Source organism: Shewanella sp. BJSY2023SW001 (genome assembly GCF_047314685.1).
GTDB lineage: Bacteria > Pseudomonadota > Gammaproteobacteria > Enterobacterales > Shewanellaceae > Shewanella > Shewanella indica.
The window spans coordinates 55978-112499 of the sequence record NZ_JBKORF010000042.1 but is presented as its reverse complement, the minus strand read 5'-3'; the positions used below and the strand labels follow the sequence as shown (position 1 = coordinate 112499).

Genomic DNA, 56522 nt, shown 5'->3' with positions numbered 1-56522 from the left:
CTGGTGGCCAACGCTTGACCCGCCTCGGCGCCAAAGCCGTTGACGACATTAAGCACCCCGGCAGGCAGCAAATCTTGAATCTGCTCCAGCAGTACCATGATGGAAACCGGTGTCTGCTCCGCCGGCTTGAGTACGATACAGTTGCCGGCCGCCAGTGCCGGGGCTATCTTCCAGGCCGCCATCAAGAGTGGAAAGTTCCAGGGAATGATCTGCCCAACCACGCCCAAAGGTTCGGGAAAGTGATAGCTGACCGTGGTGGCATCAATATCGGCAGCACTGCCTTCCTGCGCGCGAATACAGCCGGCAAAGTAACGGAAGTGGTCCACCAACAGGGGTAAATCGGCATTGAGGGTTTCCCTGACCGCCTTACCGTTTTCCCAGGTTTCGGCCACTGCCAGCATCTCCAACCTCTGCTCTACTCGATCGGCAATGCGCAGTAACAGATTGGCCCGTTCGGTGACTGAAGTCTTACCCCAGCTCTCTTTGGCGGCATGGGCCGCATCCAACGCCAGCTCGATATCCCGGGCATCAGAGCGGGCGGCCTGACAGAAGACTTCGCCGGTGACCGGGGTACGGTTATCAAAGTATTGTCCGCCAACCGGCGCGAGCCACTTTCCACCAATAAAATTGTCGTACTTGTCCTTGAACTGCAGCAGGGCACCCTGAGTGCCGGGTTGGGCATAAATCATGGTGAGTTTCCTCGTCTTGTTGAAAGGTTTTTCTTGTATTTATCTGTTCGGCCACAGCGGCCTTGGCTCAGGTAAACGCAAAGGCCGGGCCAGTGTTAGCCTGCTTGTTCATTTATTGTGCTAACAGTATGATGAAAAACTAAATTTGCGATTGCTGTATCTTGGCGTGGTGCCGGGTACTCGAGTTGTCTATCGCGCAAACTGTGGCAAAAAGGTACACACAGGTGTACCAGAATGGAGCAGGGCTATGACACTCAAGACCCATTCCCAATCCTGGTTATCGGCTTCCTGGCAACGTTGCCAGGGGGCTGGGCTCAATCCCGCTGCCATACCCGATGAACTCAGGCTCAATACTGCTGCTCTTGATGAGCGGCGCCAGCGCCATGGCCGGCTGCTGCAAGCCGTGGAGCACAGTGCTCTGCCACTGTTCAATCAACTTATGGGGCGAACCCAGAGTCGGCTCATCCTCTCGGATCCTCAAGGTTTTGTGCTGCAGCACTGGGGCGTGAGCCGCTACTCACAAAAGCTGGCCAATATTGCCCTGGATACCGGGGTCAACTGGCTGGAGCAATACAAGGGAACCAATGCCATAGCCGCGGCACTCAGCGAACGCCAGTGTGTTTCGGTTATCGGTGAGCAGCACTTTATCAAGAGCCACAGATTTATGAGTTGCACCGCCAGCCCGCTGTTCTCCCCGGACGGTGAGTTGCTGGGAGCCTTGGATATCACCAGTGAGCAGCAAATCCATACCCCAAAGACAGCCATTTTGGTGTCCAGTTTGGCGCAGCAGTTGGAGCTGGCCTTATTGTGCCGACTTCCCGGCGCTGCTGTTCGATTGGATCTGGCGCCGCAGCAGGCCCTGCTGCATTCAGGTTGGCAAGGCGTGTTGGTGCTCGACCTTGATGGACGGGTGCTGGGCGCCAACCCTATGGCAAGGCAACTACTCAAAGGCATCAACCTGGGCCAAATTCACCAGGCCTTGTCCCCTCAGGTATTGAGCCGGGGCAGCGGCCGCTTGCAGCAGGGATTGGTGTTCAGAACCCAGGCGTTGGAGCAGCCTCAACATACCAAGCCTGTGGTTCGAGCGAGCCAGAGCCGAGAAAGCCAGAGCAGAGAAAGCAGCGCTGCTTTTAAAGAACCCAGGTTGGATCAAGCCTGGCAGCAGGCGCGTAAGGTGTTGGTACGAAATATCCCTTTGCTGATCCTCGGGGAAACCGGAGTGGGCAAGGAGCAGTTTGTCAAACAGCTGCATGTGCAAAGTTCCAGGCATCAGCAGCCTTTTGTGGCGGTTAACTGCGCCGCGATCCCGGCGGAGCTGGTGGAATCAGAGCTGTTTGGTTATCAGGCGGGTGCCTTTACCGGAGCTTCCAGGCAGGGATATGTCGGCAAAATACGTCAGGCGCACCAGGGATCCCTGTTTCTGGATGAAATAGGCGAGATGCCCCTGGCGGCCCAGAGCCGTTTGCTTAGGGTGTTGCAGGAGCGCGAGGTGGTGCCCATTGGCAGTAATCAGGCACATAGCGTCGACATTCAGGTGATTGCCGCCACTCATATGGACTTACCGGCATTGGTGCAGCAGGGGGCCTTTCGCGCCGATCTCTATTACCGGCTCAATGGTTTGCAGGTCACACTGCCTGCATTGCGCCAGCGAAGCGACCTGCGGCGTCTGATCCACAAATTGCACCAGCGCTATCGAGTTCGGCCCCAAAGCCTGTGTCCTTTGCTGGAGCAGCGATTGCTGGAATATCATTGGCCGGGAAACCTACGGGAGCTGGATAACCTGATGCAGGTAGCCTGTTTGATGGCCGAAGAGTTCCCTGAACTCAACTGGCAAACGCTGCCTGAAAGTCTGCAGCAGACCTTGGTGGCTACAGAAGAGACTGTGACCGATTTGGTACCCGCGCCGGGCAACAATCTGCACCGCCAAATGCAGACGCAAATTCGCGACACCTGGCTGGCTTGCAATGGTAACGTCAGTGAAGCGGCACGCCGCTTGGGGATTAGCCGCAACACCCTATACCGTAAGCTTAAGGCGTTGGCGCTGAAGTAGTTTTAGATGTTGGTATTTCGTTAATAATTCCGCAGTGGTAGAGCCAAGTAATGAGGCCAGGGCAACAGATTGGGATTATCGAATGTGAACCAAGCTGCGAAATAACCCATGAGTTGCACGCCTCGACACTCTGCTAATGCTCTTGTGTCCCGTCGCGTTTTTTTCCATTAGTCTTGAATTTGTATTTTTAACAGCAGGAGCGGTAATCATGTTTAAGGCACTGGTATTGACCCAAAACGATAAACGGACCCAGGCTCAAGTCACTCAGTTGCAAGACAGCGATCTGCCTGAGGGGGATGTTCTGGTCGATGTTGCCTACAGTTCGCTGAACTACAAAGACGGCCTGGCGGTGACCGGGCTTGGCAAGATTATCCGTCAATTCCCCATGGTACCGGGTATCGACTTTGCCGGTGTGGTGCGAGAGTCGGCCCATCCTGACTATCAGCCAGGCGATGAAGTGATCCTCACCGGCTGGGGCGTTGGTGAAAACCATTGGGGTGGCATGGCCGAGCGTGCCAGAGTCAAGGGTGACTGGCTGGTGCCTATGCCACTGGGTTGCACAGCCGCCAAGTCGATGATGATAGGCACCGCCGGCCTCACGGCCATGCTGTGTGTACAAGCGTTGCAGCAAGCTGGGATCAAACCGGAAGATGGCGAGGTGCTGGTAACCGGCGCCAGTGGTGGTGTCGGCTCGGTGGCCGTGACGCTGCTGGCTAAACTCGGCTTTAAGGTTGTCGCCAGCACAGGTCGCCTGGAGCAGAATGCGGCCTGGCTCAAGCAGCTTGGCGCCAGCGATTTAATTGAGCGCAGCGAGCTTGAGCAGGATGCCAAACCACTGGATAAGCAGCGCTGGGCCGCCGTAGTGGATACCGTAGGGAACAAGGTGCTGGCCAGCGCATTATCACAGCTGAATTATGCTGGGGTTGCCGCGATTTGCGGCCTGGCGGGTGGCTTTGCCCTGCCAACCACGGTAATGCCCTTTATTCTTCGTGGCGTCAGCCTACTGGGAATCGACTCGGTGCAGTGCCCGGCCGCCAAGCGCCGCGCTGCCTGGGAGCAGATAGTGGCTTTACTGCCTGAGAGTTACTATCAAGAGGCTTGCCATGAAATCACTCTGGAGCAGGTCCCCGAGGCCGCAGCGCAAATCGTTAAAGGTGAAATCAGCGGCCGCACTCTGATTAAAGTCGGCTGATCCTCGCCTAAAGGGGCCTCTGGGCCCCCAACAGTTTGTTGTGACTTGTCCTGAATACAGTTAGGCCCCAGCAATACGGCTTCAACCCAGCTTTTATGTTTATATTCATTCTATTGAGTCAGTGCTTGGCTAACTTTGCCTTAGATTAGTTTTTGAGCTTGAGAAAGAGCCAAAGTCATAGCGGTTTATCAGTCGCTCTCATTTCCCCCCTGATTTCATGCCTGTCTTGTGGGCTGCGGCGAAGTTTGGAAACCGTTCCAAAGAATGTCACTTGTCCGGCTTTACAGTTAAAACCCAAGCCAGATGTCATTTTTAAATGTTGCCCTTTTGTTTAAAAAGCAACTGACGCTTAACTCCCGTTTTGGAATTGATTCCACCCCTAAGATGCCAGTGTCGATTAAAACGAAAAAGGTGATGACAGATGAGCAAAGTAGATCTGCTGGGACGCCGTAACTTTATTAAGGGCGTTGGCGCCGCTGCCGGAGTTGCCGTGGCTGCTCCCGTATTGGCTGTATCGGAAAAAGCCACGGATGTGATTTGGGATAAAGAAGTTGAAGTGCTGATTATCGGTTCAGGGTTCGCCGGTTTGGCAGCGGCCATTGAGGCGACCCGCAAAGGCGCCAAAGATGTGCATATCTTTGAAAAAATGCCTTATTTCGGTGGTAACTCTGCTATTAACGGTGGCTTGTTCGCCGCGCCGGGTACACCTATGCAGCAACAGGAAGGTGTCAAGGACTCAGTAGAACAGATGGTTGCCGATCAGTTGAAATCGGGCAGGGGTATCGCCGATGAGGAACTGCTGCGTCATGTGGCTTCACACGCGGTGGAAGCCTTGCAGATGACCCTGGATGCCGGCGCCGAATACCATCCTTACCTGCAACAATTGGGGGGGCACTCGGTTGCCCGTACTTATCAAACCGCGGTCAGTTGCGGTGCAGGTATTACCCAGCCTTTGTATAAAGAGTGCCAGCGGATAGGAGTCAAGACCCATAACCGCTCCAAGTTTGAGGGCTTTGTCCTCGGCAAGGATGGTCGCATCGAAGGGGTGAAGATGCGTCAGGGTTATTACTTCGGCGAAGAGGACTCTGGCAAGTTGGTGTATATCAAGTCCAAGCGCGGTGTCTTGATGGCAACCGGTGGCTTTGCCCAGAATATTGGCCTGCGAATGGCGCAGGATCCGACTCTGACCCATGAAGTGGGTTGTACCAATACTCCCGGCGCCACAGGTGAAGGTATGTTGGAGATGTTCCGTCTCGGCGCTGTGCCTGTGCATCTGGCACATATTCAGTCCGGGCCCTGGGCCTCCCCCGATGAGGGCGGTTTTGGTTATGTCTCCAACTATTCCATCTTCAACTTCCCTCATTCAATAGCGATTAACCGCATGACAGGTAAGCGCTTTATGAATGAAATTGCCGACCGCAAGACCCGAGCCGATGCCGAGTTGGCCTGTCGCGACGAGAAGGGCAATCCGCTGCCACCTATCTTGATCACCAGCTACAAGGACTCCAAACAGCACCCCAATACCGCCAAGGTGCTCAAATACAATGTGGGTTGGAAGTTTGACTCACTGGAGGCTCTGGCCAAACACTTTGAGGTGCCTTTGAAACCGCTTAAGGCACAAATCGAAGAGTACAACCGCTACGTCAAGAGCGGTGAAGACAAGCAGTTTGGCAAGAACATGACCAAGGCAAAAGATAAGTATATTGAAGCGCCTTTCACTGTGGTGCGTCTGTGGCCCAAGGTGCACTACTGCCAGGGCGGAGTCCAGGTGAACACCAAGGCTGAAGTCAAAGACAGCCTCACAGGTAAGCCGGTTGCCGGACTCTATGCCGCAGGGGAAGTGTGTGGCGGCATCCACGGCGTTAGCCGCCTGGGAAGCTGCTCTATCCCCGAATGTATGGTGATGGGTATGACTGCGGCCCGCAGCATGATGCAAGCCTGAATTGAACGGTGAGAGAGGACTCAATAATGAAGAAAGCAAACTTAGTATGGGCACTGCTGTTGGCAGGGCTAACTTCGGTATCGGTTCATGCCGTTCAGCAGCGCGATTATCATAAGGCAGTGATAGGCAAGGATTGCAAGGTATGTCACGACCAAGGGCTTAAGCAGTACCCTTCAGATGGTGCCTGCCTTAAGTGCCACGATGTCGATGAGCTGGCAAAAAAGACAGCCCGCAGTGGTGAGGAAAGATGGCAAAATCCTCATGACAACTTGCATTATGGTAAAGATCTGCCTTGTGTTGAGTGTCATGGTGAACACCAGCCTAAAAAACCTCTGTGCAGTAATTGCCATACCTTTAAATACGATAAACATAAGGAATAATGAAAGGGGTTATATGCTGCCTCAAGTTTCCTCCACCGGCAGCGTGACCCGTAAATATCTTTGATTAAAACAGTCCCTGCAATGGCTGTTTTAATTCTATGATAGGCTCACTTGATCACAAGTGGGCCTTTTTTGTTTGCTGGCTCACAACTCTTTTTCATTCTGTTATCTTTTTTGTTGCCTGTGTTCAGACAACATTTTTGGAATGGATTCCAAGTATATGCTTTGCCTGATATTTACTCTAAATATAATTGAGGTTCCAGGTGATGAATAAGAAACTAATATTAATTTCATTGCTGATTTCCAATACAGCGATGGCGGAAAAATTACCGGATTTTTTGGCCCTGGCTGATATTGAAAATGCAAGTTTTGTTTGTTTGGGTGAAACGCCAGAGTATTCCAAACAAGATCAAAAGTATGTCGATATTCTCTGGGATGAAACCTTGCGTTATTTAAATGGCTTTGCCCAGGCGCTTACCAATGGCGAGCAAGCTCATTGCCTGAACTCGGATGAGGCTATTTACGACACCAGTGTCGGCGGGCAAAAGTTCTGCGTAATGGATCGCCGCGATATGCAGCTGATGGTGAAAAATATCTATCAGGTATTGCACAATCCCCAAAGTGCCAAAACTTGTTTCGGGGCTCGCCGTGATGTCAATTGGATCTACAGCCCAGGTGGGGAACTGGAGCAAAAATCCCCCGTGGCTCAGTGGGCGAAACGCATGAGCTTTAATGAATTCTTCAAGCAGAAAGTCACCAATAAACAGGTGCAAAAGCAGGGAAAAATCTTTACTGATAACTTCTATAAAATGGTCACAGGTGATGAGGTGAAGATGCCATCGGCTTTCCCCTATGACATCAGCGCCAACGCCTTGCCCAACCTGTGGGCCGCTGCCGGTTGGTTCCCCATGTATGCCGAAGAAAGCAAGCGCAATGACAAGAACTACAATAATGTTCGTGGCGGTTATGCTTATGCAGAGATCTTCGGTCACTGGGGACTACTGAGAATTGACAGCATCAATGGTGAGAAAGTCGGCGCCGAAGTAGGTATGACAGTACAGTCGGTCGATACTCTTTACCCGTTTCACAACCATGCCATTTCTGAAATGTACTACAACATGAGGCTGCCGGCTTGCACCAATCAGTTCAAGAGCCTGGCAATCAAAGCCGATTCACCTTTGTTGGAAACTGTAAAAGAGAATGACAAGATGCGCCGGGTCCGCTTCGATGCCGGGCAACCCAATGTCGATGCTATGTGGCTTTCCGGCAGCAGCGAACGCGATCCCCTGTTGTATTTTCACCAGAACACCATCCATGCCTTCGATGTTGATGGTAGCTGCGAAGCCAAGCCGGAAGAGAGAGCGATAGTCTCGGTTTGGGCCAGAAGCAATGCCCACGACAAACGCAATGACTATGGTACAACACTCTTGTGTGAATCAGCGCAGCAGCCGGGTACGCCGGCCAAAAAGGGCGAAACCATTCAGTGCGATCTGAGTAAGCTCAAGTGGTAGTTAATCAAGATGAAAGCCGGCATTAGCCGGCTTTCATCTTATTCTACGGTCGTGTTTCTGTTTTTTGAGATTGGCCTTCAACAGGGCGATGAGTTGATTGCAGGCTTCAGTCTGGCTCTTCGGATTGAGATAGAGAGATTCATTGAACACGGGCAAGGGAGGGAGATCATGCTCTATGGGATCGAGGATCTGCATCTTGTCGTTGATCCTGAATTCGGCAATCGGAGCTATGCTTAAATCATTTTCAACCGCCATGCACAAGGCTTGGGGAGAGGGGGTGGAAAGCAGCACATTAATGGGTCGCATTGACAGTTGGTGGTTGGCAAACACCTGAGCTCTGATGGGGCAGTTTTCCGGGTAAAGTGCCATGGGAATCGTTTCCCGTTTATGGGCACTGCCGTTCTTGGCGGCAACCCAATGAAAACGCCGTTCGAACAGGAGCTCTCCCTGCACCGGAGGCTGCCAATGGGTCGCCACTATCAGGTCGAATTCCCCTTGATGCAACCGCTTATACAGATTGCCGCTGACATCTGTGTCTATGACCAACTCAATACAGGTGAACTCACGAACAAACTCCAGCAGGCAGTTGTCCAGATAATAGGTAATATAATCAGTGGGAACGCCGAGGCGAATCACTTCGCGATTCTGGCAGTCTTTCAGCTCATCCAAGGCTTGGGTGTTGAGTTGCATCATCTTATAGGCGTAGTTGAGCAGGGTATTGCCGGATTCGGTCAGCACTACGCCTCGATTGTCTCGGAGCAACAAGGGTTGGCCGACACTTTCTTCCAGCTTTTTGATCTGTAAGCTTAATGCTGACGGGGTGCGGCAGACTTTTTCTGCAGCCTTGGATAAATTGCCGCATTCGGCCACAGCAATAAAACTCTCGAGCAATTCTATTTTTAACATTGGCTATTGGCGTGACTCATAATGGTATCAGTATTACTCAATATCGCAGTCGCATAAAGCTTGTTACTATTTTATTGTGAAGTTGGGAGAGTTTGTATTTAAGCTTTGCTCAGGAGTGGCCAATGGGAAAATGGGAACGACGAGGAAACTTTTTGGTTGAAGTGGCGCAACGTTGTTTAAGAGGACAGAAGACTTTCGGTTTATGTCGTTCTCATCTTGTTGAAGCCAGTCAAATATCCAAAGGCACTGTATATAATCATTTCACTACAGAAACCGATCTCATGGTGGCAGTGGCTTGCAGTGAATATGAGTATTGGCTCAAGCAGGCCAAACAGGATGAAATACAATATAAAGACCCTCTGGAAAGGTTTATATTTCATCATTGTCAGCGGCTCTATGAAGTATTGTCGACAAATAAATTTGTCATTGAGCGGATAATGCCAAATCAAGCCCTGTTGCTATTGGCGACCGAGTTTTATCGGCATGGCTGTGAAAGACGTTTCGATGAATATATGCAGTGGAATGCCAAGACTATTTCCGCTGTGGGAGAGGTGCCAGGATTCGATCGGGTCGAGCTGGTGATGAGTTATCTGCGTGGCGCCATGATCAATACCGACGATGCCTGCAAGGCCCACGACGACCCGCAGCTCTATTACCAGTTCAGTTATGCGCTGATCCATCTGATGGGGCACTCAGATAAGCGCAGTCCCTCCAAACAACAGTTTGCCGCCTGGCTAAGCCGCCAACCCCGGCTTGAAGATGAGCCTGAAGGTCTCAGGCGTGTGGTAAATGGATGACGACCTCGATCCACCTTGGATACGATTGCTGGTCTGAATATGGCCGTTGTTAGTAAGGCTTATTTCTACCCATGACCCCTTGGCCTCGGCGCAGTTATTTACCTGGGCATGGCAGTAGCGAATGGCGTTGCGCAGCAGATTTTCAATCGTCAGCGACTCAAGCTTTGGGGCTATGGACTGTTCCAGCTCTTCCGGTATCAGGAAGTTAAGTTCCTTTTGCTCATCTCCGACCATCCCCTTTTGGCGTGCCAGGGCTAGCGCCAGTTCGTCTTATGGTGCTTGGATTGCCCCTGTCCCCTGGTTTTTTATTGGCAATGACGTGTTTTATTTCATAACTCCCTTGCTAAAAAGTGAGTTTATCGATTCACTATGGCACACAATGTGTTCTGTGTTGTGGAAGAGAATTTGTGGAACAACTAACCAAAACTAAAGCCGATATTTTCAAGGCCTTGGGACATCCAACGCGTCTATGGATAGTTGAACAACTTGCTGATGGCGAAAAATGTGTATGTGAATTTGTAGAGGCACTTGATGTTGATTTTTCAACGGTTTCCAAGCATCTATCCATACTTCGTACTAGGGGCATTGTCGGTATGGAAAAGCGTGGGAAGCAGATCTTCTATCATCTAGCTATGCCGTGTTTGCTTCATTCACTCAATTGTATTGATTGTTTACAGGATCACCAAATTCAGAAGTAGATCGCATTCCCGAAGTGGTTTCTTACCTATCATTTGGCTAAATAACCAAATGATAGGTGGTGTTATGTTTAAAATCAAAGTGTTAGGGTCTGGCTGTACTAAATGCCAAAAGCTGGCTGAAACTTGTTCTGCTGTGGCGGATTCTTTAGAGCTTGATTATCAGCTAGTTAAAGTTACAGATGTCGAAGAAATTATGGAGTACGGTGTGATGTCGACTCCGGCTTTGGTTATAGATGAACAAGTTAAGTTGACAGGTCGTCTTGCCAGTCCAGCGGAGATCAAGGCGTTAATGCTGGCACACATTGAATCTTCAGTGTAGAGCATAGCCAAGCCGGAATAAGCGGCTTCTTCTCCGGCTTTCCATCTAAGGAAGGTGCGAATAAGTCCTCGCGACACCTTTCCTAATAATGTAGCCACAGCTCAATGGTGGTAAATCATGATGCACCTCTTTTCTGACCTGGCGATTTGGATAACTTTTGGATTGTTAGGCATTCCTCCAGAGACCAAGCTGGCTGACGCAATACACTTTTTTATTGAAGATACCACTAAGATTTTCGCGCTGTTGATCCTGATGATTTATGTCATCGCCTTGGTGAGAGCCTCACTTAATGTTGAACGTGTTCGGGATTATTTAGCGGGTAAAAATCGTTTTGTCGGTTATTTTCTGGGAGCAAGTTTTGGTGCGGTGACCCCCTTTTGCTCTTGTTCAAGTATTCCGGTGTTTCTAGGTTTCACCTCCGCAGGCATTCCTGTCGGCATCACTATGGCATTTCTTATTACTTCACCCTTAATTAATGAGGTCGCCATTCTGCTGTTGGTAAGCTTATTGGGGTGGAAGTTTACGATGATTTATGTAGGTGTAGGTCTGTCTGTGGGTATACTTGCAGGGGCTTTCCTGGATGCTGTTCGTGCTGAGCGTTGGCTACAGTCCTTTGCAGCCAAGGCGTTTGAAAGAGGGAAATTACAGGCGGGTGTATCTAATAATCAACAAGAAGCATCGGCCCCACTGATGACTTTATCGGAACGACATCAATTTGCCAAAAGTGAAACCAAAGCGATTTTTTCTCGGGTATGGAAATGGGTCATTATCGGCGTTGGGCTTGGCGCGGCACTTCATGGGTTTGTTCCGGATGGTTGGATTGAAACTCACTTGGGTGATGGTCAATGGTGGTCTGTGCCTGTTGCTGTGTTAATAGGTATTCCGCTTTATTCCAATGCGACTGGGGTTATTCCTATTATGGAAAGCCTCATCATCAATGGTCTTCCTATAGGGACAACATTGGCTTTTTGTATGGCCACGGTTGCCGCCAGTTTCCCCGAATTTATCTTGCTTAAGCAGGTGATGCAATGGCGCTTGTTAGCGATTGTTTTTACGATTTTACTGATGTCATTCACCCTTATAGGGTGGGTTTTCAACGCAATTGGTCCTATGTTGGTCTAGCTCCAATATTAAAATATTGACTAAAGTAACGCTGTGCTTTGTGCCATCTCTTTCAGAAGAGATGCTTTAGCGGGGGCGCAGTGCTTCACCTAGCGAGGAAGTGTTGCGACTGGCTTTTCAGGGGCGATTATGGGCCAGCCCCTCGTATTTTTGGCCTCCCTAATAATCAGTATCTGCAGAGATAGATGTTTAATGGTTATGCAGTCACATATCAACATGATTGAGCACAATGTATGCCGCCAATCCTCTTTGGAAGGTGAGCCCGAGGGGCTCAGGCGTGTGGCAAATGGATGACGACCTCGAGCCCACCTTGGGCGCGATTGCTTGCCAGAATATGGCCACCGTGGGCTTGCACTGCGGCATCGGCAATGGCCAGCCCCAGCCCCCAACCGCCACTCTCTCTTTCCCTGGCTGAATGCGGTCGATAGAAGGGCTTGAAAATAGCCTCCAACTCAGATTCCTCAATACCCGGGCCGTCGTCAGTAATGCTTATCTCTACCCATGGCCCCTTGGTCTCGGCGCAGATATTTACCTGGGCATGGCAGTAGCGAATGGCGTTGCGCAGCAGGTTTTCAATCGCCCGCGACAGCGGTCTTGGGTAGATGGGCAACTCCAGTTCTTCCGGTATCAGGATGCAGAGCTCTTTTTGTTGCTGTTCGGCTTCAAATTCGGCATCGTCCAGTACCTGGCTCAGTGATTCAGCCAAGCCTACTTTCAGTTTGTTGTCCTGTGCCTTGAGTTTCACCCGGGAAAGTTCCAGCAGCTCGGCAATCATTTTTTCCAGTTGGTCGGCCTCGTAGGCGATACGTTCGGCTTCATCTCCGGCCATACCCTTCTTGCGTGCCAGAGCCAGTGCCAATTGCAGTCTGGTCAACGGAGTTCGCAGCTCATGGGAGATGTCGCTTATCAGTCGCTGCTGATTATTGACCATGGTTTCGATGGCGGCTGCCATGCTGTTAAAGGCCTGGGCCAGTTCGCCGATTTCGTCGTGGCGTCCGGCAGTGGCATCGTCGACCCGGCTGTTCAATTGTCCCAGCGCCAGGGCGTTGGCGCTTTGTTTCAACGAACGCAGCGGCTTGCCCAAGTGCCAGGCCAACAAACCACAGAGCAATCCTGAAAGCAGAATCGCCAGCGACAATGTCAATAACTTGTGTTCAATAAAGAAAAAGAACCAGGGCATGGGGTGGTGATCCGGCAACCGGCCATAAAGGGCATAGGGAGTGCCGTTAACCTTAAAATCGAATGGGCCGAATATCAGTTCATCGCGAAACTGGTGTGAAATTGGCGCGTTGGCTTCCTCCGCCATCAACATAAAGCGGCGCATGCCTTTGGACACTCTGTGAGTGTTGATTATCTGTCCCTGCTCATTGACCAGATAGATGCGAATTGGCTTGCCTTCCATGCTGCGTCTGCGCTCCCAATGGTGCAGAAAGCGGCCATTCAACTTGGCCGGTTCCTGTTGCAGCTCATCGGCGACCTGAGACAAGACCTCCCGCAGTTTAGGCGGCATTGGGGCCCTGTCATGGTTTTGCTGCAGCAGCGGCAGCATGCCAACAGCAAGAATGATCAGGCTGCTGCAGAGCCAAAAGCCCAGCAGCAGTTTGATAAAGAGGCGATTGGGCAGGGAAAATGATTTCATCAGGGGATCCAGATATAACCTTTGCCACGTATGGTCTTGACCCTGGGGCGACCGTCGCTGCGTTCCGGCAGTTTCTTGCGTAGGTTGGAAAGGTGCATGTCCAGGCTGCGATCAAAGGGCATCAACTTTTTGCCCAGCACGGTTTCGCTCAGCTCATCTTTGCTGATCAGTTCGCCGGCCTGATTGGCCAGGGTATAGAGCAGGCTGAACTCAGTACCGGTCAGCAGCAGTAACTGTTCATTGCAATAGGCTTCCTGACGGGCAGAGTCCAGGCTGAGATCGCCTATGGTTTGAATACCGCTCTGGGGAATGTCCTGCGGGGTGATATTGGCACGGCGTATGATGGCGCGGATCCTGGCAACCAGTTCCCTGTCATTGAAAGGCTTGGGCAGATAGTCGTCTGCGCCTATCTCCAGGCCAACCACTCTGTCTATCTCATCACCGCGGGCGGTAAGCATAAGCACAGGGGTTTGTTTCTTGCCACGCAGCTCCCTGAGCACTTCGAAGCCGTTGAGCTTGGGCAGCATCACATCCAATAGGATCAGGTCGTAATCATTGGCAATCGCCAGTTCCAGGCCGCTCTGACCATCATGGGCCAGTGTCAGCTCAAAGCCTTCCAGCTCCAGCAATTGCCCCAAGAGTTCTGCCAGGCCCAGGTCATCGTCTATCAATAAAATCCGGCTCATTTATACGCCTCACACAATTTCTCTCTGCCGAGTATACCCGCTTTTGAGTCAACTGCGGTTTAGCTGTGTAAGTCTGGGTAAAGATACGGATCTTCAACCCGGATAACCAAGCTTTACAGTGCTTTACTCAGTTTGAACCCACACTTACACATAGAGGACTAGACTGGAAGACGTCAAATACTTCCCGACCGAGAACGAGGATATCCATATGAAGACTTCAATCAAAGCAAGCTTGCTGGCCCTGATCGCCGGCACCACTCTGATGGCTGGTGCGGTACAAGCCGGTGACGGCTACGGCGATTGTCCGCACCGTGACGGCGACCGTGGTTATCACCACATGAAGGGCGAGCGTGGCTACCATCACATGAAGGGTGAGCGCGGCTATCACCACCACATGAAAGGTGACAAGGGCCATTTTGGCATGTATGGCCTGCGAGGTCTGGATCTGACCGACGCCCAGAAAACAGAGATCCAGGCGTTGATGGAACAACACAGAAGCAGCATGTCACGTCCTGACAAGGAAACCCGAGCAGCACACAGAGCCGAAATGCAGGCACTGATGACCTCAGGCAACTTCGATGAAGCCAAGGCCAAAAAGATTATCGAGCAGCGTCAGCAAGTGCGTGAACAACATATGTTGGAGCGCATGAAGTTACACAATCAAATTTATAATTTGCTGACACCTGAACAGCAAGCGAAATTCAAAGAAGGTCCTTACCGTTGTGGTGATTGTTTCGGGCCAGCGGCAAATTAAATCTGCTACTATGGGCTCAGTGACTCCCGACCGCTGAGCCCTTGAATGACACCGACTTCCCGCTACGAGTTTTGGGTTAAATTGGCGAGCCGCGCCGCAGTGGCGACCGCGATTACCCTGATCCTGATAAAACTGGCTGCCTGGCTCTGGTCCGGGTCTGCCAGTATGTTGGCTTCCCTGACCGACTCCTTTGCCGATGCCCTGGCATCCATAGTTAACTTTATTGCCATTCGCTATGCCCTGGTCCCTGCCGATCAGGAGCACAGGTATGGTCACGGCAAGGCTGAGCCTCTGGCATCTTTGGCGCAATCGGCCTTTATTATGGGGACGGCATTCCTGCTGCTGTTTCACGGCGGCGAGCGCCTGGTCAATCCCATGCCTTTGACCCATGCCACTCTAGGTATTGTGGTATCCATTATCGCCATGGTGCTGACCTTGGCTTTGGTATTACTGCAAAAACGGGCCTTGGCGGCCACCAAGAGCACAGTGGTCGAAGCCGATGCCCTGCACTATAAGTCAGATCTGTTTCTCAATGGCGCCGTGCTGTTGGCGCTGGTCTTGGCGCAATATGGCTGGTGGTGGGCCGATGGCCTGTTCGCGGTATTGATCGCCCTCTACATAGGTCAACAGGCCTGGTCGCTGGGGTATCGCTCGATTCAGGCCTTGCTCGATAGGGAGCTGGATGATGAAACCCGGCTGCGCATTCGGCAATTGGCCGAGCAGGATACTCAAGTGCGTGGCATTCATGACCTGCGTACCCGTCAGGCGGGCAAGACCACCTTTATTCAACTGCATCTGGAGTTGGACAAAGAGCTGAGCCTGCAACAGGCCCACGATATTGCCGTGGCCACAGGCGAGCGGATCCGCGCCGACTTTGACCATGCCGAGGTGATTATTCACCAGGATCCTGTGTAGCGGGCACTGTCATGGCATGGATGCAACAACAGAGGTTGAATCTCGAAGGGGGTGAGCTGCACTGTCGGTATTATCCATTAAGCAGTCGTCTGGAACTTGAATGGCAGGGGCAACAGTGTTTTTGTCGGCGCCTCTATGGTTTGCCAAGACGGCAAACCATAGTCTTGAATGGTCAAGACTACCGACTGGAGATCATCTCTTTACCGCTTTGGCGCGCCGAGTTGATTGCAGCCGATGGTTCCAGTTGGCCACTCTTGCCTGATCGCAGACGCAGGGGGCTGATCCGTTGGGGCTATTCCCTGATTTTGGCGGCCCTGCGTCTGGGCGCCAAAATCCTCTCTTAATAACCTTCACCCTTGGGCTTGTTTGGGCCATATTCCCATCTTTATGAGGTTTCAGTCCATCGCCAGTTCTTTGAGCTTGCGGGTCAGGGTGTTGCGGCCCCATCCCAGGCGTTTGGCGGCTTCCTGTTTGTGGCCCTGGGTATGCTCCAGCGCGGTTTCCAGCAAGATGCGCTCAAACGCGGGTTGGATTTCGGTCAGCAGATCGCTCTCGCCCTGTGACAGGCGCATATCCAGCCACAATTTGAGGGCGTTTTGCCAATCCTGGGACGGGTTTGCACTGCCTTGAGTTGCCTTGGGCTCCTTGAACAGCTCAGGCGGCAGATCCTGAGGGATAATTTCCTGGCCTGAAGCCATCACGGTCAACCAGCGGCAGGTGTTTTCCAACTGGCGCACGTTGCCGGGCCAGGGTAGTTGCTGCAGCTTGGCAGCGGTTTCCGGGGTGAGTATTTTGGCCTCTACCCCTATCTCTTTGGCGGCACTGGCCAGGAAATGGCGTGCCAACTGCGGAATATCTTCCCGCCGCTGCGACAGCGGTGGCAGATGAACTCGAATCACGTTCAGGCGGTGGAACAAGTCTTCCCGAAAGCCCCCCTTGAGTACCAGTTGTTCCAGGTCCTGATGGGTTGCGGCAATAATCCTGACATCGACCTGCACCGGGGAGTGGCCGCCGACCCGATAGAATTGGCCATCGGCCAGTACCCGCAACAGCCGGGTCTGTACGTCCAGTGGCATATCGCCTATTTCATCGAGAAACAGAGTGCCGCCATTGGCCTGTTCAAACCGCCCCTGACGCACACTGGCGGCGCCGGTGAAGGCGCCTTTTTCGTGGCCGAACAGCTCGGATTCGATCAGCTCCTTGGGGATGGCCGCCATATTGAGGGCGATAAAGGGTTTGTCTCTGCGTGGGCTGTGTTTGTGCAGTGCCCCGGCAACCAACTCTTTACCCGTACCGGACTGGCCGTTGATCAGCACACTGATCGATGAGCGCGACAAACGGCCTATGGCGCGAAACACCTCCTGCATTGCGGGGGCTTCGCCGATGATCTCCGGTGCCTTGACCTGAGGCTCGGCCGCTGCAGGAGCCTGCTCTGTGGCATGGTTGAGCGCCCGCTCCACCAGGGCAATCGCCTCATCTATGTCGAAGGGCTTGGGCAGATACTCGAACGCCCCGGCTTGATAGGCGCTGACGGCACTGTCGAGATCTGAATGGGCCGTCATTATGATCACCGGGATATGGGGATAATGCAGGCCGATACGTTCCAGCAGGGTCAGGCCATCGGTCCCCGGCATGCGGATATCCGAGACTATGACCTTGGGCTGGGAGATTTCCAGCGCCTGCCACAGTGACTCGGCGGCGGCAAAGCTGGCGCAGCTGAGTTTGGCGCCTTGCAGTGCCCGTTCCAGCACCCAACGAATTGAACTGTCATCATCGAGGATCCAAACCTGTTCACTCATATTGTTTCCTCTCTTGTTAGCCGCTGTGGTTGTTGATCGGTAATGTCAGGCTGAACTCTGTGTGCCCCGGGGCCGAATCGCAGTCGATACGGCCGCCGTGGAGCCTGGCAATATTGTGGGCGATGGATAGCCCCAGGCCGTTACCGTCCTTACGGCCTGTGACCATGGGGTAAAACAGGGTATCCACCAGTTCCGGGGCGATACCCGGGCCGTTGTCTATGATTGACAGCACCAGCACCAACTTGTGTCTCTGGTTACCTATGGTGACCTGATGGGCGGTGCGGGTGCGGATCATGATATCGCCGCCCTGATGCTCCAAGGCTTGTACTGCATTTTGCACTATGTTGAGGATTGCCTGTTGCAGTTGATCTTCATCCATAGGCAAGTCTGGAATGGATGGGTCGTAATCCTGACGCAGATGTATCTGTTGCGGCAGGGTCACACTCACCAGATTGATCACCTTTTGCAGCACCAGATGTATGTTCTGCAGCTTGTGCTGCGATGGTTTCTGTGGCCCCAGCAATCGGTCTACCAGGGCGCGCAGCCTGTCGGCCTGCTCTATGATGAGTGTGGTGAACTCCTTGAGCTGCGGCTCGCTAAGCTCGCGGGACAACAGCTGCGCCGCACCGCGCAGTCCACCCAGCGGGTTTTTGATCTCATGGGCCAGGTTGCGCACCAGATATTGGGCCGCCTGCTGCTGGGCATCCAGAGTCAACTGCTGGTGAATACGCCGCTGCTGATCCACCTGCCTGAGTTCCAACAGGCTCAAGGGCTTGAGCTGTTCTCCCTGCTCCAGAGGGATTAGTGTCATATCTACAGTGTGGTGCTGGCCATCCAGGCTGATGAGTTGGGCGGTATTGACCGTCAGCCCCTGACGTTCCAGCACTGCGCTTTGCAGCACCCTGGGTTCAACCCCTATGGCATGCAGATGCTCTGTCAGTACCTGCTCCTGCAACCTGTGGCGGGAGACGCCCAGCAACTGCTCGGCAGCGGCGTTGGCATAGCTGGGGAGCAGGTCACTGTCGATGACCAGAACGGCAGTTGCCAGATGATTGAGCAGGATATTTGTGTCCATAGAGTTTCCCATAGCAGGATTGCACCATAATGGTGCACCAATTCGGTGCAGGCCGCAAGCCAACAACTCTGTGGACTAACTCGAAATGCAAAGTAGCTAATTCATTGAAATAAAATTAGTTACTTGGCTTGGGGCCCTTCCCGGGAGCCGGGAAGGCGGGTTGCATCAGTCCGGCTTGGTGCAGAAAAATGGTTATGGGACTACTGGATGCAAGGACTTTGCCGTTTTGTTGCACCGCCTTGAGTTGCAGCGTGTGTTCGCCGCGGTCGATGTCCTTGAGCTGGAAGAGATTGCTGCGCTGAGCATCGCTGGTGGAGATGCCATCTATGTAGAGTTGCAGAAAATGACCCGATGCCAGCTCCGGCTCTACTTCTACCTGAACCTGAAAATCACCGGCGTTATCGCGAATGGTTTCTTCATGCTGTGGTGAAAGTATCTTCAACCCATAGCCGACCTGTTCCACTTCTATGGGATCGGGCAGAGCTTTAGGCGTTTCCAGGCTTATTTGATTCTGGGTCTTGTCGGTGAATTCCACTGCCTGGGCTTGGGGGGTGGGTTCATCACTGTAATGCACCTTGCCATCTTTATCGACCCACTTATAGACAGTCGCCTGGGCAACCAGCGACAGCAGTGCCAGGCTGATTATCATCAGAGTACGCATAAAGACTTCCCTTGTTATGCAGTTGTGAACTTGTTTCAGATTAGCCTGTTTATTGGCAAAAATCACTGCCTTTAAAGGCTGGCCTGAAAAACCTGTCGGCTCAGCTCAAGGTCGACCCGGCCGTCTTCCCCCAGTTGGGTCAGGCCCTGGCGCTCAAGGTTTTCCAGCAGCGGCGTTATGGCCTCGTGGCCTATGCCATAGTCACTGAGGTGAGTCTTGATTCCCATGGATTCAAAGAACAGCCGGGTTTGCTCTATGGCTGCATCTATGCGTTGTTCTTCGCTGCCGTCGATGAGTTGCCAGACCCGTTCGGCATACTGCAGCAGCTTGGCGTGTTTGGCGGCTTTTCTCAGGCGCAGCATGGCCGGCAGCAGTATGGCGAGGGTCACGGCATGATCCAGGCCGTGGCGCACCGTCAGTTCGTGACCCAGCTTATGGGTCGACCAGTCTTGCGGAACACCGGCGCCGATCAGGCCGTTGAGCGCCATGGTGGCGCTGAACATGATATTGGCGCGCACCTGATAGTTTTCGGGCTCTGCCAGCGCCTTGGGGCCTTCCTCTATCAGAGTGAGCAGCAGGCCTTCGGCAAACCTGTCCTGTACCTTGGCGTCGACCGGGTAAGTCAGGTACTGCTCGGTCACGTGCACAAAGGCATCCACCACGCCGTTGGCAACCCGTGGTTGCGGCAGGCTGAAACTCAGTTGTGGTGCCAGCACAGAGAAGCGGGGAAACACCGAGGGATGACGAAAGGAGCGCTTGAGGCCAAGAGCGCTATTGCTGATCACCGCGCAGTTATTCATCTCTGAGCCCGTGGCCGGCAGGGTCAGCACAGTACCGAGCGGCAGAGCTTGGTCAATGTGGCGACCGTCGGTTTCCAGTATCTCCCAGGGCTCTCCCTGATAGGGCACGGCGGCGGCAATAAACTTGCCCGCATCTATGATGGAACCGCCGCCGATGGCGAGAATAAAGTCCAGCTTTTGTTGCCTTATCTGCTCTACCGCCTGCAACAGCTGGTGGTACTCGGGGTTGGGGCTAATGCCGCCGAACTCGGCGCAGACACGTTGACCCAATACTAGGCCGACTTGGGTCAGGGTGCCATTGCGTTTGGCGCTTTGGCCGCCGTAGAGCAAGAGCACTCTGGCATCATTGGGCACCAGAGTGTCCAACTGCTCCAGGCTGCTACGGCCAAAGAGCAAGCGGGTTGGATTGTAAAATTCAAAATCGTACATCTTGAACTCCTGTCAGCCGTGAGTATTGCCGCCTAGAGCGTAGGGACGTTGCCAGTCAAGCCAAGCATAGAGATGGGCGATATCCTGCATTACCCAAGAGGGAATCGCTTCAGCTTGTTTGGCTGACAGCTGCGTAGGTGCATCTGTTGAATTGGGCGCTGGCCCGGACTCGGCTTGATGCATCTCTGTTGCCAAAAAGCGCTGGCGAAACAGCTGGGGCCAGGCCGCCAACTGTTGCTCTGCCAGATGCAGCGGCGGCTTTTGCTGCTGGCGTGCCACCAACACCAGGGTGCAGTGCAGCGTCAGCCCAAGCCAGAGAAAACTCTGCCAGTCCAGCAGCTCCCGCTGGCCAGTGTTGGGCTCGAGCTTCAAAAAGCCGACTTCTTGCCCCAGTTGCCTCAGCGCCGCATGGGCTTGCCAGCGCAGGGCGTTGTCGGCTTTACCTGTATTGATACTGGCAAGCCAAGCCCGTTCCAGCTCGATAAAGTGGCACACATAGCTGTCGAGCCAGCGCCGGGTCCAACTGGGAATAAACAGATGCATCGCCAGAAATGCCATCAGGGCGCCGGTAAAGGTGTCCAGCGCTCGGTAGAAGGCGATATAGGGGTCGCTTGGCAACAACAGGGTGATGGCAAACACCATCAGCATGGTGAGCCAGAATACATGGATCTCGTATCTGGCCTTGTAAAAAGTGGCAAAGGCCAGAAAGGCACTCAGGCAGGTGGCCGGTAATAACCAGCTACCGGCGCCCAGATACCAGATAAGCCCCAGTGCCAACACAGAGCCGAGCACTGTGCCATAGAAGCGGCTCCAGATCCTGGCCTGCAACTGCCCGAGCGGTGCTACCATCAGCACTATGTAGGCGGTGAGCGTCACCCAATACCCCTGCGGCAGTTGCAGTAGTTCCACCACTGCCTGACAACACAGCAGAGTGAACAGAATTCTCAGGCCGTGGTGCCATTCCCGCGAGTGTTTCACCAGGGCCTTGCGCCATTGACTGCGAACGCTTTGGGCATCGGAAGGCCAGATAAGCTCCAGGCGCTCGCGCCAGTCGGCTGCCAGCGGTCTTTGGGGATCCAGCGCCAAGGCCAGGCGGTTGGCGGCATCCAATAGCAGAGGTTGCGGCTTGTCACCCAAGGGCGGCGGCGTCGGCTTGATGCCTTTTTCCCTGTGGGTCTTGAGTTCGTTGGCAAAATTAGCCAAATACTGCTGCAGTGCCGGGTTGGCGGCATCATTTTGTTGCAGCCTGCCTATGCTCTCCAGAGTTTCTATCAGGATAAGATTCGACTCCAGTTGCCAGGCGATGTGTTGCACCTCGGCTTTATCCGGCATTTCCAGCAGCCAGTGGGCCAGTACGGCGATGGCATCATCGAGCTGTTCCCGCAAGGCCAGACGCTGGCCGACATTGGCGGCGTCCGAGTGGCTGAGTATATTGCACCAGAAGCCGAATTTGCGCTGCACACTGGCCAGCAGCTGTTCGCCTTGACGTATCGCCATCCAGGGCCCGGCGACGACGGCGCTGATGACTGCCAACCAGCTGCCGAACAGGCTGGAGAGCAACAACATCTTCCAGTCGGTACCCGACTCCAGCAGGTGCAGGCCGCAGATCAGGCAAAAGCCGGCGTTGTAGGTCAGCAGCTGAATGTATTTTCTTTGGTTTGAGCTGAGGCCATATAACAGGCCTATGGCGCCGAGTACGCTGATCCCCAGCCAAGGATGGATCAGGCTCAGCAAGGCCAGAGCGCTGCTGATACAGCAAAGGAGTGCCGACTTGCTCAGCAGCCCGGCTCGTTTGGGATAAGCCAGGTTGCGTCCCTGGACGCCGACCAGCCAGGCACAGATCAGGGCGTTGACGCCGCTGGCACTGTCGCCGAGAAACGAAAACAGCAACAGGCCCGCCATCATGGGCAGCCCTATGCGTAAGCCTTCAGGAAGATCGGCACGATCAGGCAGCCATTGCAGCAGGCGCTGGAATAGATAGGATAGATTCACGTTACTTTGCTTTGACAGCAGAATGGTACAAGAGGGACACCATTCTACCTCATTTGAGTCTGCTTGAGTGCCGGGCGGTCAACAATTTTCCACCCGGCAAATCGATTCACTGGGCCAACAGGGCGAAGTGCTGACTGTGGCGCTTGGGATCAAAGCGCCAGGCAATGGCCAGCATGCCCATAGACACAGCCGCGAGCAGCAACCAGGAAAGCGTGAAGCTGCTGGAGCTGTCCTTGAGATAACCCGCCAGCAGAGGCGACAGGGATGCCAGCAGGTAACCTATCCCCTGAACAAAGGCCGTCAGTTGTCCCGCCTGACTGTAGTCGTCCAGATGGTCCAAAGTGACAATCAGACTCAAGGGGAAGAGGCCACCAATGCCTATTCCCAGCAGCGCAGCCCATAACCAGGGCAGGGCCAGTGGCATCAACGCCAGCCCGATAAAACCGCCAATTGTAGACAGGAGTAACAGCCATAGCAGTGGCCTTCTGTCATGACTGCGAGCCGCAAGCGTCGGCAGCAACAGGCCTGCGACCACTTCCATCAGCGTCAGAAACGCCAGCAATAGCCCTGCCTGAGTGGCTTGCCAGCCCAAGTCGATAAAGAAGGGCGCCAACCAAGCGAGCACACAAGTATAGGATGCTGTGCTCAGGCCAAAGAAAAGTCCCAACAGCCAGGCCCTGGGAATGCGGCTAAAGCTGCCTATGCCCACACTTGGGCTAACTCCCGGTTTTCCTGAAGTCTTCTTTGCTGCTGCCTTGTTGAAGCCCAGGGGGTGCAGGCCGTGTTTGCCCCAGAACCAAAATAGCATCGCCGGCAGACTCAACAGAGCCCAGAAGGCCAGCGCCGACTGCCAATGACCAAACCTGTGCTCAAGCCAAGGGCTAATGGCAGCAGCCAGGGCCGCTCCACCCATGATGGCGGTTACGTAAATCCCCATGTAACGCTCAATATGCTGGCTATAGCTGCGCTTGATCATTCCGGGCAGCAGCGCCTGAATAAGGGCGATACCTAAGCCGGCAATGATTGCGGTCAGTAGCAGTTGCAGGCCGCTGCCGGCCCAGAGCCGAGCCAGGTTAGCCAAGCCAATCAGTAGCAGCGACAGTAGCAGGGTTTGGCGCTCTCCCAGTCTGGCGGCCAGCTTGGCACCGATAAACATAGCGACTCCCATGGTCATCACGGGCAGCATGGTCAGCAGTGCCAAGGAACTGTAACTGAGGGGCAAGGAAGTCCGGATAGCCTCCAGCAGTGGGCCTATGGCCGCCATACTGGGGCGCAGGTTGAGGCCGAGAATAATTAAGGTCAGGATCAGCCACACAGGCTGCCATTTTGATGAGCTCATAGTCCATTTCCTTATTTTGCTAAATTCAGTTAAGCCGAACCCTTGGCCCCTTTTTCAGGGGCCAAACAGGGCTCTTATGTCAGGTGAGTGTCAGCGCCGGCTGGGGCGCAGGCGATACCAGATAGCCGGGACAGGAAGTTTCATCAGCAATAGTGACGACATGATCAGGCCGATCCCCAGCCATTGATAGCTGTCCAGCTGTTCGCCGACCAAAAACACCCCGAGCGAGACGGCCACCACAGGGTTGATCAAGGCCATCATGCCCATGATTTGCGGTCCCAGATGTTTGATGGACCAGATCCAGGCCCAGTAGCTCAGCGCCGTGCTGAAGATGGCCAGCCAAGCGATGGCGGGCCAGGTCTTGGGCTCCGGTAGTGTGGGAGCCCCGGCCACTGTCCAGGCCAGCGGGATCAGCATCAAGCCGCCGAGCAACAACTGCCAGGCGGTCAATACCAGAAGATCGCCGGTTTGCCAGCGTTGCATCCAGCGGGATGATTGGGCCACCAGCAGAGTGGCACTCAGGGCGCAGAGCACACCAATCAGATCCAGCTTGGCCGAAGGGTTGAGCAACAAGATCACTCCACTCAGTCCCAGCAGCGCCAGCAAGGTCCACTTCAATGCCGGCCTTTGGCCATCAAGCAGCCAGGCCAGCAGCAGAAACATCAGTGGCAGTGTGGCCCCCAGGGTGCCAGCCACTGCGCCTGGCAGGCGGTAGGCGCCCATAAACAGCAAGGCGAAGAAGGCGCCGATATTACAAAATGCCAGCAAGAGTATTTTGCTCCAGGCGAGCGAAGGCAGCTTGGGTCGCAGCAGCAATAACAGGATCCCGGCAGGCAGGGCACGCCAGACGGCGACCCAGAAAGGGGACATATCCTGCAGGTACAGGCTGACCAGGGCATAGGTGGTCCCCCAGAAGACGGGAGCCAAGAGTGCGATTAAGTAAGGCATTTCTTTTCTTAAAGTATCTTGATGTGAAGATATTTTAGAATTCAGTGCCGGGATAAGCAAGTCGCATTTGAAAAAGAGCTGGACTCTCTGTGGGTGATAATACTAACTAATTGAATATTAATTTAATCTTGATAGGTTAGTTTACCCTGCTCATCATAGACCCGGGTATGCAGCATCTTGCCATTCGTGCCTATATCTTCCTGCAGATAGTTGCGCCCCTGTTCATCGAAGTAGCTCAGGGTCTGTGGTATGAGCTTGTCCCGGTCGAAACGTTTGCTCACCTGTAGCTGACCATTGCAGTGAAAGAGCTGTTCCTCGCCCTGCTTGGCGCCTCGACTGTAGGGGGTGCGTTTGCTCAAGGCGCCATTGTTCTCGCAATAACTGAGCCAGATGCCATCGGCGGCTATCGAAGGAAAGAAACCATAATGTTGCTCGGACTGGCGCTGGCCATTGCGCCAGAAGGTGTGCTGCACTGCGGTGCGCTGCCGACGGTTGAACAGGTAGTCCAACTTGAGCCGGCCGTTGGCGTAGTAACCTTGTTCCTTGAGTTTTCTGAGATTTTCTTCATCCAGATGCTCACTGAAGTTCTTTAATGAGCCATCGGGGAAATAGCTTTTCCAGACAGTGAATTTCTCGCCGTCCCGTTTGAACTGTTTCCTTCGCTCCCGTCCCTGCTCATAGGAGATGAATTCAATCACTGTACCCTGGTCGAAACGCTTGAAACTGTCGAGTTGGCCTTGGCTATCGTAGAGCCAGAGCTCTTGGCGCTCACCGTCTCGATACAACTCCCGGCTGCGTAATTGAGTTTGCTGGTATTGAAAGTTCAGCTGCCAACCGTGCAACTTGCCATTTTTATACCAAGCGCTTTGGTTTAGTAGACGCTCGGGCGGCGCGGATGTGCTGAAGCTGTAGCCATGCCGCAGGCCATCCTTGAACTGGGCTGCGCTATAGCTGGGGCGATCCGGCGCTCCCCAAATGGCAATGCCGCTGAAGGGTTCTCCTCGGTATCCGTCAATGCAGTCTTCGAGGTAATAACCCAGGGCGCCATTGTCATCCTTTACTTCCCGGCAGTGGATTGGCTCCAGCTTGTCAGCTTTAATCGGCAGTTGCACCTCAGAGTGACAACCAGCCAGCAGCAAGAGAGTGAGTAAAAAGAGGCTGTAATTCATAGCAGATCCTTGCTTAACGAAGTGGCTCATTGTCGCTGCCGTTACTGCTTGGCTCAAGCCTCTTGCCGATGGGCTGTTGTTTTTTTGACTTTTTAACATCGAAACCCGCCTTGGATCACATCTGCACAACAAGAGAGGGAGTAAGCTGGTCTTGTGTGCAAGTCATTGATTATAAAGGGTAAGTATTGCTTAATTTGCAATTCTACAAAATATAAGTGTAAAAAGAGGTGATGAGTATGAACGTGAATCGACGTCAGGCAATGGGCCAGATAGTAGGTTTGGTTGGAGTCGCCGCCGGGAGCTCGCTGATTGCGACCACAACCCTGGCAGCAGAGTCTTGTTCCGGAGATACCAGCATAGGGATCGGCAGTGAAGGGGGCGGAGAACTGGGTACCAAGCTACTGACCTACGTGAAATTGGACCCGATGGAAGTCGCCAAACTGGCCTATGAAGGTTATGGCCGCGGTGGTTGTATGTACGGTGTGTTTGATGCCCTGGTGAAGGCTTTGGCGGCCAAGGGGCATGAGGATGCCTGTAAATTCGCTGCTATCCCTACCAACCTGGCAGCCTATGGTGGCGGCGGTATCGCAGGTTGGGGAACCCTGTGTGGCTGCTTGAATGCGGCGGCTATGGCGGTCAACGTTCTGGGTGGGGTCAACCGCACTGCGGTGATCCGCTCCGTGTATCGCTACTATGAACACACAGCCATGCCGAGAAATGATGAAGCCTTCCTCAAGGCGATTGGCGCACCGACCCGTACAGACAACGCCGGTGAGCTATTGACCGCAGATAAGATAGGCCAGTCGGTTGCCAATTCTATTCTTTGCCATACCTCGGTGACCCACTGGTCGAAAGCGAGCAAGTACGGCTCCAGTCATCAGGCGAAACTGGAGCGCTGCGCTCAGCTGACGGCCGAGATTGCCTATGTCACTACTGACTTCCTCAATAAGTCGCTGGACAATGCCCTGGACGCTGAAATGGTGGCAGAGGGTAATGCCGAGTGTAGCGGTTGTCACAGCAGCACCAAACGTGAGCCGGATACCTACATAGGGGCCGATGTTAATTCACAGATGGAATGTCAGAGCTGCCACAGCGCCCATGATATTGGCGCCGGTTTGACCGGGGTTCATGAAGGTGCGTCCTGCAGCGATTGTCACTAGGAGGCTGTTATGAAACATAAGAGTTTGATAGTGGCGTCTTTGCTGTTGTGCTTGGGTGGTTGTGATTGGTTGGACGATGATGATGACCCTGTGGTTCCGCCTACGCCGGAGCCGGGGCAGTCTGTGTCCATCAATGAAGCCGAAAGCCTCAAGGTAGCACTGAGCGCCGTGGATCCTCAAAGCCAGGCGTTGACCTTTAGTCTGACCACGGCGGAAGGTAAACCTGTCAAGGATGCTGGCAGCAACTATGTGGTGATGTATCTCAAGATGCCGGCTGAGCAGGTATCAGCCTTCTCCATGCCTTGGCACAAGGGCGCACGTTTCGAATGCAGTGAAACCGTCGACACCTGTGCTGGCACCATGGAAGCGCTGGAGACTGAAGGCCAATATCGCTTTACGCCAGAAGGGCTTGAGGAGCTGAACCAGACAGAGGGTGAACTCAAGTTGGCGGTGATCCTCACCGGAGCCAAGGCCCAGAGTGCGCCTGAACTTATCAGCGCTCCCTGAATGATTTGAGTTTCAGAGCCTTAAAATAGTAGCGCCCCAGGATTGCTCCCGGGGCGCTTTTTTTATTATCCGATGGCTTGACTCATCGGTTGATTGCAGGGCAATTAGAGGCTGTAGTACAGCTCAAATTCGACAGGGTGAGTGGTACGGCTGACACGCTCGGCCTCGGCTTGTTTCAGCTTGAGGTAAGAGTCGATAAAGTCATCGCTGAACACACCGCCGCGGGTCAGGAACTCACGGTCTGCATCCAGAGCCGCCAGGGCGACTTCCAGAGATTCGGCCACAGTCGGGATTTCCGCTGCTTCTTCGGCCGGTAGATCGTACAGATCCTTGTCCATGGCATCACCAGGGTGGATCTTGTTCTGGATACCGTCCAGACCGGCCATCAGCAGTGCTGCAAAGGCCAGGTAAGGGTTGGCCATAGGATCCGGGAAGCGGGTCTCGATACGGCGAGCCTTAGGGCTAGGTACCACAGGGATACGGATAGAAGCGGAGCGGTTGCGGGCAGAATATGCCAGCATCACAGGGGCTTCAAAGTGTGGCACCAAACGCTTGTAGGAGTTGGTGCTTGGGTTGGTGAAGGCGTTCAGGGCACGGGCGTGCTTGATGATACCGCCGATATAGTACAGGGCAGTTTCAGACAGGCCGCCGTACTTGTCACCGGCAAACAGGTTAGTACCGTCTTTAGAGAGTGACTGGTGAACGTGCATGCCGCTGCCGTTGTCGCCGACAATCGGCTTAGGCATAAAGGTCGCAGTCTTGCCGTAGGCGTGAGCCATATTGTGGATCACATACTTAAGCTCTTGAATTTCATCGGCTTTCTTTGTGAGTGTGTTGAAGCGCGTGGCGATCTCATTCTGACCCGCGGTAGCCACTTCATGGTGGTGAGCTTCCACAATTTGACCCATCTCTTCCAGCACCAGACACATGGCGCTACGCAGATCCTGTGAAGAGTCTACTGGTGCTACCGGGAAGTAACCGCCCTTAACGAATGGACGGTGGCCTGTGTTGCCGTCTTCATAGCTGGTGCCTGAGTTCCATGCCGCTTCTTTGGCATCTATCTTGACGAAGGTGCCGCTCATGTCGGTACCGAAACGCACGTCATCGAACAGGAAAAATTCTGGCTCAGGGCCGATCAGCACAGTGTCGGCGATGCCGGTAGAACGCAAGTATTCTTCGGCTTTCTTGGCGATGGAGCGAGGGTCACGCTCATACCCCTGCATAGTGCCGGGTTCGAGAATATCGCAGCGGATCAGTGCTGTGGTTTCTTCGGTAAATGGGTCCAGTACAAAGCTGTCTGGATCTGGCATCAGTACCATGTCAGATTCGTTGATCCCTTTCCAGCCACCGATGGATGAACCATCAAACATCTTGCCCTCTTCAAAGAAATCAGCATCTACCTGATGAGTCGGGATAGATACATGTTGTTCCTTACCTTTGGTATCGGTAAAGCGTAAATCAACAAACTTAACTTCCAACTCTTGCAGCTGTTGTAAAACTGATTCGACTGACATTATCAAGCCTCCGGTAGGGTAAAGGGGGTGCCCTTTGTCAACTCTTAGTATTTAGCGTCTGGCGCCTTGTTGGTTTCTATTAAGCCAAACTCATGCCAAGATGCTAAGATATTGAAAATAAAGGGAGTGGTAAAATCGAGGGCTGGCGAGACAAGCGGGTTTGCACTATAATGGTGCGTACTGTGTTCCAAAAAGGTGCGCTCACCATAATGGTGCGTGCGCTTATTCAGTAGGATATTCATAGGTGTTTAAAAAATAATCCTGTGCGATAGCCCCTCGCTAGAGTAGAATGGCACGCTTTTTAAAGCAACCATCCGGGGAAATAGTGTTCCCCAGCATGATGCTAGCCCAGGTTTTATAAGGCCTGGAAGGCAATCGCCAAGCAGTCATAAAGCGGTTGTACCATTCAATTTATATTGCTGCATCCCACAGAACAGAGATCGTAAGAGGCAAAACTGTGTTAGAGAATTTACGTAACATCGCCATCATAGCGCACGTTGACCATGGTAAGACTACCCTGGTAGACAAGCTGTTGGCACAGTCAGGAACCCTGGCAACCCGCGGAGAAGCCACCGAGCGGGTGATGGACTCCAACGATCTGGAGAAAGAACGTGGGATCACTATTCTGGCGAAGAACACCGCCATTAAGTGGAACGACTACCGCATTAATATAGTAGACACCCCTGGACACGCCGACTTCGGTGGTGAAGTAGAGCGGGTTCTGTCTATGGTTGACTCTGTACTGCTGCTGGTTGATGCGCAGGACGGTCCAATGCCACAGACACGCTTCGTGACCAAGAAAGCATTTGCCCAAGGCCTTAAGCCTATTGTGGTTATCAACAAGATTGACCGTCCGGGTGCCCGCCCTGATTGGGTTATCGATCAGGTATTTGACCTGTTCGACAACCTGGGTGCTACCGACGAACAGTTGGACTTCCCTATTGTGTATGCTTCTGCTCTGAACGGTTTTGCCAGCTTGGATCCCGATGAAGCCAGTGAAGATATGACACCGCTGTTCCAGACTATCGTTGAAAAAGTATCTCCTCCGGATGCCGATGCCGATGGTCCATTCCAGATGCAGATCTCTCAGCTGGACTACAACAGCTATGTAGGGGTTATCGGTGTGGGTCGTATCAAGCGCGGTAGCGTCAAGACCAACCAGCAGGTCACTATTGTTGGTGCCGACGGTAAAACCCGTAACGGCAAAGTCGGCCAGGTTCTGGGCTATATGGGCCTGGATCGCCACGAAGTGGACAGCGCCAATGCCGGTGATATCGTTGCCATCACAGGCCTGGGCGAGCTGAAGATTTCCGACACCATCTGTGCCGTCGGTCATGCCGAAGCATTGCCACCTCTGTCTGTTGATGAACCAACCATGACTATGACCTTCCAGGTCAACACCTCTCCTTTCGCAGGTAAAGAAGGTAAGTACGTGACTTCACGTAACATCCTTGAGCGTCTGCAACAGGAGCTGGTACACAACGTGGCCCTGCGTGTTGAAGAAACCGAGAGTCCGGATCGTTTCCGCGTATCCGGCCGTGGTGAACTGCACCTGTCTATCCTGATCGAAAACATGCGTCGTGAAGGTTATGAGCTGGCGGTTTCCCGTCCTGAAGTGATCATCAAAGAGATCGACGGCGAGAAGTGCGAACCATACGAGCAACTGACCGTGGATGTGGAAGAAGAGCATCAGGGTGGCGTTATCGAGAAGCTGGGTACCCGTAAGGCCGACATGCGCGACATGCAGCCAGATGGCAAGGGTCGCGTACGTATCGATTTCATGATCCCAAGCCGCGGCTTGATCGGTTTCCAGACTGAGTTTATGACGGCCACTTCGGGTACAGGTCTGCTGTATCATACCTTCGACCATTACGGTCCATACAAGGGTGGCGATATCGGCCAGCGTACCAACGGAGTATTGATCTCCAATGCGACCGGTAAGGCACTGACCTTTGCTCTGTTTGGTCTGCAGGATCGCGGTCGTCTAATGATTGGTCATGCCGCCGAGGTTTATGAAGGCCAGGTGATAGGTATTCACAGCCGCTCCAACGACCTGACAGTAAACTGCCTCAAGGGCAAGCAGTTGACCAACATGCGTGCTTCAGGTACTGACGAAGCTCAGGTACTGACTCCGCATATCCAGATGTCTCTGGAGCAAGCGCTGGAATTCATCGATGATGATGAACTGGTGGAAGTAACGCCTAAGAGCATTCGGATCCGTAAGCGTCATCTGACTGAAAACGACCGCAAGCGCGCCAGCCGCGGTTGATTGTGGTTGCGTTTGAGGTGATAGCCTCACAGTGAATAAAAAGCCCCGCTAAGCTAGCTTAGCGGGGCTTTTGTTTATCAAGATTAATCCTCTATTTGTCCCCTGCGATATTGCTGCTGCCATTGCTTGGGGGACAATCCCGTCCAAGTTTTAAAATGACGACTAAAAACAGCGATCTCGGCATAACCTAATTGCAGTGCCAGTTCGGTAATGGTTTGGGTGCCATAACTGAGTTGCTGTTTAGCGATATTTTGTCTGACTTCTTGCAGCAATTGACGATAGCTAAGCCCAGTCTCTTTGAGTCTTGCCTGTAACGTGCGCTCGTGTACCCCCAGCGCAGTTGATACCCTTTCAATACAACACTCTCCGGTTGGAAGTAATCGGTGAATTAAGTCTCTTGCCTGATCGGCCAGATTATCGGGATAGCGGCTCTGTAAATATTGCAGATGTGACTGAAAATGGCGGTTGAGTGCTCCCTCATCGTGATAGTTACGTCCGGTTAATTGTGTAGTTTTAAGTACTACGCCATCAAAGGATTCACGAAAGCGCACTAAGTGGGCAAAGTGCTGGGGTTCAAGTTCGCTGGGCTTACTTTGACACAAATGTAAGGGGATAGTGTTGATGTTGATATTCAGCAGGCTTGAAACAAACATTGCCAGTTGTGCCACGCTCAGTTGCATCAATTGTTCAATGCCACGGCAGTGAACATTAATTGATAAGACAAGGCGTACCATATCTCCCTGTGGTTGCAGTTGTAGCGAGATACCTGAGGCGTGCAGGTACAGATAGTCATTCATCTTTTCAAGAGCATCGGCCACGGTTGCTGTGCGGGAAATCAACATAGGTAAGTCACCGAGCACATGTAAGGTTTGCCGTTTGGCAAGCATAAGTCCGAACAGCGGCTGTTTACAGCCTAGGGCGGCGATTTCCAATAACTCGGCTAGTCGTGGATAGGCGATATAGATATTGGGATCGCGAAACTGTGCCTGACGTAATCCTGCTTGATGGATCATTTCTATGGGGTTTTCACCCAACTCCAGGACCAGTTGCTCAAATTGGGCAGCTGCACCGCTACGGACTAGGTACATGGGGCGTTGAGTTCTCTTTGGTATAAGAATCGCAATATATCAAATTTCATTCGTAATAAGTCAAGAAGATGTGCAATTAATCATCTAAATTACTATTACCTTAATAATGAAATTAATAAATATAAAAAGAGGACATCTATGCGTTTACTGAATAAAACCGCAGTGGTGACGGGGGCTGCAGGAGGCATAGGGCAAGCAATTGTCCGTAAAATACTCGCCGAGGGAGGGAGAGTCGTTGCCGCCGATTTGTCAGTTGATTCGCTCAAGGTCTTTAACGATTTTCCCACTGGTAAGTTGGTGACTTTTAGTGTCGATGTGACCGATTACAAGCAAGTTGAAGCTATGGTGGCACATGCGGTTACCCGGTTTGGTCAGCTTGATATTGTGATAAATAATGCCGGCATTGGCTCAGCCAAACCCTTGTTAGAACATGATCCTTTGGGCGATTTCGACTCAGTTACCAATGTGAATCAAAAAGGCGTATATCACGGCATTGTGGCCGGTGGACGTCAATTTCGCGCTCAAGGTACTAAAGGCGTGATCCTTAATACTTCGTCTGTCTACGCAACAATTGCCTCGGAAATGACTTTTACCTACAACGTCAGTAAAGCGGCCGTCGATATGATGACCAAATGCGCCGCGCTTGAGCTTGCCCCATTGGGCGTTCGTGTTTGCGCCATTGCTCCCGGTCGTGTCGATACTCCTATGCTGCGTCAATACGAGGCACTGGGACTCTGGGAACACATTCGTAAGGAACAAATGCGTCAGGAGTTTACTCTTCCGAGCGAGATAGCCGATGTGGCGGTATTTCTGGTGAGTGACGAGGCCAATTGCATCAACGGCTGCACAGTGCATGCTTCCGACGGTTTTGAGAATTTTAAATATCCATTGCAGAAGGAGTGATAGCTCGACCCATCAACCCAATAAGAACATGAGGAAGGCAAATATGGCTTTACCGGAAGTGATTAATCATCAAGATTTTTTATTAACCCTCAATACTAACGAAGAGCAGATCATCAAAGATGCGCTGCCGGGCGTTGATGTGTATCCGTTATTTTTAGACCCTGAAAATGGTGTTTGGGTGATCCGCGCTAAGTTTAAGCCGGGTATCACCTTACCCAAGCATTTTCATACAGGCGTAGTGCATTTTTATACCTTGGCGGGTCGGTGGCACTACCTAGAATATCCGGAACAACCCCAAACAGCCGGCAGCTATCTGTATGAGCCGGGTGGTTCTATCCACACTTTCCATTGTCCCGCCGATTCTGAAGGCGCTGATGGTGTGATGGTGATTACCGGTGTCAATGTTAACTTCGATGCCGATGGTAACTTCATGTTTATCATGGATGCCGGTTGGATTGAGCAGGCTCTTCTGGCTGCCGCCAAGGCACAAGGCATCAAGCCTCGTTACATTAAACCCGGTGCGCCGGCATCTATGAGCGATACCAAATAGGAAACCATTATGAGTTTGATGAATGCAATCGTGTTGCAGGATGGCGAAGTCACTCTGCAACAGGTCGAATTACCTAAGCCACAGGCAGGCCAAGTGTTGGTACGCAGTCTTGCCTGTGGTATCTGTGGCTCGGATATTCATATTGCGCGCCACTATAACGAAGTATTCGATTTTTACCGCAAACTAGGCATGATGCCTGAGGGGGCTGATAATCATGTTCCTGTGATGCTGGGACATGAGTTTTGTGCTGAAGTGGTTGAATTTGGTCCCGAAACCCAGCAAACCCTAGCCCTAGGCACCCGAGTTACATCGGTGCCAATCCTGATGAGCCAAAATGGTGCTGGAGTAGGGGTGACTCCCGGCGTCAATGGGGCGTATTCAGAATACTTTATTCTCGATGAAGCACAGCTGCTGCCAGTGCCGGATCATCTCCCGGCTGAAGCTGTGGCGCTGACAGAGCCACTGGCTGTAGGCTTGCATGCCGTCAATCGTGGTGAAGTCGGCACCGAAGATACTGCCTTGGTCGTTGGTTGTGGGCCTATCGGTTTAGCGGTCATTTCAGCGCTGCATCTGCAGGGTGTAGGTAATATTATTGCGGCTGATCTTCAGGGCGAAAAACTGGCATTAGCCCGTGAATTCGGTGCGACTCATGTGGTTGATCCGGGTGAACAAGATGAAGTGGCATACGCTGCTGAAATTGCCGCGGGTAATCGTGTGGTGATTTTCGAGTGTGTGGGTATTCATAAACTGATCGAAGGTTTTGTGAAGCGTGCGCCGGCCAATGCGACCATAGTGGTAACGGGGATCCACACTGCTGAAGCGAACATCAACTATGCCTACGCTACAGTGAAAGAGCTGGATATGCGTTTCTCATACTACTATCAACCACATGAGTTTGCTCAGTGTTTGCAGGAATTGACCGAGAGCAGGGTGCCTTGGAATAAGTTGCTCACAGGTAAAGTTGGGATGGACGGCGTATCGGGTGCATTCAAACAGCTTATGCAGCCGAATCAACATATTAAAGTCGTGATTGAACCTTGGCGTGATGGTGAGCTGCAAACGCTCAATTAATCATCCAACACCTTAACTCGAATTCAGCCGCTAACTTATAAAGCGGCTTTTTATTTATTTTACGCTTCATTATGGTGGGGCTGGTAATCTCAAGCAGGCTCGCTAAATCGCGATGTTGATCAATTTAGATTTGCCGGGGCATGGCCCCGGCACTTTATCGACCAATCAAAGCTGCAGATACTGCTTCAGCGGCAGATCCCGGTAGCGCTTGCCGCCGGCGGCCACTATGGCGTTGGTCAGGGCCGGTGCTACCGGGGGGACGCCGGGTTCGCCCACACCGCCGGGGACCTCGGTCGAGGCGATAATTTGTGTTTCTATCTCAGGGCATTGCGGCAACCGCAGTAGTTGATAGTCGTGGAAGTTCGACTGTTGCACCTTGCCATCCTTAAAGCTGATTTCGCCCAACATCGCCAGGCTGAGGCCGAAGATGACCGCGCCTTCCAGCTGTGAATGCACTCTGTCAGGGTTAACCACAGTGCCGGCATCCAGCACTGAGATGGCCTGCAGCACCTGCAAACGCTCACCATCCAGTTTGACCTTGATGGCGACCGCCACATAGCTGACAAAGCTGCGGTGCACCGCAAACCCCCAGCCTTCGCCTGCCTTGGCCGGTGACAGTGCCATACGTTTTTCGGCGGCGTCTATGACCGTCAGATAACGATCAACATCCACAGGATGACGGCTCAGTTCTTCGCCATAGTTACCGTATTTGAAGCCCTGATTGGCAAAGTTCTCCACTCTGGGTTGCCCCAGAAGTTGCCGCCACATGGCCGGGCAACTTTGGCCGGTGCGCAGCGCCAGTTCGTCGACAAAGCTGCCGATGCCGAAGGCATGCTGAATGTTGCACACAGAGCGCAGCCAGCCTATACGGGTGTGAGCCTCGGCCTTGGCGGTCTCGCAGCGCAGCGACGGCAACTGAAATGGCAAGTCGATAAAGCCCAAATCCAGTTCTCCGTCCGAGGGTTCATCCACGCCTTCGGCAAAGGTGGAACTGATGGAAGGGAAGGCGGTGCGCGACAACAGAGCCTCCACCTTGCCATCATCACTGAGCAGCGCCTGATAATGTTGGGCGCTGATGGCGTGCAGATAGCCGTTTTGCAGCTCATCTTCCCGGCTCCAGAACACCTTCACCGGCTTGCCGCTGCGCTTAGCCAGCAGCGCCGCCTCGACGCTGAAGTCCGGCTTGGACTTACGGCCAAAGCCGCCGCCCAGCAGGGTGACATGCACCTTGACCTGCTCCTCCTTCAGCCCCAAAGCGGCCGCCACATTCTGCTGGGTACTCTGGGGCGTTTGGCTGCAGGCCCAGATTTCACAGCCATCCTTGCTGACTCTGGCGGTGGCCGCCGGCGGCTCCATCATGGCGTGAGCCAGATAGGGCACAGTGTAAGCGGCGCTGAGCGTGCGCTCTTCTGGCCAGCTTGCGGGAGGCTGGCCCAGCTCACGCCTGACTTTGCCACTCTGTTGTACTCTTTGTTTCAGGGTGGCGAGAAACGCTTGGGAGTCGTGCTTGTCGTTGGGGCTTTGCTGCCACTGGATCGCCAGTGCCTTGCGGCCTTCAAGGGCGCTCCAGCTGTTGTTGGCCAGCACAGCCACACCGCCAAGCGGCTGGAAGGCAGGCGCTCCTTTGGGAGCGGGCAGGCTGATAATATCCACCACACCGGGGAAGGCGCGGGCCTTTTTATCATCGACACTCGCCGCTTGGCTGCCGAGCACAGGCGGCCGGGCAATCGCGGCATAGAGCATGCCTTCCAGACGTATATCCTGGCCATAGATGGCGCTGCCATCCAACATGGCATCCATATCCACTATGGTGCGTGACTGACCTATCTGGGTGAACTCTTCTCTGGGTTTGAGCCTGAGTTGGTTCTCATCCGGAAGCGGCAGCTTGGACGCCGCCAGCGCCAGTTCGCCATAGCTCAGGGAGCGGCCTGACGCCTTGTGAGTCACTCTGTGAGCCTTGGCGCTGACTTCTGCGACCGGCACTTGCCAATGCTCGGCGGCAGCCTGTTCCAACATGGTGCGCGCCATGGCACCCATCTGCCGCATTCTGTCGTAGTGTTTACGTATGCTGCGACTGCCATCTGTATTCTGGCTGCCGTAACGCTTGTCGGCCAAGCCCTGCACCACCACGACTTTGTCCCAGTCGGCTTCCAGTTCATCGGCCAGCACCTGAGGTATGCCTGTTCGTATGCCCTGACCCATTTCCGAGCGATGGCAGGTGAGGTAGACCTTGTCGTCTTCACCGACGGCGATAAACAGATTCAGAGGTTGAAGCTTGTCCTGCGCCAGGCTCATGGGGCTCCAGCCCAGGGCGCTGCTGCCCAGCATCAAGGCACCACCACTGGCGCCAAAGAGTTTCAGCACATCACGACGGCTGAAGTTTTCCACTGCGGTAAATCGGCTCATGAGCTCTGCCCCCCTTTGACGGCGACATCCTTGATGGCGCTGCGGATCCGGGTATAGGTGCCGCAGCGGCAGATATTGCCGGACATGGCATCGTCTATCTGTTGGTCACTGGGGTTGGGCGTTTCACTCAAAAGCGCCGCGGCAGACATGAGCTGCCCTGTCTGACAGTAACCGCACTGGGGTACCTTGTGTTTGCTCCAGGCGGCTTTTAGCGCCGGATTATCCAGGCCTTCTATGGTGGTGATGTTCCTGCCCTCGGCACTTTTGAGACTGGTGAGGCAGGCTCTGGCGGGCTTACCATCCAGATGTATGGTGCAGGCACCGCAGAGTCCGGCGCCACAGCCGAATTTGGTGCCAGTCAGTCCCAGGAGATCCCTGAGGGCCCATAGCAAGGGCATATTGGGATCGGCCTCGACCGAAAACAGTCTGCCATTGATTTTGAGTTGCGACATTGTTCACTCCTTGTGCTGGTTGAGGCGTCTGAGATCTGTACCCGTGTCTATGTCTATGGCGGCGCGGTGCAGCACTATCCGGCCCAGTCGTTGTTGTTGTAATTTCTCGGTCAGCAGGGCCTTGGCCCCTCGGTCACCCTGCAGTTGGCAAAGGGCGTTGAAGTCTGTGGCATTAAAGATAGCAGGCGCGCCGGGGGCATCCCGGTAAAAGGCGCTGCTGCTGAGTTGGCTGCCCAGCCAACAGTCGAGCAATTCAAGGTAATCGGCACTAGTGAGCGCGACCTGATCGGCCAGCGCCAGTAGCAGGGCATCGGCGGAGCAGGCCTTGGCTTGCTCCGCGGCCAGGGCGATGGAGTGCCCCAACCCCTGTTGCCAGAGGGGGTTGAAACGGCAGTTGGCATGGGGCGGCAACAGCGCTTGCAGTTGCTCCTTGTGGCCGCCGAGTATGGTTTTCAGCGGTAGCAGCTCAAGCTTGGGGTACTTCTGGCTTGCCTGAGCGCGCATCTGCTCCAGCGCCTGCCAGCTGAGGCGCAGCAGCGGCGTGCCATGGCTGTCCTGTGCCGCCAGTTTGGCGTGGCCGGGCACTGAGTCATCGGCGGCGAAACGGCTTGATGCTCCGGCGGCCAGTAACACAGGCAAGAGCCTCATGGCATCAGGCCCTCAAGCCCAGTCATGGGCGCATCAAACAAAACACCGTGGCACTGGGCCAAAATGCTGAGGGCGATGGCCCCCGGGAGTTCGCCGCCGAGTGTCAGTCCGGCGGGCGCCGCCAGTGGCATGGCAAAGTCTGCCAGCCCAAGACCGGCATGTTTGAGTACCTTATCGCGCCTGTGAGTCGGCCCCAATAGCGCCAGATAGCGCGGGCAGCTTACTTGAAGCCGTTTGAGAATGGCGCTGTCGAGCTCAACATTGTGGTGCATAACTATGGCGCCGTCCTGGCGCTTGAGCCAGTCGGCATTCAGCTCGTCGGCGGCTTGCTTGATGATGTCGCAGTCGGCAAAGTCATGGCTGCGGGCGTAGGCGGCCCTGGGGTCGATAACGCTCACCTGCCAGTCCAGTTGCAAAGCCATCTGCGCCAGCGGCTTGGCATCCAGGCCGCCGCCGAAAATCGCAAGCGCAGGTTTGGGGTCCACGGGTACGGTTAACCAGCTCTGTTGCACGTTCTGCCCGGTTTCTTGACTCCAAATCCCGGTGCGGCGAAAGTCATTGGCGGGGAAAGGCAGAGGCTCAGCATAGGTTGAGGGGGAACCTTGGGGTAAAAAGCGCGCCTCAAGGGCCGCAGGCGCTTCGCCGGCTTTTGGCATCAGCAACTGCCAGAAGCCGGATTGACCGGCATTCAGAGCCTGGCGCAACTCATCGAGTGCCAGAAAATGATTCTCCCGCCCCAGAGGCAGCAGGCAGATGTTCACCAAGCCGCCACATCCCAGTTGGTAACTGGCGTCCTGATCGTCGCGGGCGTCATAACAGACCTCCACCACCCTTTGTTCCGTCAGCGCCTTGTGTGCCTGATGGCGCAGATCGGCCTCCAAACAGCCGCCGCTGAGGATCCCCAGGCTCTGGCCCAGGGGATGAAACAGCATCATGGCTCCGGGTTTGCGATAAGAAGAGCCTTGTACCGAGGTGATCAGCGCCAGCACCCAGGGCTCGTCTGCGCTGAGAGCCCATTGTTGCAGCAAGGTTTGCAGATGGTGCGCCATAAACTTCCCATGTTTTTGGTGGAGAAGTTAGCATTGCATAAAATAGCACCGGGAAACAATCTTGCCGGGTGTGGCAAGTCAGGGAGGGGCAGTGGAACTCGGCGGCAAGCGTAATAAAAAGGCCCGCCTGTCGGCGAGCCTGAGTGGTTAAGTTTAGTGACCTACATAGTCGATCATCTGCAGCAGTTGCATCCGAACCGCATCCGGCGTTTGGCTTTCCCAGAAGCCGGAGGTATAGGCTATCAAGGGCAGCAGGAACAGCAGTCCAAGGACCAGCAGCATTACCGACTTGGCCGACCAGAAATGATGGCGGCTCAAGCCGAACCCCAGCGCCGATTTTTTGGGGCAGGCGGCTACGCAGCGCATGCAGGCCTGGCATTCATCGCTGTGCACTGTATTTTTGGTATGCACTATGATGCCGGCCGGACAGGCGCGGGTGCACTTGTCGCATTTCATCCCCTTGGACTCTATCAGGCAATGCTCCGGGGCGCGGCGGATTTTCAGCGGGCTGAGAAAACTCAGCAGTCCCAGCAGGGCGCCATAGGGGCATAGGTAACGGCAAAATCCCTGACGGCGCCAGGCGACAATGGCAAGGATCAGGCCAAAGCAGGCCAGGGTGATGAGTCCCGGAGTGATGAAAAACAGCGCCATCTTGAGATCGGCTATCTTGTGATAATTACTTTCCAGGTAGCCGGGGATCCCCATAGACGGCATGCCCAGCACTATGTAGAGCAGCGCCGCCAACAACAGATACTTGAGCATACGCAGTGGCCAGTCGAGCCAGGCAGGCGGCATAAATTCGCGCTTGATAAAGCGTTTACGCAGGCGATAGAGGTACTCTCCGGCCAACCCCAGCGGGCAGGCCCAGCCACAGAAGGCCCGCTTGCACAGCAGTCCGGTCAACAACACCACCGCCAGCATCACGGCCGCCGCCGGATGGGTTTGATCCCAGAGTCCCAGGGTGGCTATCGCCTTGAGTTCTATACCGCCGGCGATGGGCAGAAACGCATCCACCACATCCGGGCGCCCAATCCAGGGCGTGATTCCGGCCTTGAGCATCAGGCTGTTGATGGTGTACTGAATCGCGACCAGAAACAGCGCCAGCGCCAACAGGTGCTGGCAGCCGCTGCGCAGGTTATTGATCCTGGGCTCGGATTGCAGCAAGCCGGGGCGCAGTTGCTGCAGCAATGCCAGGCTACCAACGGCTGTCAGCGTGGCCAGCAGCAACATGGGGCTGCTGCCAATCAGCAGCGCGGTTAAAATCAGCAGCAAGGTGAGGCCGGCGCCGAAACGGCGGCCGCTCCACCAGAGTTGGCTGACACCATAGAGGAGTGCCAGCATGAGGGTGAGCGATTCGGTCAGTGTCATGAGAATAGAGGCCAGCAACAAACGACTGCCTATTGTGAACTCAAATAAGGGCACAAGTTCTTGAGTCAAAAAAGGAAGTGTGCAGCAGATCCAAGTTTGCATTCGCAGATGGAGAAATTCGTGCACTGGCTCACAGCTGAAAAAAAGCCCCGCGGTGCGGGGCTCTCTCTATGGCTTGACGGTCAGTTACCCGACTCCATTGCCGCGATAAAGCGGTTGGACTCATCGATGGATTTATTCATCTCTTTGATAAGGCCGGAGATATCGCTCTGCAGACTGGCAAACTCACCCTTGATGGCCCCTATGGTCTGGGCGTTGAGGTTATGCTTGAGGTAGAGCATGTTGTCTTTCATTGAGGTCAGGATAGGAGGCATCTTGCTCTCGGCACGGCGCATGCTGCGGATCAGCTGTTCGTAGGAGCGGCGGGTCTCTTTCAGCTTGGCCTGGCTCTTACTGCGCAGGCTGGCCTTGCTGATCTCACCGATTTCCCCTTGCCACTCATCGAACAGGGCTTCGGCCACATCTTCCACCTTGTTGATACGGTTGCTGACATCATCGGCGGCTTCCTGAGCCGACTCATACTCGTCTTTGGCCTTGTTGTAAGCCTTTTCCAGATCGCCGCCGTCATGGTTCAGCAGCGCCTGCATCTCTTCCAGTGCCGAACTGAACTGCTCCTGTGCTTCCTGTTGCGATTCTTTGGCGTCTTTGACCCGGTCGACCATGATGTCACGTTTGTGATAGCCAACCTTTTCCATGGCGCCGTAATAGGCACTCTGGCAACCACCCAGCAGCAATCCCAGGCTGACCAGGGCGGTGGTGAGGATCTTGTTCATAAGCTTTCTCTTTTCTCTATTTATGCTTTGTATTTGGCGGCATCTATGATGCACCAGAGATGGGCGATGGCACCTATGATAGCAGGAACTACCAACCACCAGAGGGCGTAACCTGTGACTGTCACCAGAAAGAAGATCAGTGCGGCCAGGATCCGCCCCTGAACCAACTGTCCCAGACCCGGGAAAAATACGCTTGCCAGCGCGGCAATCACATTGCCCGCCGATCCTTGTTGTGACATTAACTCTCTCCTTTAAATTATGGGAGAAGCGCTGAACGACGGGTCTTGGCGCATGCCTATGCATAGCGCTGGCGTCATTCTCGGCTTCCTTTGCCCTGCTGCAGTGGCAGCATCACACTTTGTAATCAGGGCATTATTGTACGAAGATAGCGACACTAGACCCAGAGGATCAAGAGAAAACCGTGAGCAACAAGATAGATACCCGCAATTTCAGCTTGTTTATGAAAGGCTGCTGGCACTTCCTGCTGCACCTGAAACAGAGATTGCAGGACGATCAAATCAATATCCGAGCCGGTCATCTGGCCTATGTGACCCTGCTGTCGCTGGTGCCAATGGTGGCCGTTACCATGTCTATGCTGTCGGCTTTCCCTGTCTTCAAGGGGGTGCGGCAACTGATAGAAAATTTTATTTATCAAAACTTTTTGCCGGCCGCAGGTGATACGGTTCAGGTTTATATCAACGAGTTTGTCGGCAACGCCTCCAAGGGTACGGCCGTCGGTATAGGGGCCTTGGTGGTGGTGGCCATTTTACTGATCTCCGCCATCGACAAGGCGCTGAACTATATCTGGCGCACCAAAGAAAAACGCCAGACTGTCGTGTCTTTTTCCATGTACTGGATGATCCTGACGCTGGGCCCCGTGCTGATGGGTGCCAGCCTGGCGGCCACTTCCTACTTGGTATCGCTGAAAATATTCAATGAAGCCGATACTTATGGTGTAGGTAGTTTCTTTGTCGCGCGTTTGCCATTTCTGTTTTCTGTCGCGGCCTTCCTGCTGCTTTACACTGTGGTGCCCAACCAAAAGGTGAAGCTGCTGCATGCCCTGCTCGGGGCCATAGTGGCTGCCTTGCTGTTTGAGGCGGGCAAGAAAGGCTTTGCCCTGTATGTGACTCACTTCCCCAGCTACGAGGCGATTTACGGCGCCTTAGCGACGATTCCGATACTGTTTGTCTGGGTCTATCTATCCTGGATGATAGTTCTGATGGGAGCCGAGATCACCGCTTCTTTGCCGGAATTCCTCGATGGCGAAGAACCATTGGAGCCGCTGGATGATGAACCCGGATCGGCATAATCCGTTTGCCCGCGACTGGCTGGAGGTTGGTGGTGGCCACCGCCTGTATCTGGCGCAATTCGGCAACCCGGAAGGCATTCCGCTGCTGTATCTGCACGGCGGGCCCGGCGCCGGTTGCAGCCTTGAAGAGTTGGCGCTGTTTGATCTGCGCCGCTTTCGCTTATTGTTTCTGGATCAAAGGGGCGCAGGCTTATCGCGTTCCGAGAAAGGCCTGGCGCAGAATCACTTCCAGGGCCTGCTCGATGATCTCGAGTCGGTCAGAAAGGCGCTGCAGTTGCCGCGCTGGTGTCTGGCGGGGGGCTCGTTCGGGGCAACCTTGGGGCTGGTGTACGGCGGTTTATTCCCTGAGCGGGTCATAGCCCAGACATATTGGGGCAGCTTTATCCCCTCTGCCGAGGGCCGCGATTGGCTCTATGGTGCTGCTGGCGCCGCCAGCCGTTTCCCGGTGGACTATCATGGCTTTTCCCGCTGGCTATCCAGGAGTGAGCGCAGCACTGCGGCGCTGCTGGAAAGTTATGCCAAGGGATTTACCTGCCTCAATGCCCAGGATTATATCCGCAGTTGGTTGCGCTGGGAGCAGCATCTGTCTTTACCCGGGGGGCTGTTGCCGCCGCCAAGGGCGCCTAGGGACAGCAATATGGCCAGAATCGAACTTCACTATGCCCGCCATCACTATTTCGAAGCCATGAGTCTGTTTGATGCAGGGCTCAATAACTGGCCGAAACATACCCGCTTGCTGCAGGGGGAAAACGACTGGGTCTGTCCAACTCACTTGCTGCAGGCTCAGCTTGCGCGCCAGAGCTGCCCGATCGAGTTGCAGCTGGTGGCCGGAGGTCATCACTCGCTGGTGGATGATAAAATGCGTCACGCCGTGGTTGCAGCCCTGTGTGCTATGGGCGACACTGCGGCCTCTTGTGAAGCAGAATTAAGGAGTCAGGATTGATCGCCCTGATACAGAGAGTCAGCCGTGCCAAGGTAACGGTTGCCGATGAAGTGACCGGCGCCATAGATAAAGGTTTGTTGGTATTGTTGGGCGTTGAACGCCAGGATGATATGGCGGCGATGGAAAAGCTGGCCACCAAGGTGATGAATTACCGGGTGTTCAGCGATGACAACGGCAAGATGAACCTCAATCTGACTCAGGTTGGCGGGCAGTTGTTGGTGGTGTCGCAATTTACCCTGGCGGCCGATACCAGCCGCGGTCTACGTCCCAGTTTCTCGGGTGGTGCCAGTCCGGCTCAGGCCGAAGAGCTCTATGAAGCCTTTGTGGCATTTTGCCGCAGCAAGGGGGTGACCACAGAAACCGGCCGCTTCGCTGCCGATATGCAGGTGGAACTGCTGAACGACGGGCCAGTGACCTTTAATCTGAGTGTTTGATATGTCTGAGCCATCACTGCTTAAGCAGCTGGAAACCACCTGGCATGGCACCATCCCCGTCAGTGCCTTTATGGGGATCCGGCCACTGGCTTTTGATGGCACAGAATTTCGTGTCGGTGCACCGCTGCCGCCCAACATCAATCTGCATCAGACCATGTTTGCCGGCAGTATCTATACCCTGTGCACTCTGTGTGGCTGGGGCATGCTCTGGCTGCAACAGCAGCGGGCCGGAGTGAGTGGTGATATAGTGCTGGCCCAGGCCGAGATCCGTTATCGGGCGCCGGTGACTGCCAATCCCGGTGAGTTGATCGAGGCCAGAGTCAGCTGGCCGGGCGTGTCACTGACGCCTTTGAGTGAAGGGCGCAGGGTCAAAGTCAGGCTGGAGGTGGAACTCTGGAGTCGCGGCCTTTGCTGTGCTTCTTTCTTGGGGGTTTACGTCAGCCAGCCCAAGCAAGAGCCGACCCTGTCCTAGCTGGGATTACCTAGGCTTACAGGTTCGGTTTTAACCTTGTAAGCCTTGAGTGATAAGCCCTGGATAACAGCCTTTCCTTTCTAAAAAATCGAATTTAATATCAAATTTTCTCCGCTTTTTTTCTATTTTATCCATCAGTAAACTGCTCAGCATAGATTGGAGCAAAAGCTCTGACTCAAACAAATTCCTGAATCGAAGCGGAGCAGTATCATGAGCAAAGTATTAGTTTTGAAATCCAGCATCCTGGGTGGTTACTCTCAGTCCGGTCTCTTGGTCGACCATCTGATCAAGCATTGGCAGGAGCAGGGTTCCAGCATCACAGTCAGGGATCTGGCGGCCGAGCCGCTGCCGGTACTGGACGGTGAAATTGCCACCGGCCTGCGCGGCGGCGAACAGCTGAGCGAGCGCCAGCAACAGGCGTTGGCCTTGTCTGATGAGCTGATCCAGGAACTGAAAGATCACGACACTCTAGTAATAGCTGCGCCCATGTATAACTTCGGTATTCCGACTCAGTTGAAAAACTGGATTGACCTGATTGCCCGCGCCGGTGTGAGTTTCAGTTACACAGAAAATGGCCCTGTGGGTCTTATCACTGGTAAGCGTGCGGTAGTGATCACTACCCGGGGTGGGGTACACAAAGACTCGACCACAGACCATGTGGTGCCTTATCTGAAAACCGTGCTGGGCTTTATTGGAATTACCGAAGTGGAAACAGTCTACGGTGAAGCGCTGAACATGGGCCCGGATGCCAACGCTAAGGGTATTTCAGCAGCCAAATCTTCGCTGGCGGCCATCTCTGCCTGAGGCAAACATCTCTTCCACCATCAATCTGAACGCCAGTTGCTTGACTGATTTGGTTCTACTGCCCCGGAGGTGACTCCCCGGGGCTTTTTTGTGGCGGCTTGTCCGGCTCTAGCGCCTCGCTGCAAAGGGGGCAAGCGGCATTAACCCCTTCGGCGGGCCACTGCTCGCGATAACGCACCCGCGCAGAGGCTTGGCCGCGATGTTGGCTTATCTGAAATCGCCCGGGCTTGCTTGTCATTTTGGTTACTCAGGCTTGCCGCAGACCAGCTCCTTGAAGGCGCCGCCGTTGAGCACGCAATCAAAGCCATTGGCTCGCAGAATGTCGCAGCCTTTTTGGGCGCGCATGCCGGCGCCGCAATAGAGCACAAAGGGTTCCTGCTTATTCGGTTGCTGCTTTAGCCAGGTATCCAGGGTATCCAGCGGCACATTCACCGCCTGTGGCAGGTGCCCTTCGGCATATTCGGCGGCCGAGCGGACATCCAGTACCCGGACTCCCTTGGCGATCATCTGATGGCACTGCTCAGGGCTCAGGCGGCCGTCTTGTGGATTGGCGTTAGTTTGCATTTTCAGACTCTCTATCAATTAGAAATTTTTTAATAAGGTTAATCTTATGGAGTTGAAAATGCAATGGCCTGGATGCAGGTCGTTTTCTCGCCAGGGCTGTTTTTTGTTCTATCCTTTGGAAAAAGGAAATGATTTGAAAATAGTGTATGGACAAGAATATGCTGTCATCCTTCTGGTTGCAGGGGCACAACGCTTCTGAGCGCTTGGAACGCATTCACGAGCATCTGTTGCTCAGCTACCCTTGGGTGGATCGTATCGCCTGTGCCCTGTATCACGATTCGACCGGGCTGCTAAAAACCTTTATTAACAGCACTCACAGGGGGCAGGCCATAGTGGGTTATGAATATCCCATGTCCGACAGCCCGGTGCTCAGCCAGCTGGCCGACACAGGGCAGTATCGGGTGATAGACGATATCAAGGCCAATATCTTGCCGGAAAACAGCCATTCACGTTGGCTGCTGGAGCAGGATTACAACTCTTCCTTTACTGTGCCCCTCTACGATGAACAGAGGTTTCTGGGGTTTCTGTTTTTCGATTCATACCGCGTGGCGGCCTTCGATGCCAAGGCGCAGCGGGATATGGTGCTCTATGCCAACTTGATCAATATGTCTCTGTGCGCCGAACTCAGTGCGGTGCGCACTATTCTCGCCTCGGCTCAGGTGGCAAGGGACTTTGCCGACCTACGCGACTTTGAAACCGGTGCGCACCTGGATCGCATGGCGGCGTATTCGGGCCTGATCGCCGGCATAGTCGCACCCAAATATGGCCTGAGTGATGAGCAGATAGAACATATCACCCAGTTTGCGCCGCTGCATGACATAGGCAAGATAGGTATTCCGGACAAAGTGTTGTTGAAAGAGGGGCCCTTAAGCATAGATGAGCGCACTCTGATGGAGACCCATGTGGATAAGGGCGAGAGCCTGATCCGCAAGGTGCTGGGGGATTTTGGTCTGGCGCATCTGCCGGATTCGGCCATCATGCTCAACATAGTGGCCTGTCATCATGAGTATCTGGATGGCAGCGGCTATCCCCGAGGTTTGAAGGGTGAAGAGGTGCCGATTGAAGCCAGAATAGTGACTGTGGCGGATATCTTCGATGCCCTCAGCAGCGAGCGACCCTATAAGCAGGCCTGGCCACTGGACGCCTGTTTTCGTGAGTTGAGAAGCATGGTGGCCGCCGGCAAACTGGACGGCCACTGTGTCGAAGCCTTGGCGGCTTCGACTACACAGATCCTGGATATTATGGGGCGCTGCCGCGATGACAAGGCGGCATGAAAAGCGGCCTGCAGTGCCGATGCATTCCGCTAAAGCTTCTTGGGCTTCTTCAGGTTTTATAGGGCTTCCAGGGGCTTTCTATGGCTAAGCTCAGTCCTGCCAGCGGCGGAAGATCAACGAAGTATTGATGCCACCAAAGGCAAAGTTATTGCTCATCACCAAGTCGGTATCCAGTGCCCGGCCTTCGGCGCGAATATAATCCAGTTCGGCGCAGTCCTCGGCAATATTCTCCAGGTTGATGGTGGGTGCAAACCAGCCGTCACGCATCATCATAATGCTCCACCAGGCCTCCAGCGCGCCGCAAGCGCCCAGGGTATGGCCGGTATAGCTCTTCAGCGATGAAATCGGCATCTGTTCGCCAAATACTGCGGCGGTAGCCCGGCTCTCGGCGGTATCGCCGCGGTCGGTGGCCGTACCGTGGGCGTTGACATAGCCTATCTGCTGCGGCGCTATCTTGGCGTCTTTGAGCGCCAGTCGAATCGCCTTTTCCATGGTGTCGGCGTTCGGTTGCGTCACATGCAGGCCGTCTGAGTTGGTACCGAAACCCAGTACCTCGGCGTAGATGCGCGCGCCTCTGGCCTTGGCATGCTCCAGCTCTTCGAGCACCAGGGTGCAGGCGCCTTCGCCTATCACCAGGCCGTCCCGGTCGCGATCGAAAGGCCTGGGGGTCAACTCGGGAGTGTCGTTGCGGGTACTGGTGGCAAACAGGGTGTCGAAAACAACAGCTTCTGTGGGGCAGAGTTCTTCGCCGCCCCCGGCCAGCATCAAATCCTGCTGGCCATACTTGATGGCTTCATAGGCATAACCTATGCCCTGGCTGCCGGACGTACAGGCGCTGCTGGTGGTTATCACCCGCCCCTTGAGGCCGAAAAATACCCCGACATTGACCGCCGTGGTATGGGCCATCATGCGGATATAACTGGTGGCGGTAACGCCGCTCATATCGCCGTGTTTGAGCATGTCGCCAAAGGCGGTGATGGGTTCTGTACTGCCGGTGGAAGAACCGTAGGCTATGCCCATGGCACCTGAGGCTATCAGAGGATCATGCAACAGGCCGGCATCCTCCAGCGCCATTTCACTGGCGCGGGTGGCCATCAGAGACACCCGCCCCATGGAGCGGATCTTCTTGCGCGAATAGTGCGCCGGAGTGCTGAAGTCGCTGACCGGCGCCGCCAGACGGGTATGCAGGCCGTCGAACCTGTCCCATTCATCTATGCGAACCACGGCATTTTGGCCTGCCTGCAGCTTGGCTTTGACGCTGTCCCAATCCTGGCCCAGGGCAGAAATGCCGCCCATGCCGGTAATCACCACCCTGCGGCTCATAGCATGCCTCCGTTGACCGAGATCACCTGGCGGGTGATGTAACCGGCTTCGTCAGACATCAGGAAGTTGGCCAGGGCCGCTATCTCTTCAGGCTGGCCCATGCGCCGCAACGGCACCAGTTGCTGTACCAGTTCGGGGCTGAAGGTATCAACCATTTCGGTTTCGATGATCCCGGGAGCGATGCAGTTGACCGTGATCTTGCGTTTGGCCAGCTCCAATGCCAGCGCCTTGGTGGCGCCTATGATACCGGCCTTGGAGGCGCTGTAGTTCACCTGGCCACGGTTACCGGCCAAACCGGAAACCGAAGACAGTGTAATGATGCGGCCGCCCTTGCGCCGTTGGATCATCGGCATCAGCGCCGGATGGATCACATTGTAGAAACCATCGAGATTGGTGTGGATGACGCCATCCCATTCGGCCTCTGTCATCGCCGGGAAAGCCGTATCGCGGGCGATACCGGCATTGAGAACCAGGCCGTGATAGGCACCGTTGGCTTCGATGTCGGCCTCAATGACTTGGCGGCAGGTCTGGCGCTCGGCAACATCAAACTGCAGCAGGCTGACCTTGACGCCCAAGGCTTGGATTTCGGCGGCGCTGGCCTCGGCGGCCGCTCGATTGGCATGAAAGTGCAGGGCGATATCAAAGCCGGATTGCGCCAGACGCAGGGCGATAGCCTTGCCTATGCCGCGGCTGGAACCTGTGACCAAAACTCTCTTTGTCATGCGGAATCTCCCTGCATCGCCTCCAGACTACCGGCAATATAGGCCTGGGTGTCCTGGGGCTGAAAAACGTTTACATTGGCGCTGGCGATCTCTGTGTCGCCATCAAAGATGCGGCAGTCGAACACTGCCAGTCCCGTGTCTTCCTGATAGAGGCGCTGCACCTGAGTCAGGTATTCGCGTCCGGGCAGGAATCCCGGGGTATACATGCTGAGCTTACGGCTGCCCAGCAAAAAACCGACCCGGATAATATCACCGCGGGCCTCGGCTTCCACTCCGGCCAGAGCCGCTATGCTCTGGGCCATATATTCTATGCCGACATAATTGGGCACCAGAGCCCGGGCGTCATCGAAATAGGGGCTCTGCTCGGTAATCTTCACCTTGGTCAGCAGCCTGTCTTGGCTGTGCTCGACCACGGCGTCTATCAGTATCATGGGCGCCCTGTGGGGCAGAAAATCGGCGATATCACGCTCGGTTAAAGGCTGGGTCATTCAGGGGCTCCACGGCTGAAGATCAGGCTGGCATTGCTGCCGCCAAAGGCGAAGGAGTTACTCATCAGGTGATTCAGTGAGTGGCGGCTACCCTGTTTGACCAGCGGCAGTGCGGGATCCTTGCCATCCTGCTCACAGTCCCACAGATGCGGCGGCAGTTGCCCATCAGGGTTGAGGGGCGACAACAGCAGCCAGCAGAATACCGCTTCCAATGCCCCGGCGGCGCCCAGTGCGTGGCCGGTCAAGGGTTTGGTGGAACTGCAAGGCGGCAGTGCTTCGGCAAATACCGAGTGCATGGCGCGGCTTTCCATGGCGTCATTCTTGGGGGTGGCAGTGCCGTGCAGATTGACATAGTCGATGTCATCAGGCGTCAGCCCCGCCTGCTTAAGTGCCATCTCCATGGCAGCAATCGCACCGCTGCCCTCGGGATGGGGCGCCGAGATATGGTGGGCATCGGCCGACTCGCCGACACCGGACAGCAGCACCTGGCCGCTTCCTCTCTCCAGGGTAAACAGCGCCGCGCCTTCACCTATGTTGATGCCGTCGCGGTTGGCGCTGAAAGGATTGCAATGCCCCTTGGAGACAGACTCAAGTGCATCGAAGCCGTTGAGGGTCAATTGGCACAGGCTGTCGACCCCGCCGACTATCACCATGTCGCACAGTCCGGCATGCAACAGCCGTTTACCGGCGGCAAACACCTTGGCGCTGGAGGAGCAAGCCGTCGACAGTGTGTAACAGGGGCCGCTCAGCTTGAACCAGGCTTGCAGGAAGCGACTGGTGCCCCCCAGCTCCTGCTGAAAATAGTGGTAATCCGAGGGGAAATGGCCGTGGCGATTGCGGTACTCCAGTGCTTCTTCGCCCTTGGAGATCCCTGAGGTGCTGGTGCCTATGACAACCGCGATGCGCTCCTTGCCATATTTGGCCTTGGCGGCTTCCACCGCCGGGGTGATTTGCAGGGCGGCGCACAGCAACAGGGCGTTGTTACGACAGTCATAGTCGGCAAACTCGGCGGGAATGGCCGGTAATTCGCTGTTCACTACCCCGACTATGGCCGGCCGTTCAAACAACAGGTTGTCGCGGCTGACCATGCCGCGGCTGTCACCGGCGAGCAAGGCGTTAAGCACCTCGTCGGCCCGGTTGCCGAGAGGGGTACAAAAACCCGCATGATTTATGGCTGTAGTTGTCATATCTCTGTTTTGGGATCCGGCCCTGTATCCATTACAGGGGCTTAATGTTCAGTTTTAAATCGGCCTGCGGCATGTTCAAGGTCACTTTTGCATGCCAAATGTTGGGGCTGGAGTAACTTATCCGCATCAGCTCGCGATTGTCATTGCTCAGCAATACCCGGCACAGGACGGCGGCGCAATCTTCCAGTTTCACCCTGGCGCCATCCAGATAAGCGTTCAGCTTTTCCTCCGGCCAATAGATGAGTTGCAGCAAGGCCAGCAGATATTCTGCTTTAAACTCATTGCCGAGCAGTACACTCTGCTCGCTGGTCAGTGTATGTCCATCGTAGATCAAGGTAAACAGTGCTTGGCCCAGAGGTGCCAGCCCCACCACAGTCATCTGCTGCGGCTGCAGTTCCAGTTGGCTGATAAGCTCATGGCTCTGCTCCCCTCGTTGCAGCCGCACCTGCTGGCTGAGACTGAGCGTTTGCTCCAAAGTTTGAGTTTGAACCGAGTCACTGCCCTGGGGCTCATCTGGTTGCTTTGCGTCTTTGGCAGCCTTGGTATCAGAGGTTTGTCCCTTGGGCGCGGCCTGGTTCAGCGGCAGCGGCGCCAGACAATAACTGACATCCTTTGCCAGGGCAACGCAGGTTTGGCGATACAATAGCTGGCTGCAGCCACTCAGGCCAACCAGCACAGTGGCAAGCAGCAGCAAGCGGGTAACAGCGGCTGTCATAAGGCTTCCTCGACAGCGTCGCGGCAGAGGTTCACCACCAGATCCAATCTGCGCCGGGATTCACTGACAAAGGGGTTGTTGCTGTCCCAGGCGTAGCCCGCCAGGATAGAGCAGATCATCTGTTTTATTTTCGGGTTGGCGTCTTCAAAGAAGATCACCTCCTGGAATCTGCCGTCATACCAGGCTTCCACATAGGTGCGGAAGGTGTTGACCCCCAGCATCAAGGGCTCGGCATAATCCTGCTGCCAGTCTACCGCTTCCCCCTTGAGCTGGCGTACCAGACAGTTGCAGGCCAGACTGGCCGAGTGCATGGCTATGGTCACCCCGGAGGAGAATACCGGGTCGAGAAACTCACCGGCATTGCCCAGCAGGGCAAACTTGTCGCTGGCCAGGGTGCTGACATTGGCCGAATAGCCCTTCAAGGTGGCGCAGTCGCGGATCACTCTGGCGTCTTTAAGCAGCGCCTCCAGCCCTGGCTCTTCATTGACTATGGTGCGCAGTTGCTGCTCCAGGCTGCCTTCGAGTCTTGCCAGCAGGTGCGGTTCGGCCACCACCCCCAGCGAACAGGTGCCGTTACTGAAGGGGATCAACCAATACCAGATATCCTTGTTGCGCGGATGCACGCTGATAAGGATCTTGTTGCGGTCAAACTCCGGGTCGCTGATATTGTCCTCAATATGGGTAAAGATGGCCGAGCGGGCCGGCAGGCTGGAGGGGCATTCCAGCTGCAGCAATCTTGGCAGTACCCGGCCAAAGCCACTGGCATCCAGCAGATATTTGGCCTGCACTGAATAGACTCGTCCATTTTCGTCTGCCACTGTCAGCCGTGGCTCTGCGCTGAGATCCACCGCGGTGACTGTCTGGCCATAACGTATCTCTACCCCTTGGGTACTGGCGGTATCGGCCAGCAGTTTGTCGAACTGGCCTCGGGGAACCTGAAAGGTGGTGCCGGGGCCCGGGGTAAACTTGTCATTGAAATCAAAGGTGGTGTAGCGGCCGTTGCGCCGAAAGGCGGCGCCGTTTTTAAACTGAAACCCGGCCTCGGCTACGGCTTCTGTCATCCCAGCCTGCTCCAGTACTGTCATGCAGCAGGGCAGCAGGCTCTCTCCGATGGAAAAGCGTGGAAATTGGGCCCGCTCCAGCACCAGGGCATCTACTCCTTGTTGTTTCAGCAGACTGGCCGCGACCGAGCCGGATGGCCCGGCACCGATAATGACCACATCGACTTGTTCCACGGCATTGGCAGTGTTCACTTTGCATTCCTTGTAAGAGTTGAGGTTAGGGGAGCGAGTAACAGGGTAAAACCTATGCCCAGCGCCAGGGTTATACCAAAGGCGGCAATGGCATAGGTGTCACTCAAAGCCAGCAGGCCAAAGGCCAGCAGGGTGGAGGCGGCAGACATCAGCACCGCCAACATCACGCCTCTGGGATGCTGTTTGGCTTCGGCAAAAAACAGGTTGTAGTCCACGCCTATGCCGAACACCAACACCAGTGCCAGGGCATGAAACAGGGTTAAGCCGCTGCCGAGCCAGCCAAGGGCGCCCAGAGTCAGAATCGCCGCCAGAGTCGGCACCAGCGCCACCCAAAGGCCGCGGCGCAAACCAAAGCGCCAGCTGAAAATCACCGCCGCCAACAGCAGTGCCAGCGCCAGCATCATCAGGGTCAATTGACGGTATTTGGCCATCAGCGCCGAGATATCGGCGACCTTGTCGACCAACTGCACGCCCGGGTTGCTGCTTGCCAGCTGCTTGAGGGCGTCGAGATCGCGGATGCCACCGAGCAGCACTATGGCGGCGTGAGCCGATATTCCGTCAGTGGGGGCGAGGTAGAGGTCACTCAGCCCTGAGGATTTAGCCCCTTCACTGGCGAGCCAGTCTGTGGCCGAGAGCGGCTGGAATTCGGCCCATTGCCTCGAGAGCGGCCCGGCCAGCTCGGCATTCAGCCCCAGGGTGTCCAAAACTGTATCTGTTTGGCGATAGATAAGCCCCTGCAGCTGATGATCTTGCTGCTGGCGTTTGATGCTCGGCAAGTAGCGGGCGATATTGACGCTGTTGCCGAGTTTGCCTTTCGCAATCAAACGCTTGAGCCCGGGCGCCAGCTGTTCGAGACGCTGCAGCATCTCCTCGGCGCTGTCACCCCGAACCAGCAGGAACTGATTGTCCGTGCCGCCACTCAGCAGTTGCCTGAGGGCATTTTCCGGCTCGCTGACCGCTGGTGGGCTGCTCTGCAGCGCGCGGATATCATCGTTGGTCTTGAGGTCAATGCCGCCAAACAGCAGCAGTAACCCCAATGGCACTAGGATTAACAGACTGCTGCGCCGACCGAGAATTTGCCAGAGATTCAGCAAGCGGCCAGCCAGCGCCAGGCGGCTGTCTCCGGCAAGCAAGGGGCTGGCGGCTATAGCCGGATACGCCAGCAGCAGTGTCAGCCAGGTGAAAATCAGCCCGCTGGCACAGAACACGGCCACCTGTTGCATGCCGGGGAAAGGCGCCAAGCCTATGCCCAGGTAGGCGCCGATACTGGTGATCAAGGCCAGGGTCACGGCCGGGAATATCAGGCCAATAACCTGCCTGGGAGAAGCCTTGGGATGTTGCAAGCGCTCGCAGTAGAAGTGAAAGCTGTAGTCGATGGCGATTCCGATAAGGCTGGTGCCGAACACCAGGGTCAGCAGATGCAGTTCGCCAAACAGTGTCAGGGTCGTGACTGTCGCCGCCAGAAATCCACTGCCCAGGGTGAGCAGTGCCACCGTCAGCGGCATCAAGGAGCGAAACGCCAGCAGCACCAGCAGGATCACTCCAAGCAGGGAGACTAATCCGATACGGTTGATCTCGCTCTTGGCCGATTCTGTGGCGGCCGCAGCATGAAACAGGGCGCCGGCCTTGAGCACTCGAATATCTTGCGGCAGAGGCGCCAAGGCCTGCTCCAGCGCCTTGAGCTGGGTTGCCTGTTGCTGCGGGTTAAAGGCGCTGCCTATGCCCTCGGCCATCACTATGGCTGCATACTGGCCTTGCGGCGTTGGTGCCAACATTATGCCATCTGCCTGGATGAGACTGCGGCCCTCGGCCAGCGACTTGAGCCAGTCGGGGAACAGCAACAGCGGATCTTCGGCAATCAGGTCGCTGCCGGCGGCGCCAAAGGCGCTATAGAGCTGTTGCTGCGCGTTTTGAATCAGAGTGGTTAATTCACCGCTAGCGAGTTGCTGCCTCTGGCTGTCACTGAGCAGCCCCATGCGATAGGGGAAATAGAAACGCCCCAGGGCGCTGAAGCTGTCGGCCTCGGCGCTGCGCACTCTCTTAAAGGCGTTTTGCTCCTTTTTCAGCGCATTTTGCAGCTGTTTGCCGGCGTTGATCGCCTGAGGCTTATCATTGGCAATCAGGCCGATATACAGCTGATTGCCCAGTTTCTGCTCCATGCGTTTCAGCGCCGCTTCGGCGAGCGGATCTTCCTGCACCTTGGGCAGCATGGCGAGAATGTCGCTCTGAATACGGCCGCCCTGTTGCCACTGCCAGACGCCAAGCAGAATGAGCAGTGTCAGCAGCCCCAGCCACAACAGTAGGCCAACCGGCGCCGAGAGCCTGGGACGAGTGGGTTCAGGGCGAGGCGACATCAGGGGGTCACCTCGGGAAAGAAGCGAGCGCGCTCGCTGTCATTGAGTGGTGATTTGTCCAGTTCAGAGAAGAATATCTGGCTGATATCGCCGTTCTTGGCCAGCAGGGTCAGAGATTCGAGATCCTGATTGCCTTCGAGCACCATTTGCGGCAGCTGAGCCGCCATTGTCTGCTCCTTGGCCTTGAGTCCCAGTTGCCAATGACCCGCTTGGTCATTGAGCAGATAGAGTTCAAACCCCTGGCTCAATGCCTGAATATCACCGGAGAGCAGTGATTGCATCATGCGCGGCAGCATTTCAGCCACGGCCGCCGGGCCGGCATCGGCCTTGGTGACACTGAGTTTGCCCTGGCTGTCCTGCTGGATAAGCTCGCCCTGTTTCAGCAGCAAGAGGTTGTCGAAGGGAGTCTGCTGTTGCCAGAGCATGCCCAGCTCTCGTTGAAACAGAAATTCGCCGCTGCTGCGAAGTGGCTGTTTCAGCACCCTGAGCCAGCGCACCTGCTCAAACTGGCCTCGGCTGCTGTCGCTGAGGGCCATCTTAGTGCTTAACTGTTGCAGAGCCTGCTCTGTGGCCGCCTTGGCAAAGAGTTTGTCGAATGCTTGCGCCTCCGGCCTGACTCTTCCCTTGGCTTCGGTGGCCAACACTGCCACCGGCTCTGTCTGAGTGTTATCAGCCGCCACTTTTCCCAGTGCCATAGTGGCCGGCGCCACTTCTCCCAATGCCATAGTGGCTGGCGCCACTTCTCCTAAAGCCATGTTGCTGCAAGCGGCGCCAAACCAAACCAGTCCCAGCAGCCCAAGCAGTAGGGCGGGCTGCCGAGTGAGCCGAAAGCCGAAAGCTGAGGGTTTCATGACTTGGCCTCGGCGGCCGCGATAAAGGGCGCCAGGCGCTCACGGAACACCGGCGGGGTCACCAAGCACAGTTCCTGGGTCTGCATATCCACTGCGGCCTGTATGGTGTAGCCCTTGGTGAGGCGCTCACCAAGGGCGGCGTCGCAAATTTGGTAGTTGATCTTCAGCCGATTTTCCCACTCAACCAGGGCGGCACTCA

55 protein-coding genes (2 of these 55 only partly in view) are annotated in these 56522 nt (G+C 54.8%); 24 read left to right on the top strand and 31 right to left on the bottom strand.

What is annotated here, in order from left to right:
• A protein-coding gene (locus tag ACMHXH_RS10290) for an aldehyde dehydrogenase family protein (RefSeq protein ID WP_144361461.1) crosses the window boundary here: on the bottom strand, positions 1-689 show its 5' portion. The gene continues 832 nt to the left of window position 1, outside the view; the window shows 689 of its 1521 coding nt (coding positions 1-689); it begins with the start codon at positions 687-689; the stop codon falls past the left edge of the window.
• 247 nt (positions 690-936) lie between these two features.
• Here ACMHXH_RS10290 and ACMHXH_RS10285 point away from each other — a divergent pair, with 247 nt between their 5' ends.
• From ACMHXH_RS10285 to ACMHXH_RS10265, 5 genes are all read left to right on the top strand, one after another.
• Complete coding sequence (locus tag ACMHXH_RS10285; RefSeq protein WP_335911665.1) at positions 937-2739, top strand: sigma-54-dependent Fis family transcriptional regulator; 1803 nt, start codon at positions 937-939, stop codon at positions 2737-2739.
• Positions 2740-2947: 208 nt separating this feature from the next.
• Positions 2948-3931, top strand: a complete 984-nt coding sequence (locus ACMHXH_RS10280; protein ID WP_101096561.1) for an MDR family oxidoreductase — start codon at positions 2948-2950, stop codon at positions 3929-3931.
• A gap of 421 nt (positions 3932-4352) precedes the next feature.
• A complete protein-coding gene (locus ACMHXH_RS10275) occupies positions 4353-5873 on the top strand; it encodes a flavocytochrome c (protein ID WP_319619119.1) in 1521 nt (506 codons plus the stop codon).
• A gap of 26 nt (positions 5874-5899) precedes the next feature.
• Complete coding sequence (locus tag ACMHXH_RS10270; protein ID WP_039034718.1) at positions 5900-6253, top strand: cytochrome c3 family protein; 354 nt, start codon at positions 5900-5902, stop codon at positions 6251-6253.
• Between the two features lie 266 nt (positions 6254-6519).
• A complete protein-coding gene (locus ACMHXH_RS10265; RefSeq protein WP_233962842.1) occupies positions 6520-7764 on the top strand; it encodes a hypothetical protein in 1245 nt (414 codons plus the stop codon).
• Between the two features lie 33 nt (positions 7765-7797).
• Here ACMHXH_RS10265 and ACMHXH_RS10260 read toward each other — a convergent pair whose 3' ends face one another.
• Positions 7798-8670 (bottom strand): LysR family transcriptional regulator, encoded by an 873-nt coding sequence (locus ACMHXH_RS10260; protein WP_144361457.1) that lies wholly within the window; start codon positions 8668-8670, stop codon positions 7798-7800.
• A 122-nt stretch (positions 8671-8792) separates the two neighbouring features.
• Between ACMHXH_RS10260 and ACMHXH_RS10255 the strand changes: the two genes are divergently transcribed.
• From ACMHXH_RS10255 to ACMHXH_RS10240, 4 genes are all read left to right on the top strand, one after another.
• The gene (locus ACMHXH_RS10255; protein ID WP_335911666.1) at positions 8793-9467 is read left to right on the top strand and encodes a TetR/AcrR family transcriptional regulator; all 675 of its coding nucleotides are present in this window, start codon (positions 8793-8795) and stop codon (positions 9465-9467) included.
• Between the two features lie 407 nt (positions 9468-9874).
• Entirely contained in the window at positions 9875-10165 is a 291-nt protein-coding gene (locus ACMHXH_RS10250; protein ID WP_039034715.1) for an ArsR/SmtB family transcription factor, read from the top strand.
• Between the two features lie 64 nt (positions 10166-10229).
• Complete coding sequence (locus ACMHXH_RS10245; protein ID WP_071476355.1) at positions 10230-10484, top strand: thioredoxin family protein; 255 nt, start codon at positions 10230-10232, stop codon at positions 10482-10484.
• A 117-nt stretch (positions 10485-10601) separates the two neighbouring features.
• Positions 10602-11606 carry a permease gene (locus ACMHXH_RS10240; RefSeq protein WP_335911667.1) on the top strand — a complete coding sequence of 335 codons (1005 nt, stop codon included), beginning with the start codon at positions 10602-10604 and terminating at the stop codon, positions 11604-11606.
• Positions 11607-11877: 271 nt separating this feature from the next.
• Here the strand turns inward: ACMHXH_RS10240 and ACMHXH_RS10235 are convergent, their stop codons facing one another.
• Together ACMHXH_RS10235 and ACMHXH_RS10230 are read right to left on the bottom strand one after the other, a co-directional pair.
• The gene (locus tag ACMHXH_RS10235; protein ID WP_039034711.1) at positions 11878-13245 is read right to left on the bottom strand and encodes an ATP-binding protein; all 1368 of its coding nucleotides are present in this window, start codon (positions 13243-13245) and stop codon (positions 11878-11880) included.
• Positions 13245-13931, bottom strand: a complete 687-nt coding sequence (locus ACMHXH_RS10230; protein WP_039034710.1) for a response regulator — start codon at positions 13929-13931, stop codon at positions 13245-13247. Before ACMHXH_RS10230 ends, ACMHXH_RS10235 begins: the two co-directional genes overlap by 1 nt.
• A 208-nt stretch (positions 13932-14139) precedes the next feature.
• Here ACMHXH_RS10230 and ACMHXH_RS10225 point away from each other — a divergent pair, with 208 nt between their 5' ends.
• The 3 genes from ACMHXH_RS10225 to ACMHXH_RS10215 are packed head-to-tail and all read left to right on the top strand — an operon-like array spanning position 14140 to position 15944.
• On the top strand, positions 14140-14685 hold the full coding sequence (locus ACMHXH_RS10225; RefSeq protein WP_071476356.1) for a Spy/CpxP family protein refolding chaperone: 546 nt from the start codon (positions 14140-14142) through the stop codon (positions 14683-14685).
• A 45-nt stretch (positions 14686-14730) separates the two neighbouring features.
• Positions 14731-15600 (top strand): cation diffusion facilitator family transporter, encoded by an 870-nt coding sequence (locus tag ACMHXH_RS10220; protein ID WP_039034709.1) that lies wholly within the window; start codon positions 14731-14733, stop codon positions 15598-15600.
• An 11-nt stretch (positions 15601-15611) separates the two neighbouring features.
• On the top strand, positions 15612-15944 hold the full coding sequence (locus tag ACMHXH_RS10215) for a hypothetical protein (RefSeq protein WP_143078392.1): 333 nt from the start codon (positions 15612-15614) through the stop codon (positions 15942-15944).
• A 51-nt stretch (positions 15945-15995) separates the two neighbouring features.
• On the opposite strand, the gene glnG is transcribed toward ACMHXH_RS10215, so the two are convergent.
• From glnG to ACMHXH_RS10175, 8 genes are all read right to left on the bottom strand, one after another.
• Positions 15996-17399: a nitrogen regulation protein NR(I) gene (gene glnG / locus ACMHXH_RS10210; protein WP_071476358.1), complete on the bottom strand. Its 1404-nt coding sequence runs from the start codon at positions 17397-17399 to the stop codon at positions 15996-15998.
• 16 nt (positions 17400-17415) lie between these two features.
• A complete protein-coding gene (gene glnL, locus ACMHXH_RS10205) occupies positions 17416-18474 on the bottom strand; it encodes a nitrogen regulation protein NR(II) (RefSeq protein WP_039034706.1) in 1059 nt (352 codons plus the stop codon).
• A gap of 115 nt (positions 18475-18589) precedes the next feature.
• Complete coding sequence (locus tag ACMHXH_RS10200) at positions 18590-19135, bottom strand: DUF4124 domain-containing protein (RefSeq protein ID WP_039034705.1); 546 nt, start codon at positions 19133-19135, stop codon at positions 18590-18592.
• Positions 19136-19206: 71 nt separating this feature from the next.
• Positions 19207-20364, bottom strand: a complete 1158-nt coding sequence (locus tag ACMHXH_RS10195) for an iron-containing alcohol dehydrogenase (protein ID WP_335911668.1) — start codon at positions 20362-20364, stop codon at positions 19207-19209.
• A gap of 12 nt (positions 20365-20376) precedes the next feature.
• Positions 20377-22356: an FUSC family protein gene (locus tag ACMHXH_RS10190; protein WP_319619121.1), complete on the bottom strand. Its 1980-nt coding sequence runs from the start codon at positions 22354-22356 to the stop codon at positions 20377-20379.
• A 106-nt stretch (positions 22357-22462) separates the two neighbouring features.
• Positions 22463-23695 (bottom strand): cyanate transporter, encoded by a 1233-nt coding sequence (locus ACMHXH_RS10185; RefSeq protein WP_039034702.1) that lies wholly within the window; start codon positions 23693-23695, stop codon positions 22463-22465.
• A gap of 90 nt (positions 23696-23785) precedes the next feature.
• On the bottom strand, positions 23786-24643 hold the full coding sequence (locus ACMHXH_RS10180) for a DMT family transporter (protein WP_071476362.1): 858 nt from the start codon (positions 24641-24643) through the stop codon (positions 23786-23788).
• A 122-nt stretch (positions 24644-24765) separates the two neighbouring features.
• Positions 24766-25812: a hypothetical protein gene (locus ACMHXH_RS10175; RefSeq protein WP_335911669.1), complete on the bottom strand. Its 1047-nt coding sequence runs from the start codon at positions 25810-25812 to the stop codon at positions 24766-24768.
• 236 nt (positions 25813-26048) lie between these two features.
• Between ACMHXH_RS10175 and ACMHXH_RS10170 the strand changes: the two genes are divergently transcribed.
• Positions 26049-26972 (top strand): C-GCAxxG-C-C family (seleno)protein, encoded by a 924-nt coding sequence (locus ACMHXH_RS10170; protein ID WP_039034699.1) that lies wholly within the window; start codon positions 26049-26051, stop codon positions 26970-26972.
• A gap of 9 nt (positions 26973-26981) precedes the next feature.
• Positions 26982-27479, top strand: coding sequence for a hypothetical protein (locus ACMHXH_RS10165; RefSeq protein ID WP_039034698.1), 498 nt, complete (start codon positions 26982-26984; stop codon positions 27477-27479).
• A gap of 104 nt (positions 27480-27583) precedes the next feature.
• Here the strand turns inward: ACMHXH_RS10165 and glnA are convergent, their stop codons facing one another.
• Positions 27584-28993 carry a glutamate--ammonia ligase gene (gene glnA, locus ACMHXH_RS10160; protein ID WP_039034697.1) on the bottom strand — a complete coding sequence of 470 codons (1410 nt, stop codon included), beginning with the start codon at positions 28991-28993 and terminating at the stop codon, positions 27584-27586.
• A gap of 457 nt (positions 28994-29450) precedes the next feature.
• On the opposite strand from glnA, the gene typA reads away from it, so the two are divergent.
• Entirely contained in the window at positions 29451-31262 is a 1812-nt protein-coding gene (gene typA, locus ACMHXH_RS10155) for a translational GTPase TypA (protein WP_039034696.1), read from the top strand.
• An 83-nt stretch (positions 31263-31345) separates the two neighbouring features.
• Here the strand turns inward: typA and ACMHXH_RS10150 are convergent, their stop codons facing one another.
• Positions 31346-32296 carry a helix-turn-helix domain-containing protein gene (locus tag ACMHXH_RS10150; RefSeq protein WP_233962847.1) on the bottom strand — a complete coding sequence of 317 codons (951 nt, stop codon included), beginning with the start codon at positions 32294-32296 and terminating at the stop codon, positions 31346-31348.
• A 192-nt stretch (positions 32297-32488) separates the two neighbouring features.
• On the opposite strand from ACMHXH_RS10150, the gene ACMHXH_RS10145 reads away from it, so the two are divergent.
• The 3 genes from ACMHXH_RS10145 to ACMHXH_RS10135 are packed head-to-tail and all read left to right on the top strand — an operon-like array spanning position 32489 to position 34874.
• Entirely contained in the window at positions 32489-33253 is a 765-nt protein-coding gene (locus ACMHXH_RS10145; RefSeq protein WP_071476365.1) for an SDR family NAD(P)-dependent oxidoreductase, read from the top strand.
• Positions 33254-33296: 43 nt separating this feature from the next.
• Positions 33297-33803: a 2,4'-dihydroxyacetophenone dioxygenase family protein gene (locus ACMHXH_RS10140; RefSeq protein WP_039034693.1), complete on the top strand. Its 507-nt coding sequence runs from the start codon at positions 33297-33299 to the stop codon at positions 33801-33803.
• A 9-nt stretch (positions 33804-33812) separates the two neighbouring features.
• Positions 33813-34874: a zinc-binding dehydrogenase gene (locus tag ACMHXH_RS10135; RefSeq protein ID WP_233962849.1), complete on the top strand. Its 1062-nt coding sequence runs from the start codon at positions 33813-33815 to the stop codon at positions 34872-34874.
• Positions 34875-35039: 165 nt separating this feature from the next.
• On the opposite strand, the gene ACMHXH_RS10130 is transcribed toward ACMHXH_RS10135, so the two are convergent.
• The 7 genes from ACMHXH_RS10130 to ACMHXH_RS10100 form a co-directional block, all read right to left on the bottom strand.
• Positions 35040-37280 carry a xanthine dehydrogenase family protein molybdopterin-binding subunit gene (locus tag ACMHXH_RS10130; protein WP_233962851.1) on the bottom strand — a complete coding sequence of 747 codons (2241 nt, stop codon included), beginning with the start codon at positions 37278-37280 and terminating at the stop codon, positions 35040-35042.
• A complete protein-coding gene (locus tag ACMHXH_RS10125) occupies positions 37277-37732 on the bottom strand; it encodes a (2Fe-2S)-binding protein (RefSeq protein ID WP_071476368.1) in 456 nt (151 codons plus the stop codon). Before ACMHXH_RS10125 ends, ACMHXH_RS10130 begins: the two co-directional genes overlap by 4 nt.
• 3 nt (positions 37733-37735) lie before the next feature.
• Positions 37736-38380: an NTP transferase domain-containing protein gene (locus tag ACMHXH_RS10120; protein ID WP_071476369.1), complete on the bottom strand. Its 645-nt coding sequence runs from the start codon at positions 38378-38380 to the stop codon at positions 37736-37738.
• Positions 38377-39429 carry an XdhC family protein gene (locus tag ACMHXH_RS10115; protein WP_071476370.1) on the bottom strand — a complete coding sequence of 351 codons (1053 nt, stop codon included), beginning with the start codon at positions 39427-39429 and terminating at the stop codon, positions 38377-38379. The genes ACMHXH_RS10120 and ACMHXH_RS10115 overlap by 4 nt, the downstream gene beginning before the upstream one ends.
• A 153-nt stretch (positions 39430-39582) precedes the next feature.
• On the bottom strand, positions 39583-40797 hold the full coding sequence (locus ACMHXH_RS10110; RefSeq protein WP_039034732.1) for a 4Fe-4S binding protein: 1215 nt from the start codon (positions 40795-40797) through the stop codon (positions 39583-39585).
• Positions 40798-40979: 182 nt separating this feature from the next.
• Entirely contained in the window at positions 40980-41630 is a 651-nt protein-coding gene (locus ACMHXH_RS10105) for a DUF2959 domain-containing protein (protein ID WP_039034687.1), read from the bottom strand.
• Between the two features lie 20 nt (positions 41631-41650).
• Positions 41651-41869, bottom strand: a complete 219-nt coding sequence (locus tag ACMHXH_RS10100) for a hypothetical protein (protein ID WP_028780047.1) — start codon at positions 41867-41869, stop codon at positions 41651-41653.
• A 221-nt stretch (positions 41870-42090) separates the two neighbouring features.
• Here ACMHXH_RS10100 and ACMHXH_RS10095 point away from each other — a divergent pair, with 221 nt between their 5' ends.
• The 5 genes from ACMHXH_RS10095 (at position 42091) to ACMHXH_RS10075 (ending at position 45592) form a co-directional block, all read left to right on the top strand.
• Positions 42091-42939, top strand: a complete 849-nt coding sequence (locus ACMHXH_RS10095; RefSeq protein WP_143078395.1) for a virulence factor BrkB family protein — start codon at positions 42091-42093, stop codon at positions 42937-42939.
• Positions 42890-43882, top strand: a complete 993-nt coding sequence (locus tag ACMHXH_RS10090; RefSeq protein ID WP_233962857.1) for an alpha/beta fold hydrolase — start codon at positions 42890-42892, stop codon at positions 43880-43882. Before ACMHXH_RS10095 ends, ACMHXH_RS10090 begins: the two co-directional genes overlap by 50 nt.
• Positions 43879-44316, top strand: coding sequence for a D-aminoacyl-tRNA deacylase (gene dtd / locus ACMHXH_RS10085; RefSeq protein ID WP_028780049.1), 438 nt, complete (start codon positions 43879-43881; stop codon positions 44314-44316). Before ACMHXH_RS10090 ends, dtd begins: the two co-directional genes overlap by 4 nt.
• A 1-nt stretch (position 44317) precedes the next feature.
• A complete protein-coding gene (locus tag ACMHXH_RS10080; RefSeq protein ID WP_039034729.1) occupies positions 44318-44788 on the top strand; it encodes a thioesterase domain-containing protein in 471 nt (156 codons plus the stop codon).
• Positions 44789-44998: 210 nt separating this feature from the next.
• Positions 44999-45592, top strand: a complete 594-nt coding sequence (locus ACMHXH_RS10075) for an FMN-dependent NADH-azoreductase (RefSeq protein WP_025010143.1) — start codon at positions 44999-45001, stop codon at positions 45590-45592.
• A 243-nt stretch (positions 45593-45835) separates the two neighbouring features.
• Here the strand turns inward: ACMHXH_RS10075 and ACMHXH_RS10070 are convergent, their stop codons facing one another.
• A complete protein-coding gene (locus ACMHXH_RS10070) occupies positions 45836-46156 on the bottom strand; it encodes a rhodanese-like domain-containing protein (RefSeq protein ID WP_039034686.1) in 321 nt (106 codons plus the stop codon).
• 146 nt (positions 46157-46302) lie between these two features.
• Here ACMHXH_RS10070 and ACMHXH_RS10065 point away from each other — a divergent pair, with 146 nt between their 5' ends.
• Entirely contained in the window at positions 46303-47430 is a 1128-nt protein-coding gene (locus tag ACMHXH_RS10065) for an HD-GYP domain-containing protein (RefSeq protein WP_071476373.1), read from the top strand.
• 90 nt (positions 47431-47520) lie between these two features.
• On the opposite strand, the gene ACMHXH_RS10060 is transcribed toward ACMHXH_RS10065, so the two are convergent.
• The 9 genes in view from ACMHXH_RS10060 to ACMHXH_RS10020 are tightly spaced (at most 31 nt apart) and all read right to left on the bottom strand, a layout consistent with a single transcriptional unit that may run on beyond the window.
• Positions 47521-48753, bottom strand: a complete 1233-nt coding sequence (locus ACMHXH_RS10060; protein ID WP_039034685.1) for a beta-ketoacyl-ACP synthase — start codon at positions 48751-48753, stop codon at positions 47521-47523.
• On the bottom strand, positions 48750-49475 hold the full coding sequence (locus ACMHXH_RS10055) for a 3-ketoacyl-ACP reductase FabG2 (RefSeq protein ID WP_039034684.1): 726 nt from the start codon (positions 49473-49475) through the stop codon (positions 48750-48752). The genes ACMHXH_RS10060 and ACMHXH_RS10055 overlap by 4 nt, the downstream gene beginning before the upstream one ends.
• Positions 49472-49963, bottom strand: coding sequence for a hotdog family protein (locus tag ACMHXH_RS10050; RefSeq protein WP_335911670.1), 492 nt, complete (start codon positions 49961-49963; stop codon positions 49472-49474). Before ACMHXH_RS10050 ends, ACMHXH_RS10055 begins: the two co-directional genes overlap by 4 nt.
• Positions 49960-51150 (bottom strand): beta-ketoacyl-[acyl-carrier-protein] synthase family protein, encoded by a 1191-nt coding sequence (locus ACMHXH_RS10045; RefSeq protein WP_335911671.1) that lies wholly within the window; start codon positions 51148-51150, stop codon positions 49960-49962. The genes ACMHXH_RS10050 and ACMHXH_RS10045 overlap by 4 nt, the downstream gene beginning before the upstream one ends.
• Positions 51151-51181: 31 nt before the next feature.
• A complete protein-coding gene (locus ACMHXH_RS10040; protein WP_335911672.1) occupies positions 51182-51865 on the bottom strand; it encodes a DUF3261 domain-containing protein in 684 nt (227 codons plus the stop codon).
• Positions 51862-53118 (bottom strand): NAD(P)/FAD-dependent oxidoreductase, encoded by a 1257-nt coding sequence (locus ACMHXH_RS10035; RefSeq protein ID WP_144361437.1) that lies wholly within the window; start codon positions 53116-53118, stop codon positions 51862-51864. The genes ACMHXH_RS10040 and ACMHXH_RS10035 overlap by 4 nt, the downstream gene beginning before the upstream one ends.
• Positions 53115-55472 (bottom strand): MMPL family transporter, encoded by a 2358-nt coding sequence (locus ACMHXH_RS10030; protein ID WP_335911673.1) that lies wholly within the window; start codon positions 55470-55472, stop codon positions 53115-53117. Before ACMHXH_RS10030 ends, ACMHXH_RS10035 begins: the two co-directional genes overlap by 4 nt.
• Positions 55472-56323 (bottom strand): LolA family protein, encoded by an 852-nt coding sequence (locus ACMHXH_RS10025; protein ID WP_052248143.1) that lies wholly within the window; start codon positions 56321-56323, stop codon positions 55472-55474. Before ACMHXH_RS10025 ends, ACMHXH_RS10030 begins: the two co-directional genes overlap by 1 nt.
• Positions 56320-56522, bottom strand: partial view of an acyl-CoA thioesterase gene (locus tag ACMHXH_RS10020; protein ID WP_039034678.1) — the final stretch only. 235 nt of this gene lie beyond the right edge of the window; only the last 203 of its 438 coding nucleotides appear in the window; its start codon lies beyond the right edge, outside the window; its stop codon occupies positions 56320-56322. The genes ACMHXH_RS10025 and ACMHXH_RS10020 overlap by 4 nt, the downstream gene beginning before the upstream one ends.

Coding starts and splice junctions, on each gene's coding strand:
- ACMHXH_RS10285 (WP_335911665.1), top strand. CDS start 937: ATGACACTCAAGACCCATTCCCAATCCTGGTTATCGGCTTCCTGGCAA.
- ACMHXH_RS10280 (WP_101096561.1), top strand. CDS start 2,948: ATGTTTAAGGCACTGGTATTGACCCAAAACGATAAACGGACCCAGGCT.
- ACMHXH_RS10275 (WP_319619119.1), top strand. CDS start 4,353: ATGAGCAAAGTAGATCTGCTGGGACGCCGTAACTTTATTAAGGGCGTT.
- ACMHXH_RS10270 (WP_039034718.1), top strand. CDS start 5,900: ATGAAGAAAGCAAACTTAGTATGGGCACTGCTGTTGGCAGGGCTAACT.
- ACMHXH_RS10265 (WP_233962842.1), top strand. CDS start 6,520: ATGAATAAGAAACTAATATTAATTTCATTGCTGATTTCCAATACAGCG.
- ACMHXH_RS10260 (WP_144361457.1), bottom strand. CDS start 8,670: ATGTTAAAAATAGAATTGCTCGAGAGTTTTATTGCTGTGGCCGAATGC.
- ACMHXH_RS10255 (WP_335911666.1), top strand. CDS start 8,793: ATGGGAAAATGGGAACGACGAGGAAACTTTTTGGTTGAAGTGGCGCAA.
- ACMHXH_RS10245 (WP_071476355.1), top strand. CDS start 10,230: ATGTTTAAAATCAAAGTGTTAGGGTCTGGCTGTACTAAATGCCAAAAG.
- ACMHXH_RS10240 (WP_335911667.1), top strand. CDS start 10,602: ATGATGCACCTCTTTTCTGACCTGGCGATTTGGATAACTTTTGGATTG.
- ACMHXH_RS10235 (WP_039034711.1), bottom strand. CDS start 13,245: ATGAAATCATTTTCCCTGCCCAATCGCCTCTTTATCAAACTGCTGCTG.
- ACMHXH_RS10230 (WP_039034710.1), bottom strand. CDS start 13,931: ATGAGCCGGATTTTATTGATAGACGATGACCTGGGCCTGGCAGAACTC.
- ACMHXH_RS10225 (WP_071476356.1), top strand. CDS start 14,140: ATGAAGACTTCAATCAAAGCAAGCTTGCTGGCCCTGATCGCCGGCACC.
- ACMHXH_RS10220 (WP_039034709.1), top strand. CDS start 14,731: ATGACACCGACTTCCCGCTACGAGTTTTGGGTTAAATTGGCGAGCCGC.
- ACMHXH_RS10215 (WP_143078392.1), top strand. CDS start 15,612: ATGGCATGGATGCAACAACAGAGGTTGAATCTCGAAGGGGGTGAGCTG.
- glnG (WP_071476358.1), bottom strand. CDS start 17,399: ATGAGTGAACAGGTTTGGATCCTCGATGATGACAGTTCAATTCGTTGG.
- glnL (WP_039034706.1), bottom strand. CDS start 18,474: ATGGACACAAATATCCTGCTCAATCATCTGGCAACTGCCGTTCTGGTC.
- ACMHXH_RS10200 (WP_039034705.1), bottom strand. CDS start 19,135: ATGCGTACTCTGATGATAATCAGCCTGGCACTGCTGTCGCTGGTTGCC.
- ACMHXH_RS10195 (WP_335911668.1), bottom strand. CDS start 20,364: ATGTACGATTTTGAATTTTACAATCCAACCCGCTTGCTCTTTGGCCGT.
- ACMHXH_RS10185 (WP_039034702.1), bottom strand. CDS start 23,695: ATGAGCTCATCAAAATGGCAGCCTGTGTGGCTGATCCTGACCTTAATT.
- ACMHXH_RS10180 (WP_071476362.1), bottom strand. CDS start 24,643: ATGCCTTACTTAATCGCACTCTTGGCTCCCGTCTTCTGGGGGACCACC.
- ACMHXH_RS10175 (WP_335911669.1), bottom strand. CDS start 25,812: ATGAATTACAGCCTCTTTTTACTCACTCTCTTGCTGCTGGCTGGTTGT.
- ACMHXH_RS10170 (WP_039034699.1), top strand. CDS start 26,049: ATGAACGTGAATCGACGTCAGGCAATGGGCCAGATAGTAGGTTTGGTT.
- ACMHXH_RS10165 (WP_039034698.1), top strand. CDS start 26,982: ATGAAACATAAGAGTTTGATAGTGGCGTCTTTGCTGTTGTGCTTGGGT.
- glnA (WP_039034697.1), bottom strand. CDS start 28,993: ATGTCAGTCGAATCAGTTTTACAACAGCTGCAAGAGTTGGAAGTTAAG.
- ACMHXH_RS10145 (WP_071476365.1), top strand. CDS start 32,489: ATGCGTTTACTGAATAAAACCGCAGTGGTGACGGGGGCTGCAGGAGGC.
- ACMHXH_RS10140 (WP_039034693.1), top strand. CDS start 33,297: ATGGCTTTACCGGAAGTGATTAATCATCAAGATTTTTTATTAACCCTC.
- ACMHXH_RS10135 (WP_233962849.1), top strand. CDS start 33,813: ATGAGTTTGATGAATGCAATCGTGTTGCAGGATGGCGAAGTCACTCTG.
- ACMHXH_RS10130 (WP_233962851.1), bottom strand. CDS start 37,280: ATGAGCCGATTTACCGCAGTGGAAAACTTCAGCCGTCGTGATGTGCTG.
- ACMHXH_RS10125 (WP_071476368.1), bottom strand. CDS start 37,732: ATGTCGCAACTCAAAATCAATGGCAGACTGTTTTCGGTCGAGGCCGAT.
- ACMHXH_RS10120 (WP_071476369.1), bottom strand. CDS start 38,380: ATGAGGCTCTTGCCTGTGTTACTGGCCGCCGGAGCATCAAGCCGTTTC.
- ACMHXH_RS10115 (WP_071476370.1), bottom strand. CDS start 39,429: ATGGCGCACCATCTGCAAACCTTGCTGCAACAATGGGCTCTCAGCGCA.
- ACMHXH_RS10110 (WP_039034732.1), bottom strand. CDS start 40,797: ATGACACTGACCGAATCGCTCACCCTCATGCTGGCACTCCTCTATGGT.
- ACMHXH_RS10105 (WP_039034687.1), bottom strand. CDS start 41,630: ATGAACAAGATCCTCACCACCGCCCTGGTCAGCCTGGGATTGCTGCTG.
- ACMHXH_RS10100 (WP_028780047.1), bottom strand. CDS start 41,869: ATGTCACAACAAGGATCGGCGGGCAATGTGATTGCCGCGCTGGCAAGC.
- ACMHXH_RS10095 (WP_143078395.1), top strand. CDS start 42,091: ATGAAAGGCTGCTGGCACTTCCTGCTGCACCTGAAACAGAGATTGCAG.
- ACMHXH_RS10090 (WP_233962857.1), top strand. CDS start 42,890: ATGGCGAAGAACCATTGGAGCCGCTGGATGATGAACCCGGATCGGCAT.
- ACMHXH_RS10080 (WP_039034729.1), top strand. CDS start 44,318: ATGTCTGAGCCATCACTGCTTAAGCAGCTGGAAACCACCTGGCATGGC.
- ACMHXH_RS10075 (WP_025010143.1), top strand. CDS start 44,999: ATGAGCAAAGTATTAGTTTTGAAATCCAGCATCCTGGGTGGTTACTCT.
- ACMHXH_RS10070 (WP_039034686.1), bottom strand. CDS start 46,156: ATGCAAACTAACGCCAATCCACAAGACGGCCGCCTGAGCCCTGAGCAG.
- ACMHXH_RS10065 (WP_071476373.1), top strand. CDS start 46,303: ATGGACAAGAATATGCTGTCATCCTTCTGGTTGCAGGGGCACAACGCT.
- ACMHXH_RS10060 (WP_039034685.1), bottom strand. CDS start 48,753: ATGAGCCGCAGGGTGGTGATTACCGGCATGGGCGGCATTTCTGCCCTG.
- ACMHXH_RS10055 (WP_039034684.1), bottom strand. CDS start 49,475: ATGACAAAGAGAGTTTTGGTCACAGGTTCCAGCCGCGGCATAGGCAAG.
- ACMHXH_RS10050 (WP_335911670.1), bottom strand. CDS start 49,963: ATGACCCAGCCTTTAACCGAGCGTGATATCGCCGATTTTCTGCCCCAC.
- ACMHXH_RS10045 (WP_335911671.1), bottom strand. CDS start 51,150: ATGACAACTACAGCCATAAATCATGCGGGTTTTTGTACCCCTCTCGGC.
- ACMHXH_RS10040 (WP_335911672.1), bottom strand. CDS start 51,865: ATGACAGCCGCTGTTACCCGCTTGCTGCTGCTTGCCACTGTGCTGGTT.
- ACMHXH_RS10030 (WP_335911673.1), bottom strand. CDS start 55,472: ATGTCGCCTCGCCCTGAACCCACTCGTCCCAGGCTCTCGGCGCCGGTT.
- ACMHXH_RS10025 (WP_052248143.1), bottom strand. CDS start 56,323: ATGAAACCCTCAGCTTTCGGCTTTCGGCTCACTCGGCAGCCCGCCCTA.